Below are 55479 nucleotides of genomic sequence, written 5' to 3'. Positions count from 1 at the left end.
TGTACCTTTGCAACTTCTGTTTAGGCAGGCTTGAACGCGGTGCCAAGCGCGTATCAAGCCTGTAAAAGGTGTAAACGATGTCCCCGGTCTGATGTGTAAAGGATGTACCGGTCTCTACAGTGAGGGGTGTCGCTCTCAACATCACACCAATTTCAGGAGGACCAACTCAATTCGCCACCCGAACCCCCGCCAGACTCCCACTCATCTCATAAGCCGCCAATTCCGCCTGATGCCCCGCCAGAATCTCCGGCAACGACCCACGAAGGTACTCGACCCAGGTCTTGATCTTCGCATCCAGATACTGCCGCGACGGATAGATCGCATACAGGTTCAGTTCCTGCGAGCGGTAGTTCGGCATTACCCGCACCAGCGAGCCGTTGCGCAAGCCTTCAATCGCGGCATACACCGGCAATACACCGACACCCATCCCGCTGGTGATCGCGGTTTTCATCGCGTCGGCGGAGTTCACCAGGAAGGGTGAGCTGTTGATGGTGACCATTTCCTGGCCTTCCGGGCCGTCGAAGGCCCATTTTTCCAGGGGGATCACCGGGCTCACCAGGCGCAGGCAGGCGTGGTTCAGCAGGTCGCTGGGTTTCTGTGCGCAGCCGTTGGCTTTCACGTAGGCCGGGGAGGCGCAGACGATGCTGTAGGTGATGCCCAGGCGCTGCGAGACGAAGCCCGAGTCCGGCAGTTCGCGGGCCAGAACGATGGACACGTCGTAGCCTTCGTCGAGCAGGTCCGGCACGCGGTTGGCCATGGTCAGGTCGAAGGTCACGTCCGGATGGGTCTTGCGGTAGCGGGCGATGGCGTCGATCACGAAGTGCTGGCCGATGCCGGTCATGGTGTGCACTTTCAATTGACCGGCCGGGCGGGCGTGGGCCTCGCTGGCCTCGGCTTCGGCCTCTTCGACGTAGGCGAGGATCTGCTCGCAGCGCAGCAAGTAACGCTTGCCGGCTTCGGTGAGCGCGATGCGCCGTGTCGTGCGATTCAGCAGGCGGGTTTGCAGGTGGGCTTCCAGGTTGGAGACCGCGCGCGAGACGTTGGCGGTGGTGGTGTCGAGTTGCACGGCGGCGGCGGTGAAGCTGCCGGCTTCGGCCACACAACTGAAGGCGCGCATGTTTTGCAAAGTGTCCATGGGGTGCTCTCAAGGGAGATGGCAAATTGTGACACGAAGTTTCAGGGGCTGAGACCCCCGACCAAGGGATTATCTCGTTAACCGTAACAAAGATTCGCAGAAAACCCAGCTTATCGCCGTTCAGGGCGCCCCCTAGAATTGCGCCCACCTCGAAACATCCCCCACCTCAGGAATTCGCAGCAGTGCCGCGTCGCATCAACAGAGCGCTTTTGCCGCTCAGTGTTCTGGCTATTTCGTTAGGTCTCAGCGGCTGCATCGGAACTGGAGGGATTGCCCCGCAGGGCAAGGCTCTGGAGGCCAATGAACTGGCCACCGACGAGGCCATCGCCCACGCCGCCCGTGACGCAAACTGGCCCACCGCGCAGTGGTGGCATGCCTACGGCGACCCGCAACTCAATCACTGGATCGATCTCGCCGTGCAAGGCAGCCCGACTTTGGCCATGGCTGCCGCGCGAGTGCGTCAGGCCCGGTCCATGGCCGGCGTCGCTGGAGCTGCCGAGTCGTTGCAGATCAATGGCGAGTCGACCCTCAAGCGCCACAACTGGCCGACCGACCAGTTCTACGGTCCCGGCGAGCTGGCCAATACCACGACCTGGGACAACAACGCCGCACTGGGCTTCAGTTACGCCCTCGACCTCTGGGGCCGTGAAAGCAACAGCACCGAACGAGCGGTAGACCTCGCGCACATGAGCGCTGCCGAGGCGCGGCAGGCGCAGCTCGAATTGCAGAACAACATCGTGCGTGCCTACATCGAAATGTCGCTGCATTACGCCCAGCGCGACATCGTCGCGGCGACGCTCAAGCAGCAACAGCAGATTCTCGAGCTGGCGCAGAAGCGCCTGAACGGCGGGATCGGCACGCACTTCGAAGTCAGCCAGGCCGAAACCCCGTTGCCGGAAACCCATCGGCAACTGGATGCACTGGACGAAGAAATCGCCCTGAGCCGCAACCAGATCGCGGCATTGGCCGGCAAAGGGCCGGGCGCCGGTGCGCAATTGCAGCGTCCGACACTTTCGTTGGGCGCAGCGTTGAAACTGCCGTCGGCATTGCCTGCCGAGCTGCTCGGCCAGCGCCCGGACGTGGTCGCCAGTCGCTGGCAAGTGGCGGCCCAGGCGCGCGGGATCGATGTCGCGCATGCCGGGTTCTACCCCAACGTCGATCTGGTCGGCAGCCTCGGCTACATGGCCACCGGCGGCGGGGCGCTGGAGTTTTTGACCGGCAAGAAGCTCAACTACAACGTCGGGCCGGCGATCTCCCTGCCGATCTTCGACGGCGGGCGACTGCGCGCCGAACTCGGTGAAGCGTCGGCGGGTTATGACATCGCCGTCGCGCATTACAACCAGACCCTGGTCAATGCGCTGAAGAACATCTCCGACCAGTTGATCCGCCGCGAGTCGATGGACAAGCAGCAGACCTTCGCCGCCGAGTCCGTGGCCACCGCGCAGAAGACTTACGACATCGCGATGATCGCCTACCAGCGCGGACTTACCGATTACCTCAACGTGCTCAACGCCCAGACCCTGCTGTTCAAACAGCAACAGGTTCAGCAGCAGGTACAGGCGGCGCGCTTGAGTGCCCATGCGGAACTGGTGACGGCATTGGGCGGTGGTCTGGGTGCGGGTAAAGACGTGCCGACTGCCGAACAGACCGCCGCACCGAAAACCCCGGCCCTTCTTCAAGCCCTCGACCACTGAGCAAGCCTTAATGACTCCCTTGCCCGCACCTTTGCGCTGGCTCTACTCCCTGGAATGGCGCCGGGGTTTCTTCGACTGGGCGCGCAGCGACGGCGTGACCTGGGTCTACATCTTCAAGGTGTTGATCGCCGCGTTCCTGACCCTGTGGCTGGCGATGCGCCTGGAGCTGCCGCAACCGCGCACGGCGATGATCACCGTGTTCATCGTCATGCAGCCGCAGAGCGGCCAGGTATTCGCCAAGAGCTTCTATCGCTTCCTCGGCACCCTGGCCGGGTCGGCGATGATGGTCACGCTGATTTCACTGTTTGCCCAGAACACCGAACTGTTCCTCGGTTCACTGGCGATCTGGGTCGGCATCTGCTCGGCCGGCGCCGCCCGTTGCCGCAACTTCCGCGCCTACGGTTTTGTGTTGGCCGGGTATACGGCGGCGATGGTCGGCCTGCCGGCGCTCGCCCACCCCGATGGCGCGTTCATGGCAGCGGTGTGGCGGGTGCTGGAAATTTCGCTGGGGATTCTCTGCTCGACGCTGGTCAGCGCCGCGATCCTGCCGCAAACCGCCAGCGCGGCGATGCGCAACGCCTTGTATCAGCGCTTCGGTGTGTTTGCGTTGTTCGTCACCGATGGCCTGCGCGGACGCAGCAAACCGGAGTCGTTCGAGGCCAGCAACGTGCGCTTCATCGCCGAAGCGGTGGGGCTGGAAGGGCTGCGCAGCGTGACCGTGTTCGAAGACCCGCACATGCGTCGGCGCAACGGTCGCCTCAGTCGCCTGAACAGCGAGTTCATGGGCGTCACCACCCGTTTCAACGCCTTGCATCAGTTGCTCGAACGCTTGCGCCGCAACGGTGCCGATCATGTGGAAGCGGCGATCAAACCGGGTCTGCAGGATCTGGCCGAAGTACTCGACGGTTTCAGCGGTCGCGCCCTGACCAGCCCGGATGCGGCGCGTCTGGTGCTGGCGCTGACGGCTTACAAGGAAGGTTTGCCGGCGCGGGTGCGCAGTCTGCGGGCGGCGTTCCAGGAGAGCGCGCCGAGCGAGGCCGAGTTGCTGGATTTCCACACCGCGTATGAATTGCTCTATCGCTTCGTCGATGACCTGCACGGTTATGCGCAGACCCACGCCTCGCTGGCCGATCACAGCCACGAACGCGAGCGCTGGGACGAGCCGTTCACCCCGCAGACCAGTTGGTGGGCGGCAGCGGCTTCGGGGATTCGTGCCGCGTTCATTCTCGTCGTACTCGGCAGTTACTGGGTCGCCACCGCGTGGCCGAGCGGCGCGACCATGACCCTGATCGCAGCCGCTACCGTGGGCCTTTCCGCCGCCACGCCGAACCCGAAGCGCATGGCATTCCAGATGGCGTGCGGCACGTTCCTTGGGGCGCTGATCGGCTTCGTCGAGATGTTTTTCATCTTCCCGTGGATCGACGGTTTCCCGCTGCTGTGCGTGATGCTCGCGCCGGTGATCGTGCTCGGATCGTTCCTCGCCTCACGACCGCAATACGCGGGTGTCGGCCTGGGGCTGCTGATCTTCTTCAGTACCGGCTCGGTGCCGGACAACCTGACGATCTACAACCCCTACACCTTCATCAACGACTACATCGCCATGGTCATGGGCATGCTGGTGTGTGCGGCGGCGGGGGCGATCATTCTGCCGCCGAACAGCCGCTGGCTGTGGCAGCGTCTGGAACAGGATTTGCGCGGGCAAGTGGTGTACGCGATCAGCGGCAAACTCAAGGGGTTGGCGTCGAGTTTCGAAAGCCGTACCCGCGACTTGATGCATCAGGCTTACGGTCTGGCGGCCGGTCAGCCGCTGGTGCAGAAAAACCTGCTGCGCTGGATGTTCGTGGTGCTGGAAGTCGGCCACGCGATCATCGAGCTGCGCAAGGAACAGGCGATCCTGCCGGTGCATCCGGCCTATGCCGAATCGCAGCCATGGCGCCAGGCAATCCGGGTCATGGGGCGCTCGCTGGTGCGCCTGTTCCTGCAACCGAATTCGAGCAATCTGGAACGTGCGCTGGTGGCGGTCGATCACGCGATCAGCCGGGTTGCCGCCACTGACGAACCGTTCGCGCCGCACTTCGATACCTCGGCCCTGCGGCGGGTGAAAAGCTACCTGCACTTCATCCGCACCTCATTGCTCGACCCGCAATCGCCCCTTGCTGCCTACGCCATCGCCAAGCCCGAAGGACTTGCCCATGCCTCGTGAAATCGCCTTCCACGGCGTGTACATGCCGACCATGACCCTGATGTTTTTCATCGCCGCGGCACTGGCCTGGGCGCTGGATCGGTTCTTGTCCGGGTTCGATCTGTACCGCTTCTTCTGGCACCCGGCGCTGCTGCGCCTGAGCCTGTTTACCTGTCTGTTCGGCGCGATGGCGCTGACTGTCTACCGTTGAGAACGTTCTGATGAAAAAGTTTTTCAGCCTGCTCGCGACCTTGCTGGTGCTGGCCCTGGCGCTGTGGATCGGCCGCACGTTGTGGGAGCACTACATGAACACCCCGTGGACCCGCGACGGCCGGGTGCGCGCCGACATCATCAACGTCGCCGCCGACGTCACCGGTGAAGTGGTCGACGTGCCGGTGCGGGATAACCAGTTGGTGAAAAAAGGCGACCTGCTGATGCAGATCGATCCCGAGCACTACCGTCTCGCGGTGAAACAGGCGCAGTCGCTGGTGGCTTCGCGCAAGGCCACGTGGGAGATGCGCAAGGTCAACGCCCATCGCCGCGCCGACCTCGACAATCTGGTGATCTCCAAGGAAAACCGCGACGACGCCAGCAACATCGCAGACTCGGCATTGGCCGATTACCAACAGGCCCAGGCGCAACTGGAAGCGGCCGAACTCAACCTCAAACGCACTGAAGTGCGGGCGGCGGTGGACGGCTATGTGACCAACCTCAATGTGCATCGCGGCGACTACGCGCGGATTGGCGAAGCGAAAATGGCGGTGGTCGACATGAATTCGTTCTGGGTCTACGGCTTTTTCGAAGAAACCAAACTGCCTCACGTGCGCGTTGGTGATAAAGCCGACATGCAATTGATGAGCGGCGAAGTCCTCAAGGGCCACGTGGAAAGTATTTCCCGTGGCATCTACGACCGTGACAACCCGGAAAGCCGCGAGCTGATCGCCGATGTGAACCCGACCTTCAACTGGGTGCGCCTGGCGCAACGGGTGCCGGTGCGTATTCACATCGATGAAGTGCCGGAAGGTGTGCTGCTGGCGGCGGGGATTACCTGCACGGTGGTGGTGAAGCAGGACGCTGTGGATAACTGACAGACCGTGTTGTAGCTATTCGCGAGCAGGCTCGCTCCCACATGGGATCTTCAGTGCGGCACGGATCCAGTGTGGGAGCGAGCCTGCTCGCGATTGGGACGACTCGGTCTTACGAGCAAATACTCAGCTTCTACTCGCTGCAAAACGTCTCGTGCAGATGCCGCCAGATCACCTGCCCGGATTCGGTTTTTTCAAACACGACGGTTGAGCGTCGATCCGTGTGCAATTCACTCGCGTCGGTTTGCTGCTCGCGGTAGCTCACCGTCGCACCGCGTTCATGCAGGGCAATCCCGTGAAGCTCGCCGAGCTCGATCCTGAACCCGCTCTTCTTGCCGCCCGCCATTTGAAACAGCGCACGCAAGGCCTCGAAATCCAGCACACGCCCCAGCGGCGTCACCATGGAAAACCGTGGCGAAAAACGCGTCAGCAATCGTTCCAGTGCCGTTTCTTCCTCCTCCACGGCAAACCATCGTTCGATGGCCTCATGGGCCTGGATCACTTCGTCAAAATAGTCGGTGTAGTCAGTCATGTGGATTGTTCCTGTAGGGCAGTTGAGTTCAGCAGGGCGAGCACTTTCGTGGAGTCGAAACGCAGCACCGCGACCATCGGCAACAGCGTCAGCAACGCGGCGGCGAGAAAGCAGTATTGGAAACCGTTGGCGCCCAAAGCGCCCAGCAATGAGCTGAGCAGCGCCGCGCCGAGGCAGAAGCCGAGCTGACGGTTGATGTTCCACAGGGCGCTGGAGTGGCCCATTTTTTCCGGCGTGATGCCGACAAACGCCAGGGTCTGCGCAGTGACGCTGCACAGACTGCCGCCCAGCCCCATCAGGGCGTAGGCGAAAATCAACGGGACGCTGGCGGGGTGGTCGATCTGCATCAGCACGACAATGCCCAGGCATTGCAGCAGCATCCCGGCAATCAGCAATGGCTTGGGGCCGATCCGGTTGAAGCTGCGTTTGCCCAGCATGATCGCCACGCCCGAGGCGGCCGCCCAGGACAGCATCAGCGCCCCGGTTTGTGCTGCGCCGAAACCGAGATCGTGCAGGTACAACACGGCGATCATGTTGGTGCCGGTAAAGATCCCGGGCACGAACAGGTAGATCAGCATTGCCAGGCGTAGTGACGGGTTCTTGATCAGTTGCAGGTCGAGGACCGCACCGGATTTGCTCCAGCCATCGCGCAGGTATATCCACAGGGTCATGACGCTGAGTAGCAGGACGCCGCCCGCGAGGTGACGGGTTGCCGGGGCGCTCGCCAGACTGACGGCGATCAACAACAGACTCAGGGCCGACACGGCCAGCAACAGGCCACGAGCATCCAGTGTCGGGCGTTCACTGGTTGCCTGATCCGGTTTCAGCCAGAGCAGGCCCAATCCGAAAGCCACGAGCGCCATCGGCAGGTTCAGGTAGAAAATCCAGCGCCACGACAACGCCTCGACGATCAAGCCGCCCGCCGCCGGCGACAGGGCCGGCACCATCAGCGCCACCAACAGAACCACCCCGGTGAAGTGCGCGCGCTGTGTTGCTGGAAACTCTCGATAGGCCAGCGCCTGACCGACCGGCAGCAGCAACCCGCCACCGAGTCCTTGCAGCAATCGCCAGCCGATCAGGCTTTCAATCGAACCCGCCTGAGCGATGAGCCCGGAGGCGATCCCGAACACCAGCAGCGAACCGAGGATCAGCCGCCGTTCGCCCACCCGTGCCGCCAGCCACACGCTCATCGGAATGATCAGCGTCAGCCCGAGCATGTAGGCGTTGGTGATCCACGCCAGTTGCGTCACCGAGGCGTGCAACTGCGTGGCGATGTCCGGGTAGGCGATGCTCGCGACGAACATGTTCAGCAAATCGAGGGCAAACCCCAACAGATACACCAGCGCGACTTTCGAGCGATAGGCCATGGCAGCTTCCCTGTGATGAAGCGTGCAGGGTAGGGCGCTTGCGACGATAGAAATACGCTGGTTTGACTGCTAGTTTGTCAAAACTATTTTGACAGTGGACGTGCTGAACATGGTCAGTCTGGATCGATTCGATACCTTCAAAGCCGTGGTCGAGGCCGGCTCGCTGACTGCAGCCGCCGAGACGCTGGGGCAAACACGCGCGGTGGTGAGCTTCAACCTCAAACGTCTTGAGGAAGAGTTGGGCGTCACCTTGCTTACCCGCAACACCCGGCAACTGGCCCTGACCGATGCCGGCGAACGCTTTTACCGACGCTGTCTGCGCACGCTGGACGAAGCACGCTTGGCCATCGAGGAAGCGCGCTCGGAACACTCGCAGCTCAAGGGCACGCTGCGCATCACCACGACCGTGGAGTTCGCGCTGGCTCAAGTGGTGCCGGCGCTGGAAGTGTTTCGACAACAGCAACCGCAACTGAATATCCACTTGTCTACGTCTTCGACCCATGCCGATCTGATCTCCGAACGTTTTGACATGGCGATCCGTCTGGGACGCATGCACGACTCCAATCTGCGGGCAGTGCAGTTGTCGACGTTCGAGGTGTTTGCCGTGGCGGCACCGGGGCTGGTCGAGGGTTTTGCGTCGGTAGAAAACCTGGTGGTGCTGGAATCGATGCCGACACTAGGGCATGGGCGAGTGCCGGAAATGACGGTCACCGACCCGGCCGGCATCGAGCATGTCTACCAGCCAAAACCGGGAACCACCGCCATCGTCGCCGACAACTCGGCGACCCTGCGTGCCTTTGCGCTGACCGGGCAAGGCGTGGCGATTCTGCCGCAATGGTTGATACAAGAAGATCTTGACGCCGGGAGATTACAACGCCTGTTGCCGGATTACCGCTTTGCCCAACAAGGCGTGTATGCGCTATACCCGGACACCCGGCACCTGCCGCTGAAGGTGCGGGCGTTCATTGATTTCATGAAGGGCTGGGGCTGACTCTCAGAGTTGCCCGCGCAAGCCGAAGCGCTTCATCAACGTCGACTCCAGCAACCCTTTCGGCAACAACGTCGCCAGCAACGGCAGCGCCCGGCTGCCGTTGCCGATGCGGATCAGCCGTGGCGGCTTGCTTTGCTGCACGGCCTTGAGCAGCTCGGCGGCAAATTCGCTGGCCGGCGTCGGTTTGTCCTGCGAGGCCTTGGCCCGCGCCCGAATACCTTCGCGCAACGGAAACCATGGCGATTGTTCGTTGATCAGTTGTTCGGCCTCATGCCCGGCATTCCTGGCGAAGCTGGATTGAATCGCCCCCGGCTGCACTTCCAGCACGCGAATGCCGAACGGCGCCAGTTCCATGCGCAAGGCATCGCTCAACGCATGCACCGCTGCTTTTGACGCGCAATACGCGCCGGCGAACGGCGTGACCAGCACCCCGGAAACACTGCCGACATTGACCACCAGTCCCTTCGCCCGGCGCAGTACCGGGAACAGTGCGCGGGTCACGCCGACAATCGAAAACACGTTGGTTTCAAACTGGCGCTGCATGGCCGCGACGCCGCCGTCGAGCAGCGGGCCCATTGCGCCGTATCCGGCGTTGTTGATCAGCACATCAAGGCCGCCGTGTTGCTGGTTGATCCGCTCGGCGAGTTGTTCCAGCGCGGAGTTGTCATTGACGTCGAGTTGCACCGCCGTGAATCCGGCAGCGCTGAGCGCAGCGACATCTTCAGCCTTGCGCGCGCTGGCCCAGACCTCGTAGCCAGCGCCTTTGAAGGCATCGGCGAGGGCGCGGCCGATGCCGCTGGAACAACCGGTAATCAACGCAACGGGCATGGCGCATTCCTTGTGCAAAGTGTGAGGGGAGGGGATCAGTCGGAGAAACTACCCTGCAATCGCTCGGCGCGAAACTCCAGGGTTTGCGGGCGATAGCCGGGACGCAGCGGTGGCATCGGCAAGCAGTCTTCCCAATTGCCGCCGGCCTGCAGTTCGCCGGGGCCGCGATAGCGCGGGGCGGCGTATTGATTGTCGGCCAGATTCACCGTGTCGCCCGGCGCGTACGCCGCAATGCGCCAGCGCAGTTCGGTCAGCGGCACGTCGTTGCCGTTGTTCATCTTCAGTTGCAACGGGCGATCCGCCGGGCACTGCTCAGGCGCATAGGTGATGCGCAACTCGAGCCGCGCCAGTTGCTTGATCTCGCGGTTGTCCAGCCACACCACCCACATCGCCACCAGCCCGAGGCCGACAGCGGCAGCCATCGACACCGGCAAGGCCTTGGCCGGATAGCGCAACAGCAGGATCAGCCAGGTAATGACCAGCAAGACGCCGATGAACATGTCGCGAAACCTCGTGGGCAGGGAAGGTTCATCCTACCTAAGCCTGGACGAGGTTGGCGAAAAAAAAAGCCCCCGCCCAACCCGCTGCGGATAGGGGACGCAGCGGACTGGACGGGGGCTTTTTATTGCGGGGCAATCACTGCGCGATGGTTTTCACCGACACGCCGCGTTCGATCGGGGTGGAGCGACCGTAGATATCCTCGAAGCGCTCAATGTCGTCTTCGCCCAGGTACGAGCCCGACTGCACTTCGATGATTTCCAGCGGGATCTTGCCCGGGTTGCGCAAGCGATGCACCGAGGCGATCGGGATGTAGGTCGACTGGTTCTCGCAGAGCAGGAACACGTTTTCATCGCAGGTCACTTCGGCGGTGCCGCTGACCACGATCCAGTGTTCGGCGCGGTGGTGGTGCATCTGTAGCGACAGGCACGCGCCCGGCTTGACCGAGATGTGCTTGACCTGGAAGCGCCCGCCCATGTCCACCGAGTCGTAGGAGCCCCACGGACGATAGACCTCGCAGTGGTTCTGGGTTTCGCTGCGACCCTGCTCGTTGAGGGTGTTGACCATCTGCTTGACGCCCTGGACCTTGTCCTTGTGGGCGATCATCATGGCGTCCTTGGTTTCGACCACCACGATGTTTTCCAGACCGATCACCGACACCAGTTTGCCGTTGCCGTGGATCATGCAGTTCTTGCTGTCCTGGATCACCACGTCGCCCTTGCTGACGTTGCCGTTGGCGTCCTTCTCGTTGACTTCCCACAGCGACGACCAGCAGCCGACATCACTCCAGCCGGCGGTCAGCGGCACTACGCAGGCGCGCTGGGTTTTTTCCATCACGGAATAGTCGATGGAGTTGTCCGGGCAGCAGGCGAAGGTGGCTTCGTCGAAGGTGATGGTGTCCGGGTCCTGAGTGCTGCGCTCCAGGGTCAGCAGGCAGGTGTCGTAGATGTCCGGATCGTGCTTTTTCAGCTCTTCGAGGAAGCGGCTGGCGCGGAACAGGAACATGCCGCTGTTCCAGTAGTAACCGCCGGATTCGACATACTCGGTGGCGCGTTTGACGTCGGGTTTTTCCACGAAGTGTGAGACGCGGCTGACGCCTTCCGGCAACAGTGAGTCGCCGGTGGATTTGATGTAGCCGTAACCGGTTTCCGGTTTGGTGGCCGGCACGCCGAACAGCACCATCTCGCCGTTTTCGGCAGCGACGGTGGCCAGGGCCAGCGCACGTTGCAGGGCTTTCTGGTCTTCGAGAACGTGGTCGGCCGGCAGCACCAGCATCAGTTCGTCGCGACCTTCATTGACCAGCATCATCGCGGTCAGCGCCACGGCCGGTGCAGTGTTGCGGCCGAACGGTTCCATCAGGATGCGCTGGCATTCCAGATTGCGGTTGGCCAACTGCTCGTTGACGATGAAGCGGTGATCCTTGTTGCAGACCACGATCGGGGTGTCCATGCCTTCGAACACCAGACGCTCGAGGGTTTGCTGGAACAGTGTGTGTTCGCCGGTCAGGGCGAGGAACTGCTTGGGAAACTGCTTGCGCGAAAGCGGCCAAAGACGTGAACCGCTACCACCTGACAAGATCACCGGAATCATATTGTTTACTCCATAAAATCGATTGTGTAGGCCTTTGTGGGAGCTAGCCCGCTAGCGATTGCATCACCTCGGTACATCAGAAAAACCGAGTTGCCTGCATCGCCGGCAGGCCGGCTCCCACAGAGAGCCGGATCAGTTCAAAAAGTGCTTAGCGAGTCGACACCGGGCGCTTCACCCAGACTGGCGACAGGTTGCTGCCGTTGCCAGTGACGTACAGCACGGCTGCCTCACCGCGTTCCAGGGCAACCGGTTTCACGTCGCCGACTTTCTTGTCGCCCTCGTACAGCGCGAGGCTGACTTTCACCGGGTTGATTTCACGCTCGCCACGGCCCTTGGCGGCCACGTTCGGCACCACGTCGGTCTTGCCGTCGGCGGTCTTCAGGGTCAGCGGCTTGTCGCTGAGGTTCTGCACGCGGACCAGGGATTTCTGCTTGTTCTTGAACGGCGGTTCTTCGATCAGTTGCGGCGCGCCGGAGGCGTTGTTGACCAGGGTGTAGTAGTGGTCACCGGCGAGTTTTACCGGCAGGGTCTGGCTGCCGATCTTGGCGCTGTAGTCACCGCCCGGCATGAAGCTGAAGTCGCTGCTGGCCAGCGGCGCGACGTCGCTCAGATTGGTGCTGCCGACGGTGGCGCTCACTTCGGCGTTGCTGGCGTTGTAGACCCGCACGAAGGTCGAGCCTTTCGGTGCGGTCGGGCCGTACAGCGCGGCGTCACCACCGGCAAAGGCCTGGACCGAAAGCACGCTGAGGCCAGCGACCAGAGCAATGCGTTTGGCGAGACGACGAGGAGTTGTAGTGAAAGTCATGGTGTACCTCTCTTTCAGTTTTGCGCCCGATCGGGCGTCTCGGATTTAGTGTTTACCGCTACGTTTTGTTGGCGCGCGCCGGCTTGTTTAAGCTCTGCGACCCACTGCGGGTCGGCGTCGCCGATTTCGTTGTTCACAGGCAGATATCGTTCAGGAAACTCCCAGATCAGCACCTGTGGCGGGCTGTTCTTGAAGTCATCGCTTTTCAGGTAGCTGAGCATCGGCAGGATCGGGCCGTGGCCGTCTTCTGCGTAATTGACGACGTCGCTGTGCAGCGCTTGCTTGAGCGCACCGACGAAGTTCCAGTTGGGATTGGCGCTGTAGCTGGTACCGATCAGCGCGACCGGCACTTCGCTGTTGGCGAACAGCGCGTCGTCACCGGCAGGCGGCTCGGTGGCGGCCACGGTGTTGCGCTTTTGCAGCGGCTCTTTGGCCGGCATCAGATTTTCGAACAGCGGATCCAGCGGCAGGAACAGACGCAGGTCGCCCTTGTGCGTGACTTTCTCCGCCGGAGTGGTGACGAAGCGCTGCGGCTCGCCGCTGAGCGGGAACTTGTCGGCGATGGTCCTGGCCAGGGTGTTGGCAGCGATTTCCGCGCCTTCCGGGGTCCAGTGGGTGTCGGTGCGCAGGAACACTTGCTGACCGTTCTGCTTGGCTTTTTGCAGCGGGCCGAGCAGGTCGGGGGCGAGGATCTTGTCGGCCGCGACACGGGCGTGGAAGTCCTGATAGAGGTTGGCGTGGATGCTCGCCGGTTTCACTTCACCCAGGTGTTCCGGGTACAGGCGAACCTTGGCCGGGACGATCGCCATCACCAGTTTCACGCCTTTCTCTTTCAGGGTCTGGCGCACGCCTTCGACCAGCGCGTAGTTGCCTTGCAGGTTCAGCTCTTCGTTGACGATCGGGTTGAATTCCTCATCGCTGTACAACCACTGATCGCGACCGAGCACCACGCCCGGACGACCTTCGTTGAATAGTTTGAAATCCAGCGCGGCCCAGAGGTTGGTGCCCAGGCGCTTGATCGGGAATTCATCGTCGTAGTGGGTTTCCACGGCTTTGGTCCAGCGGCCGTTGAGCACCGTCGCGTCGGCGTTGGTGCTGAAGCCGAAGAAGCTGCGCACCGACCACAGACCGAGCACCAGCAGGGTCACCAGAAACAGCGCGATGTAGAAGATGCGTAATGAGCGGGTCATGTCAGATCCCTCAGAACTGGAAGTAAAGGAACGGCGAGAAGCTTTGCGCCGAGAGTTTGAGAATCGAGGCGATGAACAGCAGCAGGATCAGCCCGCGCATCACGTAGCGCGACCAGTCCGCCGTCCAGTACGCCGGTTGCACCTGGGCGTCGACGCCGACGGTGTAGCCAGGTTCGTGGATGCTCGCCGGGTTTTCGCCAGGGGCAGCCTTGATCAGGCCCGGTTGCGCGCCGGCAGGGCCGTCGCTCTCGATGTTGACCGCAGGTTTGGTCTTGACCGGAGGTTTGCTGGTGTACAGATCACGCAGGCCGAAGAACGCCAGGGTCACGTAAGCGACCACCAGAGTCGCGACTTGCAGACCGGTGAGGCTGGCCTGGTTGAGCTCCGACAGCGACCAGTCGCCGAAGCTGAACATCGCGCCGTACATGCGACCGGCGACGTGCAGGTTTTCGGCGCGGAAGATCACCCAGCCCATGACCACCAGCAGGAAGGTCAGCGCCCAGCGGATCGGGTTGAGGCTGCGCGGCGAGGTGTTGAGGCCGAGCATTTTCTCGATCGCCAGCCACATGCCGTGCCAGGCACCCCAGACGATGTAGGTGATGTTCGCGCCGTGCCACAGACCACCGAGGAGCATGGTCAGGAACAGGTTGCGATAGGTCATCAGCGTGCCTTTGCGGTTGCCGCCGAGGGTGATGTAGAGGTAGTCGCGCAGCCAGGTCGACAGGCTGATGTGCCAGCGGCGCCAGAACTCGGTGATCGACTGGCTGATGTACGGCTGCTTGAAGTTTTCCATGAAGCGGAAACCCATCATCAGACCCAGGCCGATGGCCATGTCGCTGTAACCGGAGAAGTCGAAATACAGCTGCGCGGTGTAGGCCAGCGCACCGAGCCAGGCATCGCCCGTGGTCGGGTTTTGCAGGGCGAAGCAATGGTCGGCGACCACGGCCAGGGTGTCGGCGATGAACACCTTTTTGATGAAACCCTGCATGAACCGTGTGCAGCCCTCGGAGAACTTGTCGAGGGTGTGGGTGCGGTTGTTGAACTGGTCCGCCAGGTCACGGAAACGCAGGACCGGGCCGGCGATCAGGTGCGGGAAGATCGCCACGAACGCCGCGAAGTCGATCAGGTTGCGGGTCGCCGGGGTGTCGCCGCGATAGACGTCGATGATGTAGCTGATCGACTCGAAGATGTAGAACGAGATGCCGATCGGCAACAGCACGTGGGTCAGGATGAACGGTTCCAGACCGACCGACGTCATCATCGCGTTGATGCTGTCGACGCCGAAGTTGGCGTACTTGAAGTAGCCGAGGATGCACAGGTCCACCGCCACGCCGAGCAGCAGCCAGCGCTGGGCCGGTCTGGTGCGCACGCCGGCGGCGCCGACTTTGAGGCCGATCCAGTAGTTCCACAGGGTGACGCCGGCGAACAGCGCCAGGAAGTCCACCCGCCACCACGCATAGAACACGTAGCTGGCGATCAGCAGCAGCAGGTTGCGATAGCGTTGCCCGCTCAGGTAGTACAAGCCGAGAAAGATCGGCAAGAACAGAAACAGGAACACGTTGGATGAAAATACCATCCCGATCTCTCCATGTTTGAACCAACAGTCAAGGGCCAAAGCCCCCCCAAACCCCCCGTGGAATTGGAGGGGTGAAACGATCTGCGACTAACTGCCCTTGTTGCCTTTCTCGTGGGACGGGTCGTAGACCTTGGTCAGGTCGCCACCGAGGCGGAACGTCTTGAACGGCTGCATCCCGTGCTTCTTCTCCAGCACATCCGGCGAACAGGTGTAGAGGCTGCAGAACGGCTCGAGCCAGGCGAATTTCATGTCCTCTTTCAGGTCGGTCATGTCCTGTTCCTTGCCGTTCTTCTTCTCGAAGTCCCCGGGATCTTTCACCCCGGCCAGCACCCGGTCACCCAGACGTTTCAGCGCGCCGTTGTTTTCCTGACGCAGATCGACACCGTTGACCTGGGCGAAACTGGCGATCATCGCCAGCGGCGGCAGGGCGTAGTTGTGATAGGCGAGGGCGCGTTGCTGGCGCTTGAGTTCGTTCGGCAGGTAGCCGTCGGCGTCGATCTGATTGACGCCGACCTTGTATTCCTTGACCGCCCAATCGAACAGGTCGCGGCGGTTGGTGGCGATGGACGTCGCCATCACCGACCACGCTGCCCAGTAGGAGTGGTTGTTGGTTTTTTCCAGCGGCAGGTTGTCCCAGTCGCTGACCACCTGATCGGCCATCTTGCTGAACCAGGCTTCGATCAACTGCGCTTCCTGCTGGTGCTGGGCCAGCGGATGGGAGTCGGAGAATTTCAGGCGAATGTACGAGGAGGCCATGCTGCCCAGCGCCCATTTGCGCATCGACTTGCCGGTGTGGTTGAAGTCCTTGGACATCAATGCATCCGCCCGAGCCCAAGTAGCCAGCCAGTTCAGCGTGCAATCGAGCTGTTCCGGGCGACCGTCGCGCATGAACTGCATCACCCGCTTGGCGGTGCCGCGCTCCAGCGTGGTGATGTCTTTGGTGGTATCGCGGAAGGCTTTTTCCGACTGCACGTTCAGCGTGGCGCGGGCCTTGTCCGAGCCTTCGTATTTACTGCGAAATTGCAGCGGCCCGGTGTAGGGCGCCGGCATCGCGTCGCAGCCTTCGCTCTTGTCGCCGGTCTTGAATTTATCCACAGCGGCGAAGTAGCCCTGGGGCGGACGCAGTGGCGCGGCGGCCTGAGTGGACCCGGCGAACATCGCCAGGGTCAGCAGAGTAGGCGCAAGCAGGTGTTTGATCGTTCGGTTTCGCATGGCAGACCTCATTGCCCGACCTGAGCGGTTTGTTGCCCAGCACCCGGGAATACGTTGCGTTTGCAGATTTTCGCTTCGACTTTCTGTGGCGCGGTGCCCGCATCCGGGCCCTGGACTTCGACCGCCAGCAGGTTCTGCGAGGCCCAGTCTTCGTCCGTGCGCAACTCAAAGGCGAAACGACCGTCGGTGTCGGAGGTTTCCGGTTTCTCGATCTTGATGTCCTCGTGGCGACCGTTCATGTACCAGAGGGTGGCTTGCAGTTTTTTCACCGAGGGGTCGGCGAAGCGGATGTCGACCTGATGGCCGCTGTTCTGCAGGTTCAGGTTCTTGCTGTTGACCAGCAGTTCCTGTTTGCCGCCGGGCTTGAGCGTGGTGCTGGCGGACATTTGCGTGTCTTTGCCTTCGCAACCGTTATCCAGCAACGCCATCATCTGGCGATAGATGGTTTCCTGGTCGAGGCGGTACAGCGGCGAGAATTCCCAGATGAGGATTTTCGGCGGCGTCTTCTGGAATTCGTCGCTGCCCAGGTACTGCAACATCGAACCTTCCAGTCCGCCGCCGGGGAAGGCGACGTTGAGGATGTCGGCGCCGATGGCTTCTTCGAGGAAACCGGCGAAGTTGTAGTTCTTGCCGCTGTGGGAAGTACCGACCAAGGTGATCTGCGGATTACCGGAATCGCCGAACAGGTCGCCGTCACCGGCTTCGCCTTTCGGTTCGGTGGTGAACTGGTCCATGTACTGGATCGCGTAACTGGTGCCGCACAGCTGCCCGGCCATGTTGTGCAGGGTGCCGGTCTTGCCCATGCGGCCGGAGCGTTTGGTCTCGAATTCACGCTTGGGAATGTCGGCAAAGGCCGGGATCTGCTTGACCTTCTCGGCGACGATTTTCGCCGTGCGCTGCGCACCGTACGGTGTCCAGTGCTGGTCGCCACGGAAATAGAAGTCGTGGGCGGGCAGGGTGTCCGGCAGCGATTCGTTGGTCAGCGGCGACAGGTCCGGCACCACGTAACCCATCTGCGCGAAACGGCCGAGCATGGTCTTGTAGTTGCCCAGCGCTTTCTCGTAATCGAACGCGGCTTTTTCCGCCGGGTTGAGCTTGTTGCGGTTCACGAGGCCACGGGTCGGTTGATAGACGATCACCAGTTCGACGCCCTTGGCCTTGAATGCATCATGCAGCTGTTGCAGGCGTTTGTAGCCGGCCGGGGTGGTGTTGAACTCGGTGCGCAGGTCTTCCTGGGTCCGGAACAGCCAGTCGCCCTGGGCCTGTACCAGCGTGGTGAAGTTCTGCTGATAACGCGTGGTGTAGTTCTTCGCGTCATGAGCGGCGGGGCACAGGCTGCAGCAGGGTTCGGCGGTGAATTTCGGTGGCTGGACCTCATCCGCGCGGGCGCCGTTGCTGGCCGCCAGAATGCCCACGGTCAGGGCCGACAGGCTGAGTAATTTGATCAGGTGTGGGTGCATAAAATTATCCTCAGTCCTGCAGTTCGGTCTGGCGTTCGACGGGGTCGATCAGCACGGCTTTCTGCTGGCGCACCAGCAGGTCGAGAATTTCATCCTGGCGGTCACCCAGGACGCCGTTGAAGCTGATGCCGCTGGATTTGGTCGGCGCCAGCATCGACACGCGGTACAGCTCGACGCTCAGTGGCGAGTCGATGGCCATCGGGCCGCTGCCGTTGGCCGCCAGTTCGCCGCCGACCACGATCAGCGAAACCTGGGCGTCGAACGGGTCGAGCTTGATGTCGCGGTCGGTGTCGGTCAGGTCCTTGATGTGGCCGTAGACGCCGGTCAGGCCGTTGGCCATGGCGATGTTTTCGTAGAGGCGGATGTTCACGCTGTTACGAATGCGGATGCCGTGGCGCTTGTTGCTGATGACCTTGTTGCCCCACAGCAGGTTGTCGGCGGACTCGTAAAGCGTGATGCCGTCAGTGTGGTTCTTGTAGATCTCGTTGTAGGCGACGATGTTGTTCACGCTGTTACGGTCGATCACCAGCCCCGAGAGGTGGTTGTCGAAACTCTTGTTGTTGAAGATGAAGCTGTCGTTCACCTCACGGGAAATGATGATCCCGTGCTTCTTCTTCGTCCCGTGGACGGTGTTCTCGGCAATGATCAGACCGTGGGAACGGTCGTGGGGGTCGATGCCGTAGACGATGTTGTCCTTGTAGGTGTTGCCCTTGACCACGAAGTCGCGGGTCTCGTAGCAGTAGAAGCCGTACCACATGTCCGAGAACTCGGAACCGACGATCCAGCCGGTCGGCTCGGGACGCTTGAGCACCTTGGCCATGTTCGGCGTGTACTGGGAAATACTCACGCCGTAGGACTTACTGTTGGCGTAGCCGAAGCTGGCCATCTTGCTGTTGACGATGTAGGTCTCGGTGCCGCCCCAGGCCAGCAGGAACGGGCGGAATTCCTTCGGCGAACGGAAAGTCGCCGGGCCGTTGTCCTTCTCGCGCCAGCCGGTGACTTTGGTGTCACGCACGAACAACTGGCCGTCGTTGACCAGGAACGAACCGGCCTCCTGGGACAGGCGCAATTCCTGGGTCTGGCCGTCGATTTCGAGGATGCCTTTGCGGCCCACGACGATTGGCAACTTGGCCAGGTACACGCCCGGCGAGGTTTCGCTGAAGTACTGCTTGGGCAGTTTCTGCGCCAGCTCCTTCAGGTTCATGTAACCGTCGTCGACGAAGATCGCTTGCGGGATGCCGTGCTGACGCACCACCCATTCGGCCATCTTGTTGTCGCCGCCGATGAAGTCCTTCAGGGCGTCTTCCTGCATCATCCGGCGCACGCTGATCTTGCCCGGTTTGCTGCGCACGATTTTCGCGGCAGCGGCTTCGGCGGTGAAGCCGGAGAGGTCGGGCAGTTTCGGCTTGGCCAGTTCCAGCGCCTCGGTCGGCGCGCTGCTGACGGTGTAGGTCTTGGCCTGTTGCAGCTCCTTGGCGATGGTGACCGGCTTGCCTGGCTGAGGGGCCGCCGGTTCGACCGTGGCGAAGGCGCCAGTCGAGGCCAGCAGCATTGCGCCGGCCAGCAGGCTGAGCGAGCCTTTCCTTGGGTTGTTCATGTCGGGCACTCCCTTCGCGGTTTGCATCAGAAGCGCCAGATCACGTCGATGAACGCGCGGTGCATGTACGAATCGACCTGGCTGCCATAGGCGTCACCCGGCTTGAACACGCCGCCACGGAAACGCACCAGCGCCGAAGGCTCGTCGATCGACTGGCTCAACGCCGCCGGCAGCAGGCCTTGCTTGAAGTACTTGGTGACCACCAGATCCATTTCCTGGCCCAGATCCTTGTTGCCGTCCTGCAATGGCAGCGAGGTGCTGGAGAGGATTGCGCCGGTCACGTCGTCGGTGTTGTTTTCCACCGCATTGATGCCGTTGCTGCCCACCGGTTTGTTGCCGTCCACGCGCCAGAATTTGTGGTAGATCAGGCTGGCGTCGTACTGGTCGTTGAGCATCCAGGAACCGAACAAAGTGGCGGTCTGCATGTTGTTCATTTCGCCACGGAAAGCCTCGCCGAAGCGGTGTACCCGCGAGTGAGTACCGGTGTAGTTCGAGCGGTTGCTCTCCAGACCGTTCTGTTGGTAATCGGCGCTGGCGCGGGCATAGGCCGCACCGACCTGCCATTGCGGATCGAGGCGCAGGCGCACGCCGATGTCGGTGGCCCAGCCGTTGATGTCTTCGCTGCGCTTGGCCTGTGCCGGGCGGGTTCCGTCGGCGTTCAGCGGGTTGACCGTATCGCGGTCGCCGCTCATGCCGGTGATGCTGCCCCAGTAGTTGACGGTGTTGGTGTTGCGCCAGTTGTAGGCGTCGCTGTCGGCGGTCAGGCCGAGCCAGCTGATATCGCCGTTCTGGGTTTTGTCGAGGGTGTCGCGGGGCACGCCCGGTTCGGCGTAATCGAGTTTGCCGTTATCGTGGGTGTGATGGCCGCGAATGCCGACCCAGTTGCCCGGTGTCCACTGATACGCCGCATCGGCGTAGGCGTGCAGGCGATCCTTGTCTTTCGGTGCCAGCTCTTTCAGGTCGGTGCGGTATTCGCTGAAGCGTTCGGCGACACCGGCGTTGGCGCGCAGCAGGGTGGTGTCGAAGGTCCAGTTCAGCGCTTCGATGTTGGTGTCGCGCCACTGGCCGTCGTCGTTGCGCAGGCGCTGGCGACCGAACTTGAGAATCTCGCCGGGGTAGGGCGTCAGGCCGCTGTAGCCTACCCAGAATTCGCGCATCGCCAGGTAGTTCTTCTTGGTCTTGCGATCACCGCTGTCGGTGGTTTCGGCACCGTCGGACTGTTGCAGGGTGTCGGTCTCGATGATGTCGGTCGAGGTCACGGCCTGGCCCATGGCATAGGCACTCCACGCGCCGCTTTCGCCGTAGATCCACGGACGCAGGTCGAGGCCGACGCCGTTGACGTCGCCGCCGGGCGCGGTGCCGAGATCGCGGTCGTCTTCGGACTGGCCAGTGATTTTCACTTCGAGGCCGAAGTTCTTGGTTTCAGTGATCGCGGCCAGTGTCGGGCAAGACCAGATCAGCGCGAACGTAAGGCCAATGCCGGCCTTCACGAATGGATTCAACGTCATAATTTTTCCTCGCCGTCTTCTTGCAGGGCGTGCAGTTGCAGCGTGTTCTGATTCAGGGCGCCACGGCTGGCCTGTTCCTGTTGCAACAGGCGCTGGGCTTCGGCCAGGCGCTCGGGGGGCAATTGCGCCGCGAGGGTGGTCGCCAGTTCATCGGCTTGCGGCGTGTTCTGGGCCTTGGCCAATTGGCTGAACACGTAGGCATTGAGTGGGTCTGGCTGGGTGCCCTTGCCTTGGGAAAACAGTTGGGCGATGGCGAAGTCGGCGCTGTTCTGGCCGTTGCGCGCAGCGGTCAACAGGTGGTCGAGAGCCTTCTGCGGATAGACCTTGCCCAGGTAGCCACGGCGGTAGATCTGGCCGAGGTAGTAGTCGGCGGCGACTTCGCGGCCGACGGCTTTCTGGAAATGTTCCTCGGCGACTTTCGCGTCGGCCGGCACCAGTTTGCCTTCGTAGTAGAGCTTGCCCAGCAACAGTTCGGCGCGGGGCTGGTCGGCGGCGCGGCCGTTGTCCAGGTACTTCATCATCTGGTCGACGTCGCCCAGTTCCGGGAAGTCGTAGAGCAGTTGCGCCAGCGTCACCCAGGATGCCGGGTAGCCCGGTGCGATCGGTTCGAGCAGCGATTGCGCGGTTTTTTCGTCGGTCTTGCCGAGGGTCGAATCGGCGAGTACACGGGCAACGGAGTCCACGCGCTGGGCCGTGACGCTGCCACGGCTGTAACCGGCCTGCAGTTGCTTGATCAGCTCGGCTTGCCGGTCCGGCTGGGCACGTTTCTGATAGACCGTGGCCAGTTCGACGTAGCAGATGTCGGTGGTGTGCAGCGCGGCCTTGCAGATCTTTTCCACGTCATCCAGATGCTGGTCGTAAGTGCCCTGGGTGCGATACAGCAGCACCTGTGCCAGGCCGGCTTCCGGGTAACCGGATTTGCGCCACTGGTCGATCTGCTGCTGGGCGTTGATGTTCGGGAAACTGTGCGGGTATTGCAGGTAGAGCATCGCCAGTGGGATCAACGTATTTCCTTCGCCGTTGGCAGCGGCCTTCTTCAGCAGGGTTTCGGCTTCCTGATGCTCGGCTTCGGTGGAGCCGGGCTTGGCCACCAGCAAGCGACCGAGTCGGGCCTGGGCACGCGGCGACACATCGGCCGCTGCGCGATAGGTCGCCTCGGCCTGTTTGATCTGCGCAGGGTCGCGGCTGTCGACCTGGATGTCGGCCAGACCCACCTGAGCTTCGCTGTAACCCAGGTCGGCCAGCGCACGGTAGTTCTGCGCGGCGGTCGCGGTGTCGCCGCGCTTCAGCGCTTCGTTGGCCAGACGCTGGTCGGGCAGGCCGGCGCAACCGGCCAGACTGACTGCCAGCGCCAGCGAGCACACCACCAATCCCATGTGGGAGCCAGCCTGCTGGCGATGCGGGCAACTCGGTACATCAGACAAACCGCGTAGATCCCATCGCGAGCAGGCTCGCTCCCACAGGGTTTGCGGAGTTTTCAGAGTAGGTGGAATGGTCACAGGCATGTCCTCGACTTAAAGACCGGCAGCCATGGCTTTGTCGATCAGCCAGTTCAGGTTCGGGCCACGGTCGCTGTTCACCTCCACCGGGCGGCCGGCGAAGGTGCTGTCCAGCGGCTCGTCAGGCTGGATCTGCACGCGGATGTCGGAGGAGAGATCGGCGCTTTTCAGGCTGGTGCTGCTGATGATCTTGCCGGTGCGGGTCTTGTCTTCGCCGGCGATCTGGAAGCTCACCGGAGTACCCGGACGCACGTCGCCGAACTGGCGATAGGAGAAGCGTGCATCGACGGTGGCCTGGGTGTTGCGCGGTACCAGGGTGAAGATCACGTCGCCCTTGCTCGCGTACTGACCGTCAGCCACCAGTTGCTGGGCCACGGTGCAATCGCACGGCGAGGTGAGGGTCCCGGTCATCTGCTTGCCGAACAGTTCTTCAACCTTGGCCGGTTGCAGTTGATCTTCATCCAGATGGCCCTTGAGCACGTCGAGCATGCTGGTGCTGAACGTCGCCAGCGGCGCACCCTTGGCAGCAACGCCGTCGGACTTCACCAGGCTTTGCACGGTGCCGTCGCGGGGCATGGTGATGTTCATGCCCGGCACGCTGACCAGACCGGCCTGGGCATGGCTGACGAAGTACATGCTGTACACCGATTTGAAAACGAACCCCGCCGCCACAAGACCGATCGCGAAGATACCGGCGCTGAAGGTCACGGCTTTCAGACGCCCGAACGGGGTCATGCCGTGGCCGCTGTCCTTGGTCTTGCGTGCCTTGGTGAAGTTGTCGCGCTGCAGGGTCGCCAGCACTTCGCCGATGCTGACGATGTCGCCGGCCAGGTGCGAAGTGATCAGGTGGCGCAGGGTGGAAATGTCCTGCGGTTCGAGGTTCTGGAACTGGCAACCGGCACGGCCGGTCTGGCGGTCGTAGGAACGCACTTGCAGTTCAACGTCCATGGCGATGCCGAGGTTGTCGATGACGAATTGCAGGCGCGCCTTGTACACCTGGCCGACGGTCAGCGGCAGTTGCCCGGCGTTGAACGCCAGACCACCGGCGGACAGGTCGATGACCCGTGCTTCGACCGGTGTGCGGTCGGGGCCGAAGAACCGCAGCTTGGCCGGGATTTTCACCCGGGCGTGCTGGCGCTGGGCTTCGGATTCATGCACTACGTTGACATTGACGGCGGTATTCATGGGGGCGATTTCCTTGTTAATTCAAGAGGGGCAGGTCAGACCATCATCAGCAGCACGGCGACGAAAATGCTGCCGGCGGAGAAGGTCATGGTCCGAGACGACCAGGTGTTGAACCAACGTTGAAAGCTGGCGAGATCACGGGTCAGGGAAGTGGGCTGGCGGGTCCAGGATTGTTGGTCGAGGCGGAAGAACACGTAGATCTTCACCAGCGCGCCGACGATCTGGTTGTAATAGAGAATCACCGGGTAGGCCGGGCCGATGCGGTGACCGGAGCACGACAGCAGCAGCGTCAGAATCAGGCGGGTGATGCCGATCCACAGCAGGTAGGCGAGGATGAACGCACCGCCGTATTTGAAGCTGGCGATGATCGCCACGGTCAGGCCCAGCAGCGAGGTCCACATCGACACGCGCTGGTCGAACAGCACCACCGAGGTGAAGGCGCCGAGGCGTTTCACACCCAGGCCAAGGGCTCGCGAGTTCTGCCGCAGGTTGTTGCCGTACCAGCGGAACATCAGTTTGCGACTGGCCTTGATGAAGCTCTTTTCCGGCGGGTGTTCAACGGTGTTGATCGCCGCGTCCGGCACGTAGAAAGTGTCGTAACCCAGACGCATCAGGCTGAACCAACTGGACTTGTCGTCACCGGTCAGGAACTTGAAACGGCCCAGACGCCAGTGTTGCAGCGAGTCGCTTTCGACGTCGGCGATGAAGTCCGGGTTGGTGACCACGGAGGCACGGAACACCGACATGCGGCCGGTCATGGTCAGCACGCGCTTGGACAGGGCCATCGAGCACATGTTGATGTGGCGCTGGGCGAAACGCAGCTTGTGCCACTCGCTCATGATGTAGCCGCCGCGCACTTCGCAGAATTCGTTGGTGGTCAGGCCGCCGACGTTGCCGAACATCTGGAACCACGGCACGGTCTTGCGCACCACGCCTTCGGCAAGCACGGTGTCGCCGTCGATCACGGCCACCACGGCACGGTCGTCCGGCAGGTGACGGGAGATCGCACGGAAGCCGTAGGCCAGGCCGTCGCGTTTGCCGGTGCCGGGAATGCGCACGAAGTCGAGCTTGACCCGGTCCGGCGGATTCATCCGCGCCCACAGTGCCTTGACCAGCAGTTCATCGGACATTTCGACGATGGAGCAGACCACGGTGGTCGGCAGCTCGCAGTCGATGGCTTCGCGGATCACCGAGCTGTAGACCTGCGCGGTGGTCAACGCGTCGATGCGAAAACTGGTGACCATCAGAAACACATGAGACGGGTCCGCCGCCTTGCCCAGCTTGCGAACCTTGCGGCGCAGGTGCGGGTAGACGATGTAGAGAAAGATCATGCCGCGCACAAAGTGCGTGGCACCCATCGAGTAGCGCCAGATACCCACGGCGCCAATCAGGAAAATGAAGTCCTTCGACTCGGAGTCGAACGTGGACTCGGGCAGCATCAGGGCCAGGCCCATCAGCAGGCTCAGAAACAAAAGCCAGCCGGCGGATTGCAGAAAAAAATGTTTGAGCTTGGACATGACCGTCATCCGAAGGTGATGGGGGCTTCAGGCCGCCCGCCGATTCACGGCGTGCGGCTTGAAGCTCGAGGCTTGCTGCTGCGTTACCAGCAGATCCCTTCGGTGCGGGTGCCGGCATCGGTGGCCTTGGCCATGAAACCGACCAGGTCGATGACCTGTTTGCCGTGCGGTGCCTGTTGAGCCAGGGAGCGGAACTTCTCGTCGCGGTTGCCGAGGATGATCACGTCGGAGTTGTCGATCACCGAGTCGAAATCCGCATTGAGCAGGGACGACACATGAGGGATTTTCGACTCGATGTAATCCTTGTTCGCGCCGTGGACACGGGCGTACTGGACGTTGCTGTCGTAGATGCTCAAGTCGTAACCCTTGCCGATCAGCATCTCGGCCAGTTCCACCAGCGGGCTTTCGCGCAGGTCGTCGGTGCCGGCCTTGAAGCTCAGGCCGAGCAAGGCGACTTTGCGCTTGTCGTGGCTCTCAACGATGTCGAAGGCGTTCTGCACTTGCGATTCGTTGCTGCGCATCAGCGAGTTGAGCAGCGGCGCTTCCACGTCCAGGGAGCCGGCGCGGTAGGTCAGGGCGCGTACGTCCTTTGGCAGGCACGAGCCGCCGAAGGCGAAGCCCGGACGCATGTAGTACTGGGACAGGTTGAGGGTCTTGTCCTGGCAGACCACGTCCATCACTTCACGGCCATCGACGCCCACCGCTTTGGCGATGTTGCCGATCTCGTTGGCGAAGGTCACTTTGGTCGCGTGCCAGACGTTGCAGGTGTACTTGATCATCTCGGCGACGGCGATGTCCTTGCGGATGATCGGTGCGTCGAGTTCTTCGTACAGCGATTGCAGAACGTCGCCCGAGGCCTTGTCGAACTCGCCGATGACGGTCATCGGTGGCAGGTCGTAGTCGGCGATTGCGGTGGATTCACGCAGGAACTCAGGGTTGACCGCCACGCCGAAATCGACGCCGGCCTTCTTGCCGGAGCAGTCTTCGAGAATCGGGATCACTACATTGGCGACGGTGCCCGGCAGCACGGTGCTGCGCACGACGATGGTGTGACGGGTGGATTTTTCACGCAGGACAAAACCGATCTCGCGGCACACCGCTTCGATGTAGTTCAGTTCCAGGTCGCCGTTCTTCTTGCTTGGCGTGCCGACGCAGATCATCGACAGGTCGGTGTCGCGAATCGCCTCGGCGAAGTTGGTCGTACCGCGCAGACGACCGGTCTCGATCCCTTGCGCCAGCAACTCGCCCAGGCCCGGTTCGACAATGGGGGATTTGCCAGCGTTGATCATGTCGATCTTGTCTTTGGCAACATCGACGCCAACCACGTCATGGCCCCGTGCAGACAGGCAACCGGCACAGACTGCGCCGACGTAACCCAAACCAAATATGCTGATGCGCATCGCAATTACCTCTGTATATATCAGGCCGTTAGAGGGCCGGAGTTAATGGTGTTCAGCGGTCTTAGTGCACTCGAAAGTGTGACTTGCAGGCGTCACAATGCCGTGTGCAGGCATACTAAGTTTCGAGTGTCTAAATAAGTGCACTCAAGATGTGCGCAACCAGGCCTTATTGTTGTGACATGCCCTGTTATGCAGCGGATCCTCTGGCAAGAGGACTCTTGTGCAATCTCGTATTGCGCGCCCGATGTCAGGCGCAGGCCTGTAGATCGGGCGGTTGGGTGCTCAGGCGAGCACGTTTATAAGGGCGCGGCCTTGGCCTTGTAGGGGATATTGATGGTGCGTATCTCCTGTCCTTCGCTAGTTGTCCAGAGTTGTTATCCATTCAGGCAAGTTGCTGTGACAACTTGGTTACATGGTTTCGATCTCTGCGTAAGTTATCTCGTACATGTTCGGCGAGAATCGTTACCGGTGGTATGAGCTATGCATTTGGACATAGTTCCTGTCCGCTCATCGCGAAATCTGAAATTTTTTGAAATATTGAGAAAGATGGCACTGCTCTCATATTGATAGCACTTTCCATTTCGCCCTTTATTAATAGGCAGATAATCGCGTTAGATGGTTTTGTGCCACTACCCGGAAAAATTTCAGGTGCCACTACTGAAAAAAATGACAACTGTCGAGTGAAAGAAAAGATAGAAATGGGGGTGATGTTTTTATGGCGCCAAGAAATCGGCGAAAAGAAGAGAGGTTTTTTTGACGTCGTGCGAGGTGCACGACTCTTTATATAAAGAGTCGTGCAATGGGCATGCTTTATTCGGGTGCGTGATCGCGCAGAAACACCAGATTGTCCGGTTTTGATTGCTCGGCGCTGTAGCGATAGCCCTGCACATCGAACTGTTTGAGGGCCGCCGGATCGTTGATGCGTTCCTGGATCACGAAGCGGCTCATCAGACCTCGGGCCTTTTTGGCGTAGAAGCTGATGATCTTGTACTGGCCGTTCTTCAGGTCCTTGAACTCGGTGTTGATGATCCGCGCGTTCAGGGCCGTACGCTTGACCGCCGAGAAATACTCGTTGGAGGCCAAATTCAGCAGCACGTCATCGCCCTGATCGGCCAGCGCTTCGTTCAGCCATTCGCTGATGCGCGTGCCCCAGAACGCATACAAGTCCTTGCCCCGGGCATTGGCCAGTTTGGTGCCCATTTCCAGCCGATACGGCTGCATCAGGTCGAGCGGGCGTAGCAGGCCGTAAAGGCCGGAGAGCATGCGCAGGTGCTGTTGCGCGTAATCGAAATCGGCTTCGCTGAAGCTCTGGGCGTCGAGCCCGGTGTAGACGTCACCCTTGAAGGCCAGCAGTGCCTGTTTGGCGTTGGCCGGGGTGAACGCCGGTGTCCAGCTGCCGAAGCGTGCAGCATTGAGGCCGCCGATCTTGTCGGAGACATGCATCAATTCGCTGATCTGCGCCGGGCTCAGTTCGCGCAACTGCTGGATCAGCTCCTGAGAATGGTCGAGGTATTGCGGCTGGGTGAAGCGCTGGGTCGCCGGCGGTGTTTCGTAATCGAGGGTCTTGGCGGGGGAAATCACCATCAGCATGAAGTCGTCTCCTTTAATCGTGGGGGCGATTCTAGGGGGTTGGGGCGGATGACTCCAGCTATCAGGTCCATAGGTGATCGGCGGTTCGCCAGCCGGATCGGCTATAGTGCCGCGCGGGTTTTGTTATGGAGACACTCCTTTGCGCATTGTTCTTTTGTTCACCGTGTGGCTGTTGAGCTTCGGGGCCGTTGCGGCGCCGGGCGATATTGCCACGCTCGATCGCAGCACCTGGCCGGAGAAACTCGACAACCCGACCCTGTTCGACGTCGCTTCCCGGGCGGAAGTCTTGATGTTCGCCCGGGGCCTGCTGGGCAGTGAAGCATTGGATGAGGCCGCGCTGGCCCAGCGTCTGGGGCTGCGCACGGTCAATCTGGAGGCGATCAACAGCCTGCGCGAGCGTCTGTGGCAGCGTTTGCTGACCAGTTACAACTATGCCCAGCAGAGCTGCGATCAGGACGCTTCCTTCTGCTTCCTGGTCGAAGACCTGCCAACCCTGCGCGAGCAGGCGGCCAAGTTCGTGGTCAGCGAGGAAAGCTATTACACGAAGTGGGCCGAGCCGAGCCGGATTTTCCATCAGCAGTATCTGGATGAACTGCTGCGCAAGGCGGCGCTGTCGCCGCAGACCACCAGTGAAGTCGATCATTTCGGTGACTACGAGCGCAACGGCGACGACATGCATGACCGCTTGTTCCTGTTGAGTTTCGACAGCGCCGCCAACCTGCAGCCGGACAACACCGACTGGATCGCCGACTACCTGCGCAAATCCAGTCTGAGCGGCACCTTCTTTTTGCTGGGCAAGGATGTGCAGGCGCGGCTGGCGGATCGCTCGGTGAACAACCTGCAGGCGGAATTCTCGAAACTCTGCGTGGGCGTACAGGGCTGGGAATTCCGCTCCCACAGCCACTGGCAGGACTGGCAGGAGTCGGTGCGCCGCAGCAGCGATCTAGTGAAGAGCAAGCTACCGGAAAACTACGTACCGCTGTTCCGTCCACCGGAGGGGCAGCGCCGCAGTGATGCCGGCAGTTTCTTGCGCAATCAGGGCCTGCAAGTGGCGCTGTGGGACATCGATGCCCAGGACGGCGCCGGCAAGCTCAAGGGCAATCCCGGCGCGCAGCGGGTGCTGACCCTGATGCTGTTGTGGCGGCACGGAGTGATCAATTTCAACATGAAGCAGGATGCGGTGAAGACCGCGTTGCCGTGGCTGATCACGCAGACCGCGCAAAGCGGCATCGGCTGGGAAGACTGTCAGGACGCATTTCGCTGAAAAACGGCAAGAGCCCGGAAACATTGGGTTTGGGGTGAATTTTTTACAAAATTCGATGCAGGCGGACTTCCGACTCTAACGGGGGCAGGGCGGTCCGCCAAGGGCTTTTCGTCACTTTGCAAAATAAACTTCAAAAAAGCGTCAAAGTGCTTTTTTCTGTCACGGGTTTTGGAGTATTACGAAGTCAGACCGCCGAAACCTGCAACACAGGTGGCGTCTTCCAAGACCCATTTTGTGTGCAATTCACCTGCTATTCCGAACAAAAGCTTCGCAGGTGGATTCGGCAGTCACTTCGAGGCGCAGCACCGCCCAGGTATTGCGTCGAATGGCTCCCACAAAGGTGACCGAGTATGGATGATCACGGACGTAGCCCTTCCTCCAACCAGCCAATCCTTTATGTACTCGATACCAACGTACTGATTCACGATCCAAACGCCCTGCTGAATTTCGAAGAACACCACGTCGCGATCCCGATGACCGTGCTTGAAGAGCTGGACAAGCTCAAGAGCGGGCATCACAGCGTGGCCGCCGAATGTCGCCAGGCCATCCGGCTGATCGACAAGACGTTGGGCGATGCCTCGCCCGAAGACGTCGAGCAAGGGGTGCCGATCCAGCGCGGCAAGAGTGGACCGAAGGGCTTGCTGTCAATTCTGATGAGCAAACAGGCCGAATCGAACCTGATTCTGCCCGAGCACCTGAACGACAACAAAATCATCAACCAGCTGATTGATCTGCACACCCGCGATCCGAAGAAACCGGTGGTGCTGGTCACCAAAGACATCAACATGCGCCTCAAGGCGCGGGCCTGCGGGATCGATGCCGAGGACTACAGCACCGACCAGCTGGTCGATGACGTGTCCCTGCTGCCCAACGGCTATCACAACATGACCGGCTCCTTCTGGGACCGCGTGAGCAAGGTCGAAACCCGTCAGGACCATGGCCGCACCTGGCACCAGGTGCAACTGATCGACAACCTGCCGGCCGTGCACATCAACGAGTTCATCATCGATGAGCAGGGCTTCGTCGGCTGGATCAAGGAGATTGAAGAGGACCGTCTGCTGATCCTCGATCTGCACCAGGAACCACTGTTGCATCAGGAAGCCTGGGGCCTCAAGCCCCGTGACATCTATCAGAGCCTGGCGCTGTACGCCTTGCTCGACCCGGACATTCACCTGGTCAACCTGTCCGGCGCCGCCGGTTCCGGCAAGACCATCCTGGCGCTGGCCGCTGCGATCGAGCAGACCATGGTCAGCAAGCGCTATCGCCGCATCATTGCCACCCGCAGCGTGCAGGGCCTGGATCAGGAAATCGGCTTCCTGCCCGGCACCGAGGCGGAAAAAATGGAGCCTTGGCTCGGCGCCATTACCGACAACCTCGAAGCCTTGCACATGGATGACGAAAACACCCATGGCAGCGTCGACTACATCCTCAGCAAAGTGCCGTTGCAGTTCAAATCGCTCAACTACATTCGCGGTCGCAGCTTCCAGCAGAGCCTGATCCTGATCGACGAATGCCAGAACCTCACGCCGCACCAGATGAAAACCATCATCACCCGGGCCGGCGCCGGTTCCAAAGTGGTGTGCCTGGGCAACCTGGCACAGATCGATACCCCTTACCTGTCCGCGACCAGTTCCGGGCTGACCTACCTGACCGAACGTTTCAAGGATTTCCCCAACGGCGTACACATCACCCTGCAAGGGGTGCCTCGCTCGATTCTGGCCGAATACGCCGAATCCCATCTGTAACCCGCCAAAGGAACCGGGCGACTGCAAAGTCGCCCGGTTTTTTGTGTGCGCAATTCTGACCCTCGGGTTTACAATCGGCGCTCCTGATCAGGAGTAATCCCGTGCTGACTCATCTCGATTCCCAAGGTCGCGCCAACATGGTCGACGTCACCGAAAAAGCCGTGACGTTCCGCGAGGCGACGGCCCAAGCGCTGGTGCGCATGCTGCCCGACACCCTGCAGATGATCGTCAGCGGCGGCCATCCCAAGGGCGACGTGTTCGCCGTGGCGCGCATCGCCGGCATTCAGGCGGCGAAGAAAACCAGTGACTTGATTCCCCTGTGCCATCCGCTGATGCTCACCGGCGTCAAGGTCGAACTCAGCGCCGAAGGCGACGACGCCGTGCGCATCGTGGCCCGTTGCAAACTGTCGGGGCAGACCGGGGTGGAGATGGAAGCGCTGACCGCCGCCAGCGTCGCCGCGCTGACGATCTACGACATGTGCAAGGCCGTGGATCGCGGCATGACCATCGAAAGTGTGCGTCTGCTGGAGAAGGTCGGCGGCAAGAGCGGGCATTTCCAGGCGGAGCAGCCATGAACCTGACCGTGAAGTTTTTTGCCCGTTACCGCGAGGCGATGGGCGTGGATTCGGTGAAGGTCGAAGGTGAATTCGCGACGGTGGAAGACGTACGCGCCTTGCTCGCCAAGCGTGACGGCGCCGAAGTGCTGAGCGAACAGAACCTGATGTGCGCGCGCAACGAAGACCTGTGCCAGCTCGACGAGCCGGTGGTCGATGGCGACGAAGTGGCGTTTTTCCCCACTGTGACCGGAGGCTGAGACATGCGCATTCGGGTGCAGTCCGAACCGTTCGATCCGGGCGCTGAAGTCAACGCGATGCACGCGGCCAATGTCGGCGTCGGCGCGGTGGTGAGTTTTGTCGGCTACGTGCGCGACTTCAATGACGGCCTCGATGTCGCCGGGATGTTTCTTGAACACTATCCAGGCATGACCGAAAAGGCCTTGGGCAAGATCGCCGTCGAGGCCGAACAGCGCTGGCCGCTGTTGAAGCTGGAAGTGCTGCACCGCATCGGCGCGCTGGAGCCGGGTGAGCCGATCGTGTTCGTCGGTGCCGCCAGCGCCCACCGTCAGGCGGCATTCGACGCCTGCGCCTTCGTCATGGATTACCTGAAGACCCGTGCACCGTTCTGGAAGAAAGAAAACACCAGCGACGGCCCGCGCTGGGTCGAAGGTCGTGACAGCGATCATGCGGCGGCGGATCGCTGGAAGCAGTAACGCCTCTCCCCAATCAATCTCCCCTCGACTCCCGACCATCGGCTGACGCCGATGGCGTTTGTCCAATTGACGGTTTGTACGTAAAAGTCCAGTATGGATTTACAAGTACAAATAAAGCGTTTCCCGTTTCAGCTCTTTCTTCTGTCTTGCCAAACCAACAACAACCCGCGAGAGAACGAACATGAAGAAACTTCCCCTCATCACCGGTCTGGCGCTGAGCCTGTTGGCGTGCAGCAGCGTGTTTGCCGCCGAGAAAACCCTGCGCATCGGTATCGAAGCGGCCTATCCGCCCTTCGCCTCAAAGACCGACCAAGGTGAAATCGTCGGTTTCGACTACGACATCGGCAATGCCCTGTGCGCGCAGATGCAGGTCAAGTGCGTGTGGGTCGAGGGCGAGTTCGACGGTCTGATTCCTTCCCTGAAAGTGAAGAAAATCGACATGGCGCTGTCGTCCATGACCATCAACGAGGATCGCAAGAAGTCCGTGGACTTCACCCACAAGTACTATTTCACCTCGTCGCGGCTGGTGATGAAGGAAGGCGCCACGGTGGATGATCAGTACGCCAGCCTCAAGGGCAAGACCGTCGGCGTGCAGCGTGCGACCACCACCGACCGTTACGCCACCGAGGTGTTCGAGCCCAAGGGCATCAACGTCAAGCGCTATGGCAACAACGAAGAAATCTACATGGACCTGGCGGCCGGCCGTCTCGACGCGATTTTTGCCGACACCATTCCGCTGACCGACTTCCTGTCGATGCCGCGCGGCAAGGGTTACGCCTTTGTCGGGCCGGAACTGAAGGATCCGAAATACGTGGGCGAGGGCGCCGGGATCGCGGTGCGCAAGGGCAACACCGAACTGGTCAGCCAGCTGAATACCGCCATCGACGGCATTCGCGCCAGTGGCGAGTATCAGAAGATTTCCGAGAAGTACTTCAAGTCGGACATCTACGGCGACTGATAGTCCGCCATCGCCAGCAGGCTGGCTCCCAAAAGGGGTCTGTACCGAACATACATATATTGTGTTCACAGACATCCAATGTGGGAGCCAGCCTGCTGGCGATGGGACCAGACCAGCCAATAGAGCCGCCAGATCTCAGCCCTTCAATTCCTTCAAATGCTTGTACACCGTCGCCCGCCCCATGTTCAGCACATTGGCCACGTAGTTCGAGGCGCTCTTGCCCTTGAACGCTCCCTCGGCGTGCAGCGCCAGCACCAGTTCGCGTTTGTGGTCGCGGGTCAGCAGGTTCAGGCTCAGTTGGCGTTCGCGCAGCCAGGCGTGCAGGAAAGTGTTGATCCGCTCCTGCCAGTCATCGCGAAACAGCGAGTCCGGTTGCGGGATCAGTTTGCTCGGTGAGAGGAACAGGTCCAGCGCAGCCTTGGCATTCTCGAACAGTGAAATATTCAGGTTGATGCACAGCACCGCCAGCGGACGCCCTTCGCTGTCGCGCAGCACGGTGCTCAGGCTGCGAATCTTCTGGCCGTCCCAGTTGAGCTTTTCGTACGGACCGATGTTCCGTTCGCTGACGTCGTCGCTGAGCATGTCTTCCAGCGACGATTCATCACCGATCACCCGTTTCGACAGGTTGTTGGCGATGTAGTCGACCTTCTGTGTGCGCAGGTCATGCAGCACCACTTCGGCGTGGGGAAAGAACAGGGTGGCGATGGCATCGGCGATGGCGTGGTAGTTATCCAGCGCGGCGTCATTCGGCTCGGGCGTTTGTTCGGGGGCGGTCATAACTGTGGAGCTCCAGGCAACGTCAACGCCCCCGTGGTCCGGGGGCGTTGCGAGTGTGCCGCAATCCGTTGGGCGAGTCATCCGGGTGGGCGGTCAGGACAGGCGGGCAGGGGAGAGCATGGCGGCGTTCAGGCCGAACTGCTTGAGGTGTTCGGGCAGCGACTCACCGCGCACCAGCGCTGCGCTGGCCATGCCCATGGCCGGCGAGGTCTGGATGCCGTAACCGCCTTGGGCCGCAACCCAGAACAGCCCCGGCACTTGCGGATCGAACCCGGACAGCAAGTCGCCATCGGCGACGAAACTGCGCAGTCCGGCCCAGGTACGGGTCGGGCGGCGGATGGTCAGGGTCGTCGCTTCCTCGATCTGGTAAATGCCCATGGCGATGTCCAGTTCTTCCGGCTGCACGTCGTGGGGTTCGACCGGGTCGGCGTTGGCCGGAGAGCCGAGGAACATCCCGGCGTCGGGCTTCATGTAGAACGATTCGTCGAGGCTGACCAGCATCGGCCAGTGATGAATGTCCACGCCTTCGGGGCCGGCGAAGATGAACGCGGCGCGGCGTTTCGGTTGCAGGCCCAGCGGCCGCGCATCGGCGAGAGCGCCGATCTTGTCGGCCCAGGCACCTGCGGCGTTGATCACGATGGGCGCGCTGAACGTCTGGCCGTTGGTCTGCACTTGCCAGACGCCCTCGGCATCACGGTTCAGCCCGAGCACTTCGCAATCGGTCAGGACTTGCCCGTTGTTGCGGCGAATGCCGCGCAGATAGCCCTGATGCAGCGCATCGGTGTCGATGTCGCTGGCGGTCGGGTCGTAGATCGCGCCGTGGACTTTTTCCCGACGCAGAATCGGCAATCGCACGCAGGCTTCTTCGGCGCTGAGCAATTGCATCTCCGGCACCGTGGCCTTGGCGCTGAGGTATTGATTGTTCAGTTCGGCGGCGTCACCGGTGAAATCCACGGTCATTTCACCGCGCGGGGTCAGCAGCGGATGTTCGCAGAAGCCGCTGGGCGGATGGTCGAAGAATTCGCGGCTGGCCTGGGTCAGCGCCCGAACCTGCGGAGTGCCATAAGCGGCGGTGAATAGCGCAGCCGAACGCCCGGTGGAGTGATAGGCCGGGTGCGACTCGCGCTCCAGCACCACGACCTTGCCGTGTTGCGACAGCCAGAAACCGGTGGACGCGCCGGCAATCCCGCCGCCGATGATGATGAAATCTGCATGACTCATGAAAATCTCCGGTGTCAGCGCTGCAATTGATAGACGGCGTTGGCCAGGGCGATGTCTTCCAGGCCCAGGCCGATGGAGCGGAAAAACACGTGACGGTCGTAACCCGGACGCTGCACTTTTTCGCTGAGCAGATCCGCGAGGTCACCGAGGATCGCGCGGTTGTCCCAGCCATGCTGTTCACTGGCGATCAGCATTTCACCCGCCGAACCCGGCGTGGTCAGACGATAGTCGCAGAACACCTGCATGTCGTTGAGGCTTTGCGGTGGCACTTCGTGGGCGCGCGGTGCGTTTGTGCTGATCGAGGTGATCAGCGCTGGTTTGCTCAGGGTTGCCGGGTCGATCACAGGTCCTGCGGAGGAAGTACAGAGCATGATCACGTCGGCGCCGGCAATGGCGGTTTCGCGGCTGTCGGTGATTTGCACGCGCGGATCAAGGGCTTGCAGCAGGCTGGCGGTTGCCCCGTCTTCGCTCAAGGAGGGCGAGTACACGCGGATGTTCTGCCAGTCGCGCAGATTCCTGGCGTAATGCAGATGCGCCTGGGCGACCTTGCCGCTGCCGATAATTGCCAGGCGTTGTGCGTTCGAAGGGGCCAGGGCATCGACCGCGACAGCTGTGGTTGCAGCCGTGCGTGCGGTGGTCAGTTCACCGGCATCGCAGAGCAGCAGCGGCTGGCCGGTCTGCATCGACATCAACAGTGTCCATGCCGTTACCAGCGGGCCTTGCTCGCGAACGATGTAGGGCGAAGTCTTGACCCCGTACACGCCGTCTTCGGCCAGCACGCCCAGATAGTTGATGAAGTCCCCTGCGCCCTGGGGAAATTCCACCAGTTGCTGTGCCGGTTGCACCGCATGCCCGGCCGCCAGATCGCGGAACAGCTTGCGCAGAATTTGCGGCACATCGATCCGGGCCAGAAGCTCGCGAGCCTGGGTTTGATCAATCACGTAAGGCGTACTGGACATGTCAGACTCCGGAGACTGTTTCTAAACTAATTTGTCCATTATGGACTTTTAGTTTTATTGAACAATATCCGGGCGAAAAAAAAGCGCAGTCCGTTGCCGGCTGCGCTTCTCTTTATGGCGTCGCTTACTGTGGACGCTTGCGCTCAACTGCCCGCAGCAGATGGGTCGGCGGGGTTTCACAGCTGATCTTGCGACCGAGTTTTTCTTCGATGGACGGCAACTGATAGGAGTCGTCTTCACCGGCGAAGCTGATCGAAACGCCATCGGCGCCCGCGCGACCGGTACGGCCGATGCGGTGCACGTAGTCGTCCGGGACTTCCGGCAGGGTGAAGTTGATCACATGGCTGATACCATCGATGTGGATACCGCGACCGGCCACGTCGGTGGCGACCAGCACGCGGATCCTGCCTTCGCGGAAACCTTCCAGGGTCTTGATCCGTTTGTGCTGCGGCACGTCGCCGGACAGTTGCGCGGCGTTGATGCCGTCGCGCACCAGGCGTTCTTCGATGCGGCGCACTTCGTCCTTGCGGTTGGCGAACACGATGACCCGCTCCCAGCCGTTGTCGTTGACCAGGTTGAAGAGCAGTTTGTATTTGTCGGCGCCGGCCACCGCATAGATGTGCTGCTCGACGTTTTCGTTGGCCACGTTGGTGACTTCGATTTCGACGATTGCAGGATCGGTGGTCCACTGCTTGGCGAGGTTCATCACGTCATCGGTGAAGGTCGCGGAGAACAGCAGGGTCTGGCGTTCGCTTTTCGGCGGGGTCTGGCGAATGATCTGCCGTACCTGCGGGATGAAGCCCATGTCGAGCATGCGGTCGGCTTCGTCCAGCACCATCACTTCGACCATGTCCAGATGCACGTCGCCGCGCTGGTTGAAGTCGAGCAGACGGCCCGGGGTCGCGACGAGGATGTCGCAGTGGCGGGCTTCGAGGTGCTTGAGCTGCTTGTCGAAGTCCATGCCGCCGACGAACGTCATGACGTTGAGGCCGGTGTACCTGGTCAGGTCGGCGGCGTCCTTGGCGATCTGCACCACCAGCTCACGGGTCGGCGCGATGATCAGCGCCCGTGGCTCGCCCATGTAGCGCTCTTTCGGCGGCGGGGTCTGCAGCAGTTGGGTGATGATCGAGATCAGGAACGCGGCGGTCTTGCCGGTACCGGTCTGGGCGCGGCCGATGGCGTCTTTGCCGGCGAGGGTGAAACCCAGCACCTGGGCCTGGATCGGCGTGCAATACGGAAAGCCCAGGTCGTGGATGGCGTGCATCAGTTCCGGGGCGAGCTTGAAATCGTGGAAACGGGTCTTGCCTTCCTGTGGCTCGACGACGAAATCTTCGAGTTTCCAGGGAATGACCGGCGCCTTGGGCTTCGGTTCGCGGCGTGGCTTGGCCGGTTTGGGTGCTTCGCTGCGGGCCGGTTCAGTGACCGGTGCGGCGACAGGGTCGGTTTTCGGTTCGCGTTTCGGTGTGGCTACGGGAGCCTGGCGGTCGGCCTGTTTGCCATCGCTACGATGGCCGGGGGCGTGCGACGGCGCACTGGGAGCGGGCGCGAGCTGCTCAGCCTCGCTTTTACCGAACATCTTCTTGAGTGCTTTGAGCACGGTCATCTCATCAATTGGTTAAGGAATGTACGCCGGCCAGTGTAATGCAAGAAACGGGCGCGGCGTAGTGGGATGATCAAAGGGGCCCGACCACCGGAAAATCGAGCCCCGGACGATCAGCGCAGGCGTTCGCTCAGCCAAACGCCGATGTCGCGAATTTCTTCGGGTAACACTTCGTGCTCCATTGGGTATTCCTGCCATGTCACGGTGACACCATGGGCCTTCAGATACTCATAAGCCGTGCGGCCCATGGAGTTCTGCACCACGTTGTCGAACTGGCCGTGCAGCGCCAGTGCCGGAATCCGTTGCTGGCTGGCGGACAGCTCCAGTTCGTCGCTGAAGGTCGGCGCGTAGGTCGACAACGCCAGCACGCCGCCCAACGGCCCCTGCCATTTCAGAAACGCGGTGTGATAGACCACGGCGCCGCCCTGGGAAAATCCGGCGAGGAAAATCCGCGAAGCGTCTATTCCGCTGGCGCGCTGTTGTTCGATCAATTCGATGACGTGATCGGCGGACGCTTCCAGCTCATCGCGATCGATGGCCCGTGCCGGGCTCATGGCCTTGATGTCATACCAGCTCGGCATGGCATATCCGCCATTTATGGTCACCGGGCGGGTCGGCGCCTGAGGCAGGACGAAGCGGGTGCTCAGCAGGCTTTCCTGCAAAGCCTCGGCCACCGGCAGGAAGTCATAGCGGTCGGCACCGAGGCCGTGCAGCCAGATCACGCAGGCGTCGGCTGCCTTAACAGGCTGAAGAATCAAGGGCTCGGTCATGGCTGCTCCAAAAATGTGCGGGCGCTCTCATTAAGTGCGTGATTGGGGTGCGCGCCCGGTTGATCCGTTAAGAAGATGTCGCAAGGCTACAAGTTTTTCTATTGACCTGTCGCTCAATCGCTTCAGCGAGCGGTGTGGTACGGGCTTTGCTATGAGGTAGTCGTGCAATCGATCTCGCGCCTGGCGGTAACACTATCAGTGAACGCCCGGCGACGGGATAGCAAAGAATCCGGTGATGGATGTTCGCCAATGGCCGCAACGGGCTTCGCGAACGTGAAAGGGCTACCGCCCGTTCGGCCGACTGGTGAGAAGTGAGTTGTCCATGATGTGGATTTTCTCCTACTAGACTCATAGCGAAGGTCCTGCGTCGGTTGACCCCATAAAAAGCCAACACGGGTCAACAACGCCTCAAAAGGGTGCGACTGGACTCAAGCTCCGACACAACAAGAGCAAAACTGGAGGTTTGAATGAAGATGTTGAAATCCACGCTGGCGATCGTGACTGCTGCTGCAGTACTGGGTGTCAGCGGGTTCGCTCAGGCGGGTGCAACCCTGGATGCGGTACAGAAGAAAGGTTTCGTGCAGTGTGGCGTGAGCGACGGTCTGCCAGGCTTCTCCGTACCGGATTCGACCGGCAAGATCCTCGGCATCGACGCCGACGTCTGCCGTGCCGTGGCCGCTGCCGTGTTCGGCGATGCGACCAAGGTCAAGTTCAGTCAGTTGAACGCCAAGGAGCGCTTCACCGCGCTGCAGTCCGGCGAGATCGACATCCTGTCGCGCAACACCACCATGACCAGCTCCCGTGACGCGGGCATGGGCCTGAAATTCCCTGGCTTCATCACTTACTACGACGGCGTGGGCTTCCTGGCCAACAACAAGCTGGGCGTGAAAAGTGCCAAGGAACTCGACGGCGCGACCATCTGCATTCAAGCCGGTACCACTACCGAGCTGAACGTGTCCGACTACTTCCGCGCCAACGGCTTGAAGTACACCCCGATCACTTTCGACACCTCCGATGAAAGCGCCAAGTCGCTGGAATCCGGTCGTTGCGACGTGCTGACCTCCGACAAGTCCCAGCTGTTCGCCCAGCGCAGCAAGCTGGCTTCGCCGAAGGACTACGTGGTTCTGCCGGAAACCATTTCCAAGGAACCTCTGGGCCCGGTCGTGCGTAACGGCGACGACGAGTGGCTGGCCATCGTGCGCTGGGTCGGCTACGCGCTGCTCAACGCTGAAGAAGCTGGCATCACTTCGAAAAACGTACTTGAAGAAGCCAAGTCCACCAAGAACCCGGACGTTGCCCGTCTGCTGGGTGGCGACGGCGAGTACGGCAAGGATCTGAAACTGCCGAAGGACTGGGTGGTGAAAATCGTTTCCCAGGTAGGTAACTACGGCGAAATCTTCGAGAAAAACCTCGGCAAGAGCACTCCGCTGGAAATCGACCGTGGCCTGAACGCGCTGTGGAACAACGGCGGCATTCAGTACGCACCACCAGTGCGCTAATGGTTCTATCACCCGGCGGGCCAACCGCCGGGTGATGTTCTGTTCCATTTCTTGCGGGGCACTTCATGCAAAATTCAATCGGCGCACCAAAGCAGAGGTTCAGCCTCAGCGATCCGCGTGTGCGTGCGTGGCTATTCCAGATCATCACCGTCGTGGCGGTGGTCGCCATGGGCTGGTATCTGTTTGACAACACCCAGACCAACCTGCAGCACCGGGGCATCACGTCCGGGTTCAGCTTTCTGGAGCGCAGTGCCGGGTTCGGCATCGCTCAACATCTGATCTCCTACACCGAAGCGGACAGCTATGCCCGCGTGTTCGTGATCGGCCTGCTCAACACCTTGCTGGTGACCTTCATCGGCGTGATCCTGGCAACGTTGCTGGGCTTCATCATCGGTGTGGCGCGGCTGTCGCCGAACTGGATCATCAGCAAACTGGCGACCGTGTATGTGGAAGTCTTCCGCAACATTCCGCCGCTGCTGCAAATCCTGTTCTGGTATTTCGCGGTGTTCCTGACCATGCCGGGGCCGCGCAACAGTCACAACTTCGGCGACACCTTCTTCGTCAGCAGCCGTGGCCTGAACATGCCGGCCGCGCAAATGGCCGACGGCTTCTGGGCGTTCGTGGTCAGCATCGTGGTGGCCATCGTTGCCATCGTGCTGATGAGCCGCTGGGCCACCAAGCGTTTCGAGGAAACCGGCGAGCCGTTCCACAAGTTCTGGGTCGGCCTGGCGATGTTCCTGGTGATCCCGACGCTGTGTGCGCTGATCTTCGGCGCTCCGTTGCATTGGGAAATGCCGAAGCTGCAAGGCTTCAACTTCGTCGGCGGCTGGGTACTGATCCCGGAACTGCTGGCCCTGACCCTGGCCCTGACGGTGTATACCGCAGCGTTCATCGCCGAGATCGTGCGTTCGGGGATCAAGTCGGTCAGCCACGGCCAGACCGAAGCGGCCCGTTCCCTCGGCCTGCGCAACGGCCCGACCCTGCGCAAGGTGATCATTCCGCAAGCGCTGCGCGTGATCATTCCGCCGCTGACCAGCCAATACCTGAACCTGGCGAAGAACTCTTCGCTGGCGGCCGGTATCGGTTACCCGGAAATGGTTTCGCTGTTCGCCGGCACCGTGCTGAACCAGACCGGTCAGGCGATCGAAGTCATTGCCATCACCATGAGCGTGTACCTGGCGATCAGTATCAGCATTTCCCTGCTGATGAACTGGTACAACAAGCGCATTGCGCTGATCGAGCGGTAAGGAATAGCGCATGAGTACTCATACTTTCAAACCCGACATGCCACCGCCGGCCAAGGTCTTCGGCCCGATGGCGTGGATCCGCGCGAACATGTTCTCCAGCTGGCTCAATACCCTGCTGACCCTGTTTGCGTTCTACCTGATCTACCTGGTGATTCCGCCGTTGCTCAGCTGGGCGATCTTCGATGCCAACTGGGTCGGCACTACCCGCGCCGATTGCACGAAGGCGGGCGCTTGCTGGGTATTCATCGAACAGCGTTTCGGTCAGTTCATGTACGGCTACTATCCGGCGGACCTGCGCTGGCGCGTGGACCTGACCGTGTGGCTGGCAGTCATCGGCGTGGCGCCGCTGTTCATCAAACGTGTGCCGCGTAAGGCGGTGTACGGGCTGAGCTTCCTGGTGATCTATCCGATCGTTGCCTGGTGCCTGCTGCATGGTGGCGTGTTCGGCCTGAGCGCCGTTGCCACCAGCCAGTGGGGCGGCCTGATGCTGACCCTGGTGATCGCCACCGTCGGTATTGCCGGCGCGCTGCCGCTGGGGATCATGCTGGCCCTGGGACGACGCTCGAACATGCCGGCCATTCGTGTGGTCTGCGTGACGTTCATCGAGTTCTGGCGCGGCGTGCCGCTGATCACCGTGCTGTTCATGTCGTCGGTGATGCTGCCGCTGTTCCTGCCTGAAGGCATGAACTTCGACAAGCTGCTGCGGGCACTGATCGGCGTGATCCTGTTCCAGTCGGCCTACGTCGCCGAAGTGGTGCGCGGCGGTCTGCAAGCGATCCCCAAAGGTCAGTACGAAGCCGCTGCCGCCATGGGCCTCGGTTACTGGCGCGCCATGGGCCTGGTGATTCTGCCACAAGCCCTGAAACTGGTGATTCCCGGCATCGTCAACACCTTCATCGCGCTGTTCAAGGACACCAGCCTGGTGATCATCATCGGCCTCTTTGACCTGCTCAACAGCGTCAAGCAAGCCGCTGCCGATCCGAAATGGCTGGGCATGGCCACCGAAGGCTACGTGTTCGCCGCCCTGGTGTTCTGGATTTTCTGTTTTGGTATGTCGCGCTATTCCATGCATCTGGAACGCAAGCTCGACACTGGCCACAAGCGTTAGGAGTTTTTTCGATGAGCGAAGCAATCAAAAAGCCAGTGGGCCCTGAAGGCATCATTCAGATGCAGGGCGTGAACAAGTGGTACGGCCAGTTCCACGTGCTGAAAGACATCAACCTCAACGTCAAGCAGGGCGAACGTATCGTGCTGTGCGGCCCGTCGGGTTCCGGCAAGTCCACCACCATCCGCTGCCTGAACCGTCTGGAAGAACACCAGCAGGGCCGCATCGTGGTCGATGGCGTGGAACTGACCAACGACCTCAAGCAGATCGAAGCGATCCGTCGTGAAGTCGGCATGGTGTTCCAGCACTTCAACCTGTTCCCGCACCTGACCATTCTGCAGAACTGCACGTTGGCGCCGATGTGGGTGCGCAAGATGCCCAAGCGCAAGGCCGAGGAAATCGCCATGCACTATCTGGAGCGCGTACGCATTCCGGAGCAGGCGCACAAGTTCCCGGGGCAACTGTCCGGCGGTCAGCAGCAGCGTGTGGCGATCGCCCGTGCGCTGTGCATGAAACCGAAAATCATGCTGTTCGACGAACCGACCTCGGCACTCGACCCGGAGATGGTGAAAGAGGTTCTCGACACCATGATCGGCCTGGCCGAAGACGGCATGACCATGCTTTGCGTAACCCACGAAATGGGCTTCGCCCGCACCGTGGCCAACCGCGTGATCTTCATGGACAAGGGCGAAATCGTCGAGCAGGCTGCACCGAACGACTTCTTCGACAATCCGCAGAATGATCGGACCAAGTTGTTCCTGAGTCAGATTCTGCATTGATATCTGATGCATAAAACCAACCCGGCCTTGTGCCGGGTTTGTTTTTTTGGGATCAGGACACGGTGAGGGTTTCGTGTTCTTTGTGCTCGGTATACTTGAAGGCGTTCCTCAGATCCGCCCCTTCACCCAAGGCTTTCGCATCGGCGAGCAAGTGCGGATAGCGATCGAGCAGGCGCATCAGCAGCATCAACGCCTTCGGCGGAAGCACTTCGCCGCGCTCATAGCGGGAAAATGCGTTGTGTCCGCCACCAGACAGCAGTTGCACCGTTTCTTTTTGGGTCAGGTGCAATTTGCGCCGTATGCGCTTCATTTCGTTACCGATCATTTGTCGGGCAGCGATCACCAGATCATCACCGGCTTGCGTGTAGCGTTCTGCACTATCGGTATCGGCGTCCCACTCGACCTCCCCGCATTTGTGACATTCCCAGCCAGCAAGGTCATCGATACGACGTTCCATGCCTTTGACACTGATGGTTTCGCCGCGGCCCTCGAAATGTGTCATTCCCTCGAGTGCACCGCAGCTGAAACATTGCCGGTTCTTCATTGGTTTTTCTCCTTGAAGGAGATTACCGGTGGGCCACCTTCGGGGCGGTATGTCACCTTGATGTAAATCTCCAGATCGTGTGAGTGCGTGTGATAAACGTCTTGCCAGACTCGATGATCGTCATAGGTGGTCATCGACTTGTACAACATCCTGTTCTGCAGTTCGAAAACGATTTCTTGCATCTCTATGATGCTGAAGCCGAGATCCAGTCCGGTTTTTTCTGCGCTCTTGGTGAATGCCTGTCTTCCACGTCGTCTGACCTCAGCCTTGATCACCGCCAAGTCGTAATGGGGTGTGTTCTTTTCCATAAGAAACCAAAACCCTGTCCCTGAAATTACCCTTAAAGGGTAATTTTGACCAATCGAAAATCCCGCTTCATTTCCCTCCCAATCAACCTAGGTGGTTGCCGTCCTACACGGAGCTGACTAACATGTCAGAAAATTCATCCCATGATTGGATGAAAGGGCGAATCCTATGTCAGAAATTTCTCCACTCATTAAGCGATCCCTGGTCGATCAAGCCCTGGATCTCTTGCGCCAGCGCATCACCGACGGCACCTGGCAGGTCAATCAGCGTTTGCCGACCGAGCCCGAGCTGTGTGCCGAGCTGGGCATCAGCCGCAATACCGTGCGCGAGGCGATGCGGGTATTGGCGTTCTCCGGGCTGATCGAAATCCGTCAGGGTGACGGCAGCTATCTACGGGCGGTGGTCGATCCGATGGACACGCTCAAGGCGCTGTCCAGGTGCTCGCTGGATCAGGCCCGGGAAACCCGGCACATCCTTGAAGTCGAGGCCATCGGCCTGGCGGCGTTACGTCGCACCGATGAGGATCTGGCCGGTTTGCGCGAGGCGCTTGGCGTTGCCGGCAGCCACTATCACGGTGACCTCGACAGCTACATCGCCTGTGATCTGGTGTTCCACCGCCGTCTGGTGGACGCCGCGCACAACCCGGCCCTCAGCGAGCTGTATCGCTATTTCTCCAGCATCGTCGGCGCGCAATTGCGCCAGACCCTGAACATCGTCCCTCGTCGACAGGAAGTCTTCGATTTGCACATCGCCCTGTTCGAAGCCGTCGAACAGCGCGATCCGGAACGGGCCAAAGCCCTGTCGAGGCAACTGATCAATGAACCCTGAAACCGAGAAAACCATGTCCCGCCCTGAAACCGCCAACGCCCCCAAGCGCACCGCCGAACTGGAGGAGCTGCTGATCGATGCCGAGGCCGATGATGAGCAGGTGCAGCAAAGTCATCCGCTGGTGCGCCGCCCGTGGCTGTTGCTGCTGGGGCTGATTCTGGTGGCGTTGAACCTGCGCCCGGCGTTGTCGAGCATGGCGCCGCTGCTCAGTGAAGTGTCGAAAAGCCTTGGCTTGTCCGCCGCTCAGGCAGGCTTGCTGACGACGTTGCCGGTGTTGTGCCTCGGTCTCTTCGCGCCTCTGGCTCCGGTGCTGGCGCGACGCTTCGGTGCCGAGCGGGTGGTGCTGGGGATTCTTCTGACACTGGCCGGCGGCATCATCCTACGCAGCAACTTCGGTGAAATCGGCCTGTTTGCCGGCAGCGTTGTGGGTGGCGCCAGTATCGGCATCATCGGTGTCTTGCTGCCCGGCATCGTCAAGCGTGACTTTGCCAGGCATGCCGGCACCATGACCGGTGTCTACACCATGGCCCTGTGCCTGGGCGCGGCAATGGCGGCGGGCTCGACCGTGCCGTTGAGCGAGCACTTCGACCATAGCTGGGCCATGGGCCTGGGCTTCTGGGTGATTCCAGCACTGGTCGCTGCGGTGTTCTGGCTGCCTCAAATCGGTCAGAAGCACGGCGCGCACAACGTCGCGTACCGAGTGCGAGGGCTCCTGCGAGATCCGCTGGCCTGGCAGGTGACCTTGTACATGGGCCTGCAATCGTCGCTGGCCTACATCGTGTTCGGCTGGTTGCCGTCGATCCTGATCGGTCGCGGGCTTACGCCGACCCAGGCCGGTCTGGTGCTGTCCGGTTCGGTGATCATCCAGCTCGCCAGTTCGCTGGCGGCACCGTGGCTGGCCACGCGCGGCAAGGATCAGCGACTGGCGATCGTGGTAGTAATGGCGCTGACCCTCGGCGGCCTGTTCGGATGCCTCTATGCGCCGATCGAAGGCCTGTGGGGCTGGGCGATCCTGCTGGGCCTGGGGCAGGGCGGGACGTTCAGCCTGGCGCTGACCCTCATCGTGTTGCGCTCGCGGGATTCCCACGTTGCCGCGAACCTGTCCAGCATGTCCCAGGGCTTCGGTTACACCCTCGCGTCCATGGGGCCGTTCGCGGTCGGCGTGGTGCACGACTGGACCGGCGGCTGGAACGCCGTGGGCTGGATCTTCGGCATCATCGGTGCCGGTGCGATTCTCGCCGGCCTTGGTGCCGGGCGTGCGCTGTACGTGCAGGTGGAAAGCGAAAAGGTCTGATACGCACACACTGTCGGTATTCGGAATGCGAATGCCGATAGTGTTTCGGGCGTTTGCGGATTATCGTGCTGGCAACCTGTACCTTTCCTGGAGATCGCCCATGAGCGAAGAAGTCCACAGCGCCCTGATCACCCGTTTCTACCAGGCTTTCCAGCGTCTCGACGCCGAGGCCATGGCCGCCTGCTACACCGACGACGTGGTGTTCAGCGACCCGGCCTTCGGCGAGTTGCGCGGCCGCGATGCCGGCGACATGTGGCGCATGCTCACCACCCGGGCCAAGGACTTCTCCCTGACCTTCGACAACGTCCGCGCCGACGAGCGCAGCGGCGGTGCCCACTGGGTGGCGACCTATCTGTTCAGCCAGACTGGCAACGTCGTGATCAACGACATTCAGGCGCGTTTCGTCTTCCGCGACGGCAAGATCTGTGAACACCACGACCACTTCGACCTGTGGCGCTGGGCTCGCCAGGCACTGGGCTTCAAGGGCCTGCTGCTGGGCTGGACGCCGCTGGTGCGCAACGCCGTCCGCGCCCAGGCGCTGAAAGGGCTGAAGGCATTTCAGGCGAGTCGCTGATAAGATCGCCGCCTGTTTCCCTTGTGCCTGAATTGCCCCGTGACCAGCCTCAGCGAAAATCCTCCCGAAGCCGACGTTCCAGCGAGCAAGTCCTGGTTCGTCTACCTCGTTCGTGCCGCCAACGGTTCGCTGTACTGCGGGATCAGTGATGATCCCGTGCGCCGTTTCGCCAAGCACCAGAGCGGCAAGGGTGCGCGATTCTTTCTTTCGAGCCCGGCGATGGCGCTGGTCTATACCGAGCTGTGCCGCGACAAGGGTGATGCGTTGCGCCAGGAACGGTTGATCAAGAAGCTCAGGAAGAGTGCGAAGGAGTGTCTGGTGGCGTCTTATCGGCCGGACTGAATAAGCCCTCAAGCCTTGTAGATATCCCCTCCGTAGAGGCGACACGTGCATAAACGACAGGCAAGAAAAAACCGCCCTTGTAGGCGGTTTTTTCTGTAAACCTCGGTTTGCGGCCGGGGTTTAGCATCTCACTGGATACACTGGCGCAGACCAAGAGTATTCGTCTTTACGTCACCAGGCAAGCCTTGAAACACCCATTCCAGAGAATGCGATTTTGAGCTCATTTGTTTAAATGACGGTATAGCAATCCGATTACTATTCGTCCGCTCGCATGCCAATGCAGCTTTTGAGGTCTGGCTGATCGACGTAACGGCTTCATGCCCTCTGACATGGGGTTGCTCCCGTGCCGGAATGATTTTTCAGGGGGATCACAACCGGCCGCCTCATTGGGTACATTGGCGTGTATTCCGAAGGCGTACGTGGTCCGGTAAGCACGCTGGAGGTTTGGCCCCCAACCGGAGGTCAAAATGTATGAAGCTTTTGCTGCGTACTCTGAGCCTCGTATGGAGGTCGTTCAAAGCGTTTCGCTTTTACGAGTTCCTGCGAGATCACTTCGATGACCTGATGTAAGGCCATTGCAGTGGAAAAACCGTCTCGGTTTCGGCTGAGACGGTTTTTTTCGAGAACTCTCGAGTGCTTTATCAACCTGACTGATCAGTTCCCATCAGCCGGATCCGTAGGCTGCGAACGATTTGCGCGCTAAGCTGCGGGTTCACTTCCTGTGCGGCGGAACCGAGCATGTCCGAGTTGATCCTCCATCATTACCCGACCTCTCCATTCGCCGAAAAGGCCCGGCTGCTGCTGGGTTTCAAGGGCTTGTCCTGGCGTTCGGTGCACATCTCGCCGGTAATGCCGAAACCGGACCTGACGGCCCTGACCGGTGGCTATCGCAAGACCCCGGTGCTGCAGATCGGTGCCGATATCTATTGCGATACCGCGCTGATCGCCCGCCGCCTCGAGCAGGAAAAGGCCCAGCCTTCGTTCTTCCCTGAAGGTCAGGAAATGATCGCCGCCAGTTTCGCTGCCTGGGCCGATTCTGTGGTGTTCCAGCACGCAGTGAGCCTGGTGTTTCAGCCGGAATCGGTGGCGGTGCGTTTCGGCAAGCTGCCGCCGGAAGCCATCAAGGCGTTCCTCGCCGATCGTGCCGGACTGTTCAGTGGCGGCAGCGCGACCAAAATTTCGGCCGAGCAAGCCAAACATCAGTGGCCGACCATCATGGCGCGCCTGGAGCAGCAGCTGCAGCGCGAGGAGGGTGACTTCCTGTTCGGTGAGCCGTCGATTGCCGACTTCGCCATGGCGCATCCGCTGTGGTTTCTCAAGGCTACGCACGTCACTGCGCCGCTGGTGGATGACTATCCGGCGGTGGCGGCGTGGCTTGGGCGGGTGCTGGGCTTCGGTCACGGTGCGGCCAGTGCGATGAGCTCCGAAGAGGCGCTGGAGATTGCGCGCGATTCGACGCCTGCGGCGTTGCCAGATGAGCAGTTTGTCGATCCGAACGGATTCGAAGCGGGCCAGCAAGTCGTGATCGCGGCCACTGACTACGGCGTTGATCCGGTTGCCGGAGAGTTGGTATTTGCAGGTCGTGAAGAGCTGATCCTGCGCCGTGAAGACGAACGTGGCGGCGTGGTGCATGTGCACTTCCCGCGGTTCGGTTTCCGGATCGAGAAACGCTGAAATGAACGAGGGAGCCGATTGGCTCCCTCGTTCATTTCAGTGCGGCGAGAATGTCGTCCGGAGCAAATCCGCGAATCAGCGTGCCATTGACGTCGATCAGCGGGATCCCGCGCCCGCCCAGCGCTTCGTAGGCCTTGCGCGCCTCGGCGTCCTTCTCGATGTCGAATTCCTTGAACGGAATGCCTTTCTGATCGAGAAAGCGTTTGGTCTGCTTGCAGTAGCCGCACCAGTCGGTGGTGTACAGCACCACTTTGGCGTTGGCGCGAACCTGCTCGGAGGCCATCTGCGACGGGTTGAACACCCGTTCGATCTTGCCCCAGTTCTGATAGACCACGACCACCAGCAGAACCAGCGCAACTTTCTTCAGCACATTGCCGAGCATCAGTTGCGGCGCTTCAGCTGATCGGTGAGCGAGGTTGGCAGGCCTTTGATGACCAGGGTGCCGGCTTCTTCGTCGTATTCGATTTTCGAGCCCAGCAGATGCGCTTCGAAGCTGATCGACAGGCCTTCAGCGCGGCCGGTGAAGCGGCGGAACTGGTTGAGCGTGCGCTTGTCTGCCGGGATTTCCGGCGACAGGCCGTAATCCTTGTTGCGGATGTGGTCGTAGAAGGCCTTCGGGCGTTCTTCGTCGATCAGCTCCGACAGTTCTTCCAGGCCCATTGGCTCGCCGAGCTTGGCCTGGCTGCTGGCGTAGTCGACCAGGGTCTTGGTCTTCTCGCGGGCGGAATCTTCCGGCAGGTCTTCGCTCTCGACGAAGTCGCTGAAGGCCTTGAGCAGCGTGCGGGTCTCGCCCGGCCCGTCGACGCCTTCCTGGCAGCCGATGAAGTCGCGGAAGTATTCCGAGACTTTCTTGCCGTTCTTGCCCTTGATAAACGAGATGTACTGTTTGGACTGCTTGTTGTTCTGCCACTCGGAGACGTTGATACGCGCCGCCAGGTGCAACTGGCCGAGGTCCAGGTGGCGCGACGGGGTCACGTCCAGTTGATCGGTCACTGCCACGCCTTCGCTGTGGTGCAGCAGGGCGATGGCCAGGTAATCGGTCATGCCTTGCTGGTAGTGGGCGAACAGCACGTGGCCGCCCACCGACAGGTTCGACTCTTCCATCAGCTTTTGCAGATGCTCGACCGCGACTTTGCTGAACGCGGTGAAGTCCTTGCCGCCCTCCATGTATTCCTTCAGCCAGCCGCTGAACGGGAATGCACCGGACTCCGGATGGAACAAGCCCCAGGCTTTGCCCTGTTTGGCGTTATAGCTCTCGTTGAGGTCGGCGAGCATGTTCTCGATGGCGGCGGACTCGGCCAGTTCAGAGTCACGGGCGTGCAGGACTGCGGGCGTGCCATCGGGTTTTTTGTCGATCAGGTGGACGATGCAATGACGGATCGGCATGGGCTTCTCGGCAAGTGAAAGGGAGGAGGGCGGGCTCCCCCGAAAAAGCGCTCAGTGTACCGCAACCACTGGTTTTGGCGCGGGCTGAAGGGCAATTCGTGGTCATGGGGCGGCGCTTATGCATTTATTTACCGATTTAGCGCAATAAACCTGACCATTTGGCTAGCTAGAGGCGGATATTTCCTTGTCTCTGTGCTAGTTTTGCCCGGTCTTACGCGTAGTCACTGCGTTAAGCGTGCATTCAGCATTTGTCAGGTCGAACCAAACCCTGATTTCGGCATCTATAACCCCGACTCGTCGTGGTTATCGCCGAGGGTGCCAGATCCAGAAGATCGGGCTCGATGGCTGACACTGCACTCTGCAATCCATATGAATTTGATAGGGAAGGAACACTACATGGCTCTTACTAAAGACCAACTGATCGCCGACATCGCTGAAGCTATCGACGCGCCGAAAACCACCGCGCGTAACGCTCTGGACCAACTGGGCCAAATCGTTGCTGATCAGCTGGAAAACGGCGGCGAAATCACCTTGCCAGGTATCGGCAAGCTGAAAGTGACCGAGCGTCCTGCCCGCACTGGCCGTAACCCATCGACTGGCGCTGCCATCGAAATCCCTGCCAAGAAAGTGATCAAGCTGGTTGTGGCCAAAGGCCTGACCGACGCTGTGAACAAGTAAGACGCAGCGATAAAAAAAACCGTGCGCCGGAGTGATCCGGGCACGGTTTTTTTGTGCCTGCCGATTGTGTTCGGCAGTAGTGGCGGCTGCTTGCGATCAAGCGCCGCCCCGGTTGAAACGTATTACTTGCGAACCCAGCGCTCACGACGCCAGATCTGCTGCTCGGACTTGGTCTGGAAGGTCCAGGCGACGAAGCGGCTCTGCTTCTGGCCCTGGGACATTTCCACTACCTGACTTTCCAGCGCGCCGGCTTTTTTCAGTGCTGTCTCGATGGCGGGCAGGTTCGAAGCTTTCGAGACCAGGGTGCTGAACCACAACACCTTGTGCGCAAGGGTCGCGCTTTCGGCGATCAGTTGCGTCACGAAACGCGCTTCGCCGCCCTCACACCACAGCTCGGCCGACTGACCGCCGAAGTTCAACACCGGCAGCTTGCGCTTCGGATCGGCCTTGCCCAGGGCTCGCCATTTGCGTTCGCTGCCCTTGGTGGCCTCTTCCATCGACGCGTGGAACGGCGGGTTGCACATGGTCAGGTCAAAGCGCTCGCCGGGCTCCAGCAGGTCGATCAGGATATGCTTGCGGTTCTCTTGCTGGCGCAGCTTGATGACTTTGCTCAGATCGTTGGACTGGACAATGGCCCTGGCGGCAGCCACGGCCGTCGGGTCGATTTCCGAGCCCAGGAAGTGCCAGCGGTATTCGCTGTTACCAATCAACGGGTACACGCAGTTGGCGCCCATGCCGATGTCCAGCACATTGACTATGGCACCGCGCGGCACCACGCCGTCGTTGTTGCTCGCCAGCAGGTCGGCCAGGAAGTGTATGTAGTCGGCACGGCCCGGCACCGGCGGGCAGAGGTAGTCGGCCGGGATATCCCAATGCTGGATGCCGTAGAACGACTTGAGCAACGCCCGGTTGAACACACGCACCGCATCGGGACTGGCGAAGTCGATGCTTTCCTTGCCGTACGGGTTGGTGATCACAAACTTCGCCAGTTCCGGCGTGGTCTTGATCAGCGCCGGGAAGTCGTAACGACCCTGATGGCGATTGCGCGGGTGCAGGCTGGCCTCTTTACGCGGCTCCACGGGTTTGGCCGGGGTGGCGGAGTCAGGCTTCTTGCGCGCAGGTTTCGGTGTACGTGGGGCGTTCATGGGCGTGGTCGATTCGGGTAGGGCTGAAGTGGCGGCTATTGTCCCACAGGGAGCCGAGTTGTTGGCCGGAAAAGTGCCGGGCACAAAAAAGGGAGGCCGTTGCGGGCCTCCCTTTTTCAGTGCGATTTGCCGTTACAGGCTGGCAATCCGCGCGTGCTGCTCGGCCAGTTTGCCCAGAGCCTGTTCGGCTTCGGCCAGTTTGGCGCGCTCCTTCTCGATGACTTCGGCCGGAGCCTTGTCAACGAAACCGGCGTTGGACAGCTTGCCGCCGACCCGCTGGACTTCGCCCTGCAGACGCAGGATTTCCTTGTCCAGACGCGCCAGTTCGGCGTTCTTGTCGATCAGGCCGGCCATCGGTACCAGCACTTCCATCTCGCCAACCAGCGCGGTGGCGGACAACGGTGCTTCTTCGCCGGCCGCCAGTACGGTGATCGATTCCAGACGCGCCAGCTTCTTCAGCAGCGCTTCGTTCTCGGTCAGGCGACGCTGGTCTTCAGCGGTGACGTTTTTCAGGTAGATCGGCAGCGGCTTGCCCGGGCCGATGTTCATTTCGCCACGGATGTTGCGGGTGCCGAGCATCAGGCCCTTGAGCCATTCGATGTCGTCTTCGGCCGCCGGATCGATGCGCTCTTCGTTGGCCACCGGCCAGGCTTGCAGCATGATCGTCTTGCCCTGAATGCCGGCCAGCGGCGCGATGCGCTGCCAGATTTCTTCAGTGATGAACGGCATGAACGGATGCGCCAGACGCAGCGCCACTTCCAGTACGCGAACCAGCGTGCGACGGGTGCCGCGCTGACGCTCGACCGGCGCGTTTTCGTCCCACAGCACAGGCTTGGACAATTCCAGGTACCAGTCGCAGTACTGGTTCCAGATGAACTCGTACAGCGCTTGCGCGGCGAGGTCGAAACGGAACTGATCCAGTTGACGGGTCACTTCGGCTTCGGTGCGTTGCAGCTGCGAGATGATCCAGCGGTCCGCCAGCGACAGCTCGTAGGCTTCGCCGTTCTGGCCGCAGTCTTCGCCCTTGTCCAGAACATAGCGCGCAGCGTTCCAGATCTTGTTGCAGAAGTTGCGATAGCCTTCGACGCGGCCCATGTCGAACTTGATGTCGCGACCGGTGGACGCCAGCGAGCAGAAGGTGAAGCGCAGGGCGTCGGTGCCGTAGCTGGCGATACCGTCGGCGAACTCGTCGCGGGTCTGCTTCTCGATCTTCTTCGCCAGTTTCGGCTGCATCAGACCGGAGGTGCGCTTCTGCACCAGGGTTTCGAGCTCGATGCCGTCGATGATGTCCAGCGGGTCCAGGACGTTGCCCTTGGACTTGGACATCTTCTGACCCTGGCCATCACGTACCAGACCGTGCACGTAAACGGTCTTGAACGGAACCTGCGGCGTACCGTCCTCGTTCTTGATCAGGTGCATGGTCAGCATGATCATCCGGGCAACCCAGAAGAAAATGATGTCGAAGCCCGTCACCAGTACGTCGGTGGAGTGGAATTTCTTCAGGAATTCGGTCTTTTCCGGCCAGCCCAGGGTGGAGAAGGTCCACAGGCCCGAACTGAACCAAGTGTCGAGAACGTCATTGTCCTGTTGCAGCGCAACGTCCGGGCCGAGGTTGTGCTTGGCGCGCACTTCGGCTTCGTCGCGACCGACGTAGACCTTGCCCGACTCGTCGTACCAGGCCGGAATCCGGTGGCCCCACCACAGCTGACGGCTGATGCACCAGTCCTGGATGTCGCGCATCCACGAGAAGTACATGTTTTCGTACTGCTTCGGCACGAACTGGATGCGACCGTCTTCAACGGCGGCAATCGCAGGCTCGGCCAGCGGTTTGGTGGACACGTACCACTGGTCGGTCAGCCACGGTTCGATGACGGTGCCGGAGCGGTCGCCTTTCGGCACTTTCAGGCCGTGATCGTCGACGCTGACCAGCAGGCCGGCGGCGTCGAACGCGGCCACGATCTGCTTGCGCGCTTCGAAACGCTCGAGACCGGCGTACTCGGCCGGAATCTTGCCGTCGATACTGTCGTTCAGCGTGCCGTCGAGGTTGAACACCTGGGCCGCAGGCAGCACGTTGGCGTTCTTGTCGAAGATGTTCAGCAGCGGCAGGTTGTGACGCTTGCCGACTTCGTAGTCGTTGAAATCGTGGGCCGGGGTGATTTTCACGCAGCCGGTGCCGAATTCAGGATCGCAGTAATCGTCGGCGATGATCGGGATGCGGCGGCCGACCAGCGGCAGCTCGACAAACTTGCCGATCAGGGCTTTGTAGCGCTCGTCGTTCGGGTTCACCGCGACGGCGGAGTCGCCGAGCATGGTTTCCGGACGGGTGGTCGCGACGATCAGGAAATCGTTGCCTTCAGCGGTTTTCGCGCCGTCGGCCAGCGGGTACTTCAGGTTCCACAGGAAACCTTTCTCGTCGTGGTTTTCCACTTCGAGGTCGGAAATCGCCGTGTGCAGCTTGGTGTCCCAGTTGACCAGACGCTTGCCGCGATAGATCAGGCCGTCTTCGTGCAGGCGCACGAACGCTTCTTTAACGGCTTCCGAGAGGCCGTCGTCCATGGTGAAGCGCTCGCGGCTCCAGTCCACGGACGAGCCGAGGCGGCGGATCTGACGGCTGATGTTGCCGCCGGACTGATCCTTCCATTCCCAGACTTTCTCGAGGAATTTTTCCCGGCCCAGATCGTGGCGGTTCTGGCCCTGGGCTTCGAGTTGACGCTCCACCAGCATCTGCGTGGCGATACCGGCGTGGTCGGTGCCCGGCTGCCACAGGGTGTTGCGACCCTGCATGCGGCGGAAACGGATCAGGGCGTCCATGATCGCGTTGTTGAAACCGTGACCCATGTGCAGGCTGCCGGTGACGTTCGGCGGCGGGATCATGATGGTGTAGGAGTCGCCCGCGCCTTGCGGGGCGAAGTAGTTCTCGGACTCCCAGGTGTTGTACCAGGAAGTTTCAATGGCGTGCGGCTGGTAGGTCTTATCCATGCGCGGCGGGACCCTATTGGCATTTATTCAGGAAAAGCCGGGAAGTATAGCGGGGCATGGGGCGCAGGGCGAGCGCTGTCTCTTATACACATCT

At 61.0% G+C, this 55479-nt stretch carries 50 protein-coding genes; 21 read left to right on the top strand and 29 right to left on the bottom strand.

Going from position 1 to position 55479, the window contains the following annotated elements:
• Positions 1 to 166: 166 nt before the first annotated feature.
• The gene (locus tag DXT77_RS28210; RefSeq protein ID WP_085711718.1) at positions 167 to 1135 is read right to left on the bottom strand and encodes a LysR family transcriptional regulator; all 969 of its coding nucleotides are present in this window, start codon (positions 1133 to 1135) and stop codon (positions 167 to 169) included.
• Between the two features lie 182 nt (positions 1136 to 1317).
• On the opposite strand from DXT77_RS28210, the gene DXT77_RS28205 reads away from it, so the two are divergent.
• Genes DXT77_RS28205 through DXT77_RS28190 form a run of 4 tightly spaced genes read left to right on the top strand, consistent with a single transcriptional unit; the run spans position 1318 to position 6099 of the window.
• Positions 1318 to 2829 (top strand): efflux transporter outer membrane subunit, encoded by a 1512-nt coding sequence (locus DXT77_RS28205; protein ID WP_119429988.1) that lies wholly within the window; start codon positions 1318 to 1320, stop codon positions 2827 to 2829.
• Positions 2830 to 2839: 10 nt separating this feature from the next.
• Entirely contained in the window at positions 2840 to 5032 is a 2193-nt protein-coding gene (locus tag DXT77_RS28200; protein WP_119429987.1) for an FUSC family protein, read from the top strand.
• The gene (locus tag DXT77_RS28195; RefSeq protein ID WP_015096751.1) at positions 5022 to 5222 is read left to right on the top strand and encodes a DUF1656 domain-containing protein; all 201 of its coding nucleotides are present in this window, start codon (positions 5022 to 5024) and stop codon (positions 5220 to 5222) included. Before DXT77_RS28200 ends, DXT77_RS28195 begins: the two co-directional genes overlap by 11 nt.
• 10 nt (positions 5223 to 5232) lie before the next feature.
• Positions 5233 to 6099, top strand: coding sequence for an HlyD family secretion protein (locus DXT77_RS28190; protein ID WP_085611394.1), 867 nt, complete (start codon positions 5233 to 5235; stop codon positions 6097 to 6099).
• A 130-nt stretch (positions 6100 to 6229) separates the two neighbouring features.
• Here DXT77_RS28190 and DXT77_RS28185 read toward each other — a convergent pair whose 3' ends face one another.
• Entirely contained in the window at positions 6230 to 6628 is a 399-nt protein-coding gene (locus DXT77_RS28185) for a DUF4440 domain-containing protein (protein ID WP_119429986.1), read from the bottom strand.
• Complete coding sequence (locus DXT77_RS28180; protein WP_119429985.1) at positions 6625 to 7995, bottom strand: MFS transporter; 1371 nt, start codon at positions 7993 to 7995, stop codon at positions 6625 to 6627. The genes DXT77_RS28185 and DXT77_RS28180 overlap by 4 nt, the downstream gene beginning before the upstream one ends.
• A 109-nt stretch (positions 7996 to 8104) precedes the next feature.
• Between DXT77_RS28180 and DXT77_RS28175 the strand changes: the two genes are divergently transcribed.
• Positions 8105 to 8986 carry a LysR family transcriptional regulator gene (locus DXT77_RS28175; RefSeq protein WP_119429984.1) on the top strand — a complete coding sequence of 294 codons (882 nt, stop codon included), beginning with the start codon at positions 8105 to 8107 and terminating at the stop codon, positions 8984 to 8986.
• A gap of 3 nt (positions 8987 to 8989) precedes the next feature.
• On the opposite strand, the gene DXT77_RS28170 is transcribed toward DXT77_RS28175, so the two are convergent.
• The 15 genes from DXT77_RS28170 to yaaA form a co-directional block, all read right to left on the bottom strand.
• Positions 8990 to 9814 carry an SDR family oxidoreductase gene (locus DXT77_RS28170; RefSeq protein ID WP_119429983.1) on the bottom strand — a complete coding sequence of 275 codons (825 nt, stop codon included), beginning with the start codon at positions 9812 to 9814 and terminating at the stop codon, positions 8990 to 8992.
• Positions 9815 to 9849: 35 nt separating this feature from the next.
• The gene (locus DXT77_RS28165) at positions 9850 to 10314 is read right to left on the bottom strand and encodes a multidrug transporter (RefSeq protein ID WP_096819139.1); all 465 of its coding nucleotides are present in this window, start codon (positions 10312 to 10314) and stop codon (positions 9850 to 9852) included.
• Positions 10315 to 10450: 136 nt separating this feature from the next.
• Positions 10451 to 11902 (bottom strand): mannose-1-phosphate guanylyltransferase/mannose-6-phosphate isomerase, encoded by a 1452-nt coding sequence (locus DXT77_RS28160; protein ID WP_119429982.1) that lies wholly within the window; start codon positions 11900 to 11902, stop codon positions 10451 to 10453.
• Between the two features lie 148 nt (positions 11903 to 12050).
• Positions 12051 to 12707 carry an alginate O-acetyltransferase AlgF gene (locus DXT77_RS28155; RefSeq protein WP_114881477.1) on the bottom strand — a complete coding sequence of 219 codons (657 nt, stop codon included), beginning with the start codon at positions 12705 to 12707 and terminating at the stop codon, positions 12051 to 12053.
• Between the two features lie 14 nt (positions 12708 to 12721).
• The gene (locus DXT77_RS28150) at positions 12722 to 13897 is read right to left on the bottom strand and encodes an alginate O-acetyltransferase (protein ID WP_119429981.1); all 1176 of its coding nucleotides are present in this window, start codon (positions 13895 to 13897) and stop codon (positions 12722 to 12724) included.
• Between the two features lie 10 nt (positions 13898 to 13907).
• The gene (locus tag DXT77_RS28145) at positions 13908 to 15473 is read right to left on the bottom strand and encodes an MBOAT family protein (protein WP_119429980.1); all 1566 of its coding nucleotides are present in this window, start codon (positions 15471 to 15473) and stop codon (positions 13908 to 13910) included.
• A gap of 87 nt (positions 15474 to 15560) precedes the next feature.
• Complete coding sequence (locus DXT77_RS28140; RefSeq protein ID WP_119429979.1) at positions 15561 to 16685, bottom strand: mannuronate-specific alginate lyase; 1125 nt, start codon at positions 16683 to 16685, stop codon at positions 15561 to 15563.
• 8 nt (positions 16686 to 16693) lie between these two features.
• Positions 16694 to 18145, bottom strand: a complete 1452-nt coding sequence (locus DXT77_RS28135; RefSeq protein ID WP_119429978.1) for an alginate O-acetyltransferase — start codon at positions 18143 to 18145, stop codon at positions 16694 to 16696.
• 10 nt (positions 18146 to 18155) lie between these two features.
• On the bottom strand, positions 18156 to 19742 hold the full coding sequence (gene algG / locus DXT77_RS28130; protein ID WP_119429977.1) for a mannuronan 5-epimerase AlgG: 1587 nt from the start codon (positions 19740 to 19742) through the stop codon (positions 18156 to 18158).
• A gap of 26 nt (positions 19743 to 19768) precedes the next feature.
• Positions 19769 to 21250, bottom strand: coding sequence for an alginate export family protein (locus DXT77_RS28125; RefSeq protein ID WP_119429976.1), 1482 nt, complete (start codon positions 21248 to 21250; stop codon positions 19769 to 19771).
• Positions 21247 to 22755, bottom strand: coding sequence for an alginate biosynthesis TPR repeat lipoprotein AlgK (gene algK, locus DXT77_RS28120; protein WP_305955979.1), 1509 nt, complete (start codon positions 22753 to 22755; stop codon positions 21247 to 21249). Before algK ends, DXT77_RS28125 begins: the two co-directional genes overlap by 4 nt.
• A 9-nt stretch (positions 22756 to 22764) precedes the next feature.
• Complete coding sequence (locus DXT77_RS28115; protein ID WP_119429974.1) at positions 22765 to 23934, bottom strand: alginate biosynthesis protein Alg44; 1170 nt, start codon at positions 23932 to 23934, stop codon at positions 22765 to 22767.
• Positions 23935 to 23969: 35 nt separating this feature from the next.
• On the bottom strand, positions 23970 to 25451 hold the full coding sequence (alg8, locus tag DXT77_RS28110; protein ID WP_162803455.1) for a mannuronan synthase: 1482 nt from the start codon (positions 25449 to 25451) through the stop codon (positions 23970 to 23972).
• Between the two features lie 83 nt (positions 25452 to 25534).
• On the bottom strand, positions 25535 to 26851 hold the full coding sequence (locus DXT77_RS28105) for a nucleotide sugar dehydrogenase (RefSeq protein WP_085711697.1): 1317 nt from the start codon (positions 26849 to 26851) through the stop codon (positions 25535 to 25537).
• A gap of 810 nt (positions 26852 to 27661) precedes the next feature.
• Positions 27662 to 28441 (bottom strand): peroxide stress protein YaaA, encoded by a 780-nt coding sequence (gene yaaA / locus DXT77_RS28100; RefSeq protein WP_119429973.1) that lies wholly within the window; start codon positions 28439 to 28441, stop codon positions 27662 to 27664.
• Between the two features lie 139 nt (positions 28442 to 28580).
• Here yaaA and DXT77_RS28095 point away from each other — a divergent pair, with 139 nt between their 5' ends.
• The 6 genes from DXT77_RS28095 (at position 28581) to DXT77_RS28070 (ending at position 33678) form a co-directional block, all read left to right on the top strand.
• Positions 28581 to 29705: a polysaccharide deacetylase family protein gene (locus tag DXT77_RS28095; RefSeq protein WP_119429972.1), complete on the top strand. Its 1125-nt coding sequence runs from the start codon at positions 28581 to 28583 to the stop codon at positions 29703 to 29705.
• Between the two features lie 350 nt (positions 29706 to 30055).
• The gene (locus DXT77_RS28090) at positions 30056 to 31450 is read left to right on the top strand and encodes a PhoH family protein (RefSeq protein ID WP_085729706.1); all 1395 of its coding nucleotides are present in this window, start codon (positions 30056 to 30058) and stop codon (positions 31448 to 31450) included.
• Between the two features lie 101 nt (positions 31451 to 31551).
• Positions 31552 to 32025: a cyclic pyranopterin monophosphate synthase MoaC gene (gene moaC, locus DXT77_RS28085; protein ID WP_007957321.1), complete on the top strand. Its 474-nt coding sequence runs from the start codon at positions 31552 to 31554 to the stop codon at positions 32023 to 32025.
• Entirely contained in the window at positions 32022 to 32264 is a 243-nt protein-coding gene (moaD, locus tag DXT77_RS28080; protein ID WP_119429971.1) for a molybdopterin converting factor subunit 1, read from the top strand. Before moaC ends, moaD begins: the two co-directional genes overlap by 4 nt.
• A gap of 3 nt (positions 32265 to 32267) precedes the next feature.
• Positions 32268 to 32720: a molybdopterin synthase catalytic subunit MoaE gene (gene moaE / locus DXT77_RS28075; protein ID WP_119429970.1), complete on the top strand. Its 453-nt coding sequence runs from the start codon at positions 32268 to 32270 to the stop codon at positions 32718 to 32720.
• 181 nt (positions 32721 to 32901) lie between these two features.
• Positions 32902 to 33678 (top strand): ABC transporter substrate-binding protein, encoded by a 777-nt coding sequence (locus DXT77_RS28070; RefSeq protein ID WP_085711691.1) that lies wholly within the window; start codon positions 32902 to 32904, stop codon positions 33676 to 33678.
• Positions 33679 to 33813: 135 nt separating this feature from the next.
• Here the strand turns inward: DXT77_RS28070 and DXT77_RS28065 are convergent, their stop codons facing one another.
• The 5 genes from DXT77_RS28065 to DXT77_RS28045 form a co-directional block, all read right to left on the bottom strand.
• The gene (locus tag DXT77_RS28065) at positions 33814 to 34455 is read right to left on the bottom strand and encodes a transcriptional regulator (RefSeq protein WP_085711690.1); all 642 of its coding nucleotides are present in this window, start codon (positions 34453 to 34455) and stop codon (positions 33814 to 33816) included.
• Between the two features lie 93 nt (positions 34456 to 34548).
• Positions 34549 to 35676 (bottom strand): FAD-binding oxidoreductase, encoded by a 1128-nt coding sequence (locus DXT77_RS28060; protein ID WP_119429969.1) that lies wholly within the window; start codon positions 35674 to 35676, stop codon positions 34549 to 34551.
• A 14-nt stretch (positions 35677 to 35690) separates the two neighbouring features.
• Positions 35691 to 36635, bottom strand: a complete 945-nt coding sequence (locus tag DXT77_RS28055; protein WP_119429968.1) for an ornithine cyclodeaminase family protein — start codon at positions 36633 to 36635, stop codon at positions 35691 to 35693.
• 124 nt (positions 36636 to 36759) lie between these two features.
• On the bottom strand, positions 36760 to 38238 hold the full coding sequence (gene rhlB, locus DXT77_RS28050) for an ATP-dependent RNA helicase RhlB (protein WP_119429967.1): 1479 nt from the start codon (positions 38236 to 38238) through the stop codon (positions 36760 to 36762).
• Between the two features lie 110 nt (positions 38239 to 38348).
• Positions 38349 to 39005 carry an alpha/beta hydrolase gene (locus DXT77_RS28045; RefSeq protein WP_085711686.1) on the bottom strand — a complete coding sequence of 219 codons (657 nt, stop codon included), beginning with the start codon at positions 39003 to 39005 and terminating at the stop codon, positions 38349 to 38351.
• A gap of 467 nt (positions 39006 to 39472) precedes the next feature.
• Here DXT77_RS28045 and DXT77_RS28040 point away from each other — a divergent pair, with 467 nt between their 5' ends.
• The 4 genes from DXT77_RS28040 (at position 39473) to DXT77_RS28025 (ending at position 43635) form a co-directional block, all read left to right on the top strand.
• Entirely contained in the window at positions 39473 to 40504 is a 1032-nt protein-coding gene (locus tag DXT77_RS28040; RefSeq protein WP_085711685.1) for an amino acid ABC transporter substrate-binding protein, read from the top strand.
• A gap of 65 nt (positions 40505 to 40569) precedes the next feature.
• Positions 40570 to 41751, top strand: coding sequence for an amino acid ABC transporter permease (locus tag DXT77_RS28035; RefSeq protein ID WP_085729715.1), 1182 nt, complete (start codon positions 40570 to 40572; stop codon positions 41749 to 41751).
• A 10-nt stretch (positions 41752 to 41761) separates the two neighbouring features.
• Positions 41762 to 42859, top strand: coding sequence for an amino acid ABC transporter permease (locus tag DXT77_RS28030; protein ID WP_085729716.1), 1098 nt, complete (start codon positions 41762 to 41764; stop codon positions 42857 to 42859).
• Positions 42860 to 42870: 11 nt separating this feature from the next.
• A complete protein-coding gene (locus DXT77_RS28025; RefSeq protein WP_003221897.1) occupies positions 42871 to 43635 on the top strand; it encodes an amino acid ABC transporter ATP-binding protein in 765 nt (254 codons plus the stop codon).
• A gap of 52 nt (positions 43636 to 43687) precedes the next feature.
• Here DXT77_RS28025 and DXT77_RS28020 read toward each other — a convergent pair whose 3' ends face one another.
• Both DXT77_RS28020 and DXT77_RS28015 read right to left on the bottom strand, forming a co-directional pair.
• Positions 43688 to 44179 (bottom strand): type II toxin-antitoxin system MqsA family antitoxin, encoded by a 492-nt coding sequence (locus DXT77_RS28020; RefSeq protein ID WP_119429966.1) that lies wholly within the window; start codon positions 44177 to 44179, stop codon positions 43688 to 43690.
• Positions 44176 to 44487, bottom strand: coding sequence for a type II toxin-antitoxin system MqsR family toxin (locus DXT77_RS28015; RefSeq protein WP_119429965.1), 312 nt, complete (start codon positions 44485 to 44487; stop codon positions 44176 to 44178). The genes DXT77_RS28020 and DXT77_RS28015 overlap by 4 nt, the downstream gene beginning before the upstream one ends.
• 166 nt (positions 44488 to 44653) lie before the next feature.
• On the opposite strand from DXT77_RS28015, the gene DXT77_RS28010 reads away from it, so the two are divergent.
• The 5 genes from DXT77_RS28010 to DXT77_RS27990 all read left to right on the top strand — a co-directional run bounded on the left by DXT77_RS28010 (position 44654) and on the right by DXT77_RS27990 (position 49197).
• Positions 44654 to 45313 carry a FadR/GntR family transcriptional regulator gene (locus DXT77_RS28010; RefSeq protein ID WP_119429964.1) on the top strand — a complete coding sequence of 220 codons (660 nt, stop codon included), beginning with the start codon at positions 44654 to 44656 and terminating at the stop codon, positions 45311 to 45313.
• On the top strand, positions 45303 to 46607 hold the full coding sequence (locus tag DXT77_RS28005; protein WP_119429963.1) for a CynX/NimT family MFS transporter: 1305 nt from the start codon (positions 45303 to 45305) through the stop codon (positions 46605 to 46607). Before DXT77_RS28010 ends, DXT77_RS28005 begins: the two co-directional genes overlap by 11 nt.
• A gap of 100 nt (positions 46608 to 46707) precedes the next feature.
• Positions 46708 to 47181, top strand: coding sequence for a nuclear transport factor 2 family protein (locus tag DXT77_RS28000; RefSeq protein ID WP_119429962.1), 474 nt, complete (start codon positions 46708 to 46710; stop codon positions 47179 to 47181).
• A gap of 39 nt (positions 47182 to 47220) precedes the next feature.
• A complete protein-coding gene (locus tag DXT77_RS27995) occupies positions 47221 to 47523 on the top strand; it encodes a GIY-YIG nuclease family protein (protein ID WP_119429961.1) in 303 nt (100 codons plus the stop codon).
• 738 nt (positions 47524 to 48261) lie between these two features.
• The gene (locus DXT77_RS27990) at positions 48262 to 49197 is read left to right on the top strand and encodes a glutathione S-transferase family protein (RefSeq protein WP_119429960.1); all 936 of its coding nucleotides are present in this window, start codon (positions 48262 to 48264) and stop codon (positions 49195 to 49197) included.
• Between the two features lie 31 nt (positions 49198 to 49228).
• On the opposite strand, the gene DXT77_RS27985 is transcribed toward DXT77_RS27990, so the two are convergent.
• Together DXT77_RS27985 and yejK are read right to left on the bottom strand one after the other, a co-directional pair.
• A complete protein-coding gene (locus DXT77_RS27985) occupies positions 49229 to 49579 on the bottom strand; it encodes a glutaredoxin family protein (protein ID WP_119429959.1) in 351 nt (116 codons plus the stop codon).
• Positions 49579 to 50583 (bottom strand): nucleoid-associated protein YejK, encoded by a 1005-nt coding sequence (yejK, locus tag DXT77_RS27980; protein ID WP_007957356.1) that lies wholly within the window; start codon positions 50581 to 50583, stop codon positions 49579 to 49581. Before yejK ends, DXT77_RS27985 begins: the two co-directional genes overlap by 1 nt.
• A 396-nt stretch (positions 50584 to 50979) precedes the next feature.
• Here yejK and DXT77_RS27975 point away from each other — a divergent pair, with 396 nt between their 5' ends.
• On the top strand, positions 50980 to 51261 hold the full coding sequence (locus tag DXT77_RS27975; protein WP_003221909.1) for an HU family DNA-binding protein: 282 nt from the start codon (positions 50980 to 50982) through the stop codon (positions 51259 to 51261).
• Positions 51262 to 51383: 122 nt separating this feature from the next.
• Here the strand turns inward: DXT77_RS27975 and rlmF are convergent, their stop codons facing one another.
• Positions 51384 to 52406 (bottom strand): 23S rRNA (adenine(1618)-N(6))-methyltransferase RlmF, encoded by a 1023-nt coding sequence (rlmF, locus tag DXT77_RS27970; protein ID WP_085711673.1) that lies wholly within the window; start codon positions 52404 to 52406, stop codon positions 51384 to 51386.
• Positions 52407 to 52538: 132 nt separating this feature from the next.
• The gene (locus tag DXT77_RS27965; protein ID WP_119429958.1) at positions 52539 to 55385 is read right to left on the bottom strand and encodes a valine--tRNA ligase; all 2847 of its coding nucleotides are present in this window, start codon (positions 55383 to 55385) and stop codon (positions 52539 to 52541) included.
• Positions 55386 to 55479 lie beyond the last annotated feature (94 nt).

The organism is Pseudomonas sp. 91RF (genome assembly GCF_003576265.1).
GTDB lineage: Bacteria > Pseudomonadota > Gammaproteobacteria > Pseudomonadales > Pseudomonadaceae > Aquipseudomonas > Aquipseudomonas kribbensis.
This window is presented reverse-complemented; position numbering and strand designations above follow the sequence as displayed.

Coding starts and splice junctions, on each gene's coding strand:
- algK (WP_305955979.1), bottom strand. CDS start 22,755: ATGCCTGTGACCATTCCACCTACTCTGAAAACTCCGCAAACCCTGTGG.
- yejK (WP_007957356.1), bottom strand. CDS start 50,583: ATGCCGATCCGTCATTGCATCGTCCACCTGATCGACAAAAAACCCGAT.
- DXT77_RS28010 (WP_119429964.1), top strand. CDS start 44,654: ATGTCAGAAATTTCTCCACTCATTAAGCGATCCCTGGTCGATCAAGCC.
- DXT77_RS27965 (WP_119429958.1), bottom strand. CDS start 55,385: ATGGATAAGACCTACCAGCCGCACGCCATTGAAACTTCCTGGTACAAC.
- DXT77_RS28090 (WP_085729706.1), top strand. CDS start 30,056: ATGGATGATCACGGACGTAGCCCTTCCTCCAACCAGCCAATCCTTTAT.
- DXT77_RS28175 (WP_119429984.1), top strand. CDS start 8,105: ATGGTCAGTCTGGATCGATTCGATACCTTCAAAGCCGTGGTCGAGGCC.
- DXT77_RS28160 (WP_119429982.1), bottom strand. CDS start 11,902: ATGATTCCGGTGATCTTGTCAGGTGGTAGCGGTTCACGTCTTTGGCCG.
- rhlB (WP_119429967.1), bottom strand. CDS start 38,238: ATGACCGTGCTCAAAGCACTCAAGAAGATGTTCGGTAAAAGCGAGGCT.
- DXT77_RS28005 (WP_119429963.1), top strand. CDS start 45,303: ATGAACCCTGAAACCGAGAAAACCATGTCCCGCCCTGAAACCGCCAAC.
- algG (WP_119429977.1), bottom strand. CDS start 19,742: ATGAACAACCCAAGGAAAGGCTCGCTCAGCCTGCTGGCCGGCGCAATG.
- DXT77_RS27990 (WP_119429960.1), top strand. CDS start 48,262: ATGTCCGAGTTGATCCTCCATCATTACCCGACCTCTCCATTCGCCGAA.
- DXT77_RS28140 (WP_119429979.1), bottom strand. CDS start 16,685: ATGCGAAACCGAACGATCAAACACCTGCTTGCGCCTACTCTGCTGACC.
- DXT77_RS28125 (WP_119429976.1), bottom strand. CDS start 21,250: ATGACGTTGAATCCATTCGTGAAGGCCGGCATTGGCCTTACGTTCGCG.
- DXT77_RS28115 (WP_119429974.1), bottom strand. CDS start 23,934: ATGAATACCGCCGTCAATGTCAACGTAGTGCATGAATCCGAAGCCCAG.
- DXT77_RS28135 (WP_119429978.1), bottom strand. CDS start 18,145: ATGCACCCACACCTGATCAAATTACTCAGCCTGTCGGCCCTGACCGTG.
- DXT77_RS28105 (WP_085711697.1), bottom strand. CDS start 26,851: ATGCGCATCAGCATATTTGGTTTGGGTTACGTCGGCGCAGTCTGTGCC.
- DXT77_RS28025 (WP_003221897.1), top strand. CDS start 42,871: ATGAGCGAAGCAATCAAAAAGCCAGTGGGCCCTGAAGGCATCATTCAG.
- alg8 (WP_162803455.1), bottom strand. CDS start 25,451: ATGTCCAAGCTCAAACATTTTTTTCTGCAATCCGCCGGCTGGCTTTTG.
- DXT77_RS28035 (WP_085729715.1), top strand. CDS start 40,570: ATGCAAAATTCAATCGGCGCACCAAAGCAGAGGTTCAGCCTCAGCGAT.
- yaaA (WP_119429973.1), bottom strand. CDS start 28,441: ATGCTGATGGTGATTTCCCCCGCCAAGACCCTCGATTACGAAACACCG.
- DXT77_RS27985 (WP_119429959.1), bottom strand. CDS start 49,579: ATGCTCGGCAATGTGCTGAAGAAAGTTGCGCTGGTTCTGCTGGTGGTC.
- DXT77_RS28180 (WP_119429985.1), bottom strand. CDS start 7,995: ATGGCCTATCGCTCGAAAGTCGCGCTGGTGTATCTGTTGGGGTTTGCC.
- moaD (WP_119429971.1), top strand. CDS start 32,022: ATGAACCTGACCGTGAAGTTTTTTGCCCGTTACCGCGAGGCGATGGGC.
- DXT77_RS28165 (WP_096819139.1), bottom strand. CDS start 10,314: ATGTTCATCGGCGTCTTGCTGGTCATTACCTGGCTGATCCTGCTGTTG.
- DXT77_RS28195 (WP_015096751.1), top strand. CDS start 5,022: ATGCCTCGTGAAATCGCCTTCCACGGCGTGTACATGCCGACCATGACC.
- DXT77_RS28060 (WP_119429969.1), bottom strand. CDS start 35,676: ATGAGTCATGCAGATTTCATCATCATCGGCGGCGGGATTGCCGGCGCG.
- DXT77_RS28040 (WP_085711685.1), top strand. CDS start 39,473: ATGAAGATGTTGAAATCCACGCTGGCGATCGTGACTGCTGCTGCAGTA.
- DXT77_RS28145 (WP_119429980.1), bottom strand. CDS start 15,473: ATGGTATTTTCATCCAACGTGTTCCTGTTTCTGTTCTTGCCGATCTTT.
- DXT77_RS28015 (WP_119429965.1), bottom strand. CDS start 44,487: ATGGAAAAGAACACACCCCATTACGACTTGGCGGTGATCAAGGCTGAG.
- DXT77_RS28185 (WP_119429986.1), bottom strand. CDS start 6,628: ATGACTGACTACACCGACTATTTTGACGAAGTGATCCAGGCCCATGAG.
- DXT77_RS28030 (WP_085729716.1), top strand. CDS start 41,762: ATGAGTACTCATACTTTCAAACCCGACATGCCACCGCCGGCCAAGGTC.
- DXT77_RS27975 (WP_003221909.1), top strand. CDS start 50,980: ATGGCTCTTACTAAAGACCAACTGATCGCCGACATCGCTGAAGCTATC.
- rlmF (WP_085711673.1), bottom strand. CDS start 52,406: ATGAACGCCCCACGTACACCGAAACCTGCGCGCAAGAAGCCTGACTCC.
- DXT77_RS28155 (WP_114881477.1), bottom strand. CDS start 12,707: ATGACTTTCACTACAACTCCTCGTCGTCTCGCCAAACGCATTGCTCTG.
- DXT77_RS28150 (WP_119429981.1), bottom strand. CDS start 13,897: ATGACCCGCTCATTACGCATCTTCTACATCGCGCTGTTTCTGGTGACC.
- DXT77_RS28170 (WP_119429983.1), bottom strand. CDS start 9,814: ATGCCCGTTGCGTTGATTACCGGTTGTTCCAGCGGCATCGGCCGCGCC.
- DXT77_RS28210 (WP_085711718.1), bottom strand. CDS start 1,135: ATGGACACTTTGCAAAACATGCGCGCCTTCAGTTGTGTGGCCGAAGCC.
- DXT77_RS28020 (WP_119429966.1), bottom strand. CDS start 44,179: ATGAAGAACCGGCAATGTTTCAGCTGCGGTGCACTCGAGGGAATGACA.
- DXT77_RS28055 (WP_119429968.1), bottom strand. CDS start 36,635: ATGTCCAGTACGCCTTACGTGATTGATCAAACCCAGGCTCGCGAGCTT.
- DXT77_RS28070 (WP_085711691.1), top strand. CDS start 32,902: ATGAAGAAACTTCCCCTCATCACCGGTCTGGCGCTGAGCCTGTTGGCG.
- DXT77_RS28045 (WP_085711686.1), bottom strand. CDS start 39,005: ATGACCGAGCCCTTGATTCTTCAGCCTGTTAAGGCAGCCGACGCCTGC.
- DXT77_RS28200 (WP_119429987.1), top strand. CDS start 2,840: ATGACTCCCTTGCCCGCACCTTTGCGCTGGCTCTACTCCCTGGAATGG.
- DXT77_RS28000 (WP_119429962.1), top strand. CDS start 46,708: ATGAGCGAAGAAGTCCACAGCGCCCTGATCACCCGTTTCTACCAGGCT.
- DXT77_RS28065 (WP_085711690.1), bottom strand. CDS start 34,455: ATGACCGCCCCCGAACAAACGCCCGAGCCGAATGACGCCGCGCTGGAT.
- DXT77_RS28190 (WP_085611394.1), top strand. CDS start 5,233: ATGAAAAAGTTTTTCAGCCTGCTCGCGACCTTGCTGGTGCTGGCCCTG.
- moaE (WP_119429970.1), top strand. CDS start 32,268: ATGCGCATTCGGGTGCAGTCCGAACCGTTCGATCCGGGCGCTGAAGTC.